Below are 42,554 nucleotides of genomic sequence, written 5' to 3'. Positions count from 1 at the left end.
CGGCTTCTACCTAAATCTAACCAAACATCATTATCTTCTCCCCAGTACGCATCCCAGTATAATACTTCTGCTGCTGTCGTAAAGTCCGCAATATATTTACCATGTGGTCCATCGTAATAGTTAATACCATAGCCTTCCCAGTATATTGATTTTGCGAACCCAATTCCTTCTGGTTGCGGTGTACCAACAACGCCACCTTTTCCCAAGTAGTCTAATGGATTCACAGCATTACTCTTATTAATATTCCAACCGCCTTTATGCATTTCAAAATGTAAATGTTGACCATAAGCCTGTCCTGTTTCTCCCATAACCCCGATTGTTTGTCCTTGTGTAACAGAATCGCCTTCTTTAACTGTACGAGAACCACTTCGCATATGAGCGTATACAGTTTCCCATGTAACTCCATTAATATTATGAACAATCATAATACATTCACCGTAACTAGATGAAAGATACGAACGACTAACTTTCCCACTAGCCGCTGCATAAATCGGATGATAGCCTGCTTCGGCAAGGTCTATCCCATGATGATCTGGTCTGTCACCCCTAAAACCACTTGTTACTCTCTTTGTATCTGTTGGATAAATAAATGTTGCCATATAAATCTTCCTTTCTATTTCTATATTGTTTATATTTATTATTTTTAAATATATTGTAGGTTTTCCAACCTTAAAATGAACAAGACAGAACATTTCCCTATTGTTATCTACTTTTAAAATATCCATCTTGTAACCATAAGTTAAATGTCACTGAAATTAGCCAAAGATATTGAAAGCTATTATTCTATATAACTAACTCTTCTTGCCTAAAACACCGTTTAAAGATAAAAAACAACCCTTTACAGAGCTGTTTTTTATCGAATATCTACAATGTCAAAGTGTTTCTCTGGTGTCCAACGATTCCCACCAATATCAATCCAGCCGTCTTTACGGAAGAATACTGTGAGAGGTTCTTTTGAATTAATACTGCCTTTGTATGCGCCGTCAATTCCATCACAATAGCTTACTTCATATCCTTCTGGGAATTTTGATATGGCTTTAAAAGGTCTCCAATAATAATGCTCTGCTTTTACCCATCGGCTTCTACCTAAATCTAACCAAACATCATTATCTTCTCCCCAGTACGCATCCCAGTATAATACTTCTGCTGCTGTCGTAAAGTCCGCAATATATTTACCATGTGGTCCATCGTAATAGTTAATACCATAGCCTTCCCAGTATATTGATTTTGCGAACCCAATTCCTTCTGGTTGCGGAACTCCACCTGCATTAAAATCTACATATTGTTTAACAATTTCAGCGTAGAAGAAATTCCCTCCATTTTTATATCGGTAACCACCATTGTAGGCCACAGCAATCGGGTTACTATATCGAACCATGGCACCTGTTGTATTTCCAAGCGATGGCGCAACAACCGTTTTAGAGTACAGATCCGCTACCGGTAATGAATGTTGTTTATTGTTAGAAGCTAACCAGCGAAGGTAAGCTCGTCCAAAATTATATGATTGAACAATGGCACTTAAATCTGTAATACCATTTTTTTTCGCATCATCAAAAGCTCCTTTTAAATGCTTTACTCCATAATAAATTGAATCTTTAGGATTTTTAATTGTATTCATTGACCAGCCTTGTGATTCACTTGACTGCATAATATCAGGTGTTGTTTCAGAGTTCCCTCCACTTTCCACCATAATAATTCCAAGTACGTAAGGAACCAACTCAGAAACACCTTGTGCAGAACATTCACTTTCTACCATCGATTGCCAACGTAACACTTGTTGTGGCAGATTCTTTGTTTTAGCTGAAGCAGCTAATATACTCATTATTAAACATCTCCTTATTTCCCTATTATTTTTGTCTAAAATACTACTACTTTACGAAATATGACCATCAGTCAAATACCTGTTAACCTATAAAATTACTTCATGTTGCTCACCTTCTTTCACAACAAAAAGAGCAACCATAAAATAGTTGCTCTTTCGTCGAAATCTTATATTACTACTATAAATCACTTTTTCAATACTTTCTGTACACTGCATGTAGCCTACAAAAAGGTAACATTAAAACCTCTCTAAAAACTTGACAATCTTTCTTATTTCAGCATGTTTTCTTCGGATATAGCCTGTACTATAATGCAAGTCAAACGCTATTTGTTCTAAAGTCATTCCATCAACATACTTCATTTTGAGTATTTGATGATCTAATCCTGCAAATTTATTAATTAAAACTTTTAAATTGAACATTTCATTCATCTTATGTCCTAATTCATATTCAATAGCTTCAATCCGACCTTCTACTTTAGCTCCTTCCGATTCAGCAGTTAATCGTACATTTTGCAAGTCTCCACTAGTCCAGCGCTTTAACTCTACTTTTGATTTATCTAAATTATATTCTAAATATGCGATTTCTTCTTCTAGTTTCTGATAATCCTTCAGCCAGTCAAACATATCATAATCCCCTACTTTTCTTTATTTAAATCCTGTGTTTATTGTAATCTCCAAAGTTAAGATAACCTTCATTAAAAAATTATAAAAGTTTATAAATATTTCTTATGATTTATATTTTTTTAATAAAGTCTTTAATCTCTCACGCTCTTCATCTATAGTTGATTGAGTATTTTTATGGGGGTGTTCCCTAGGGCTTTCACCTTCTTGTTGATGCAACCATTCCGGTACCATTTCAATTCGTTTGGTATATCCCGAACCAATTTCTTTTTTATTCTTTTTAAGATCAAACTGTACATCTAATTTAGCAATATCATTTATTGTTTTTACCCCTTGGATTTCCCAATTTTTAAGAATTCCACGTACATACCTCCACTTTGGTACGTTTTCATCAATAGATCTATTTACTGCTTCAAGAATCAATTCAATGCCCAATGCTCCGCAAAATCCACCAAGCTCTGGGATAGCTGTTTTACTTAGCGGAATACCGTTTTTCAGCAAATAGCTATAAGCTATTTTAAAATCTTCATCCATTAATCTTTGTGATAGTGATTTATCTTGATTATCATGATGATAATTTGTATTTGGTATATCTGTATTTAGTTCTTTAGTACTTTGTATATCAGTATTTAGTAGCTTAAGTTTTTCCACCGGTAGGTTCCCAGCAGTAGGATTATCAACAGGTGGGTTTTCCACTGGTGGAAAATCATCCAATGGGATTTCGTAAATAATAGTCTCCCATCTAACAATTTTGTTTTTTGCATCTTTAATCGGAAATCTTTTAATATACCCATACTCTTTTAATTCCTTCATTCCAGCTCTTAAGCTATTAATACCATCTTTTGCGTGCTGGGATAGTTCCTCTCTATAAAACACCCAATCATCTGGAAGTGTAAGTATGTATGCTAATATCCCCTTCGCCTTCCAAGAAAGCCTTTTATCTTTTAACCCTGTATTATTTATGACGGAATAATTATAATCCTTTTTAACTCTACAAATCCCCATAATATCTATCCCTCCATTATTGTTTAGAACAAATATCTACTTTCAAAGTTCGGTACTCACTACCATTAACTTTCTCATTACAAAATCTATTTTCCACCCTTTTCACACCAACACGAGGTTAAAAAGAACTTAAAGTTCGATTTATTATTAAAAAAAATATCATCTACACTCATCTCAAAAAACTTTGCAATCTTTCTAGCAATTCTCATTGAAGGGGTTCTTTCTTTTTGATCAATCATTCAAATATATCGTTCCGTAACCCCACAATAGCTAGCAAGTTCTTTATATAAATTCTTTTTCAAATCTTACATTTTGTTGCCCATTAATTCACCCCCACAAGAACAATTAGTTCTAAATACAGATTAAAAAACTAATTGTTCTTTGTCAATGCAAAAAGGAACTTTTTGTGCTAAGATATACCCAAAGAGAACAATTAGTTCAATTAAAGAGGTGAACAATATGATCGGCGTTAGAATAAAATCCTTACGAAAAAAAGAAAATTTAACACAAAAACAACTGGCTGAAAAAATTGGAGTATCCCAAAGAATGATAGGTTACTACGAATCAGAAGAAAGATTCCCTCCACATGATGTTCTAACTAAATTAGCGGATTGCTTTTCAGTTTCAGCGGACTATTTACTAGGACGAGCTGTTACAGATGAAACTAAGAAGCAATTAACGCCAAAAGATGAGAAAGACATTGCAAAAAGAATGGAAGAAATAAAGAAAGACCTACAAGGCGAAGATGGCTTAATGTTCTCTGGTGAACCTATGAGTCAAGAAGCTGTAGAATCACTATTAGATGCAATGGAGTATATTGTAAAACAAACGAAAGTAATCAATAAAAAATACGTGCCTAAGAAATATCGTAAACCAGACGATATTTGATGCGAGCTTAGGAGGGAATACATTGAAATTCGTCATTAGAGATCTAGTCCAACAACTTAGCAACAAATACAACACGACAAACCCCTATGAGCTTGCAGATTACTTAAAAATACATGTACTAACATGGAATTTACATGAAGAAATAAATGGTTTTTATAAATATGAAAAAAGAAATCGTTTCATTGTTATTAATACTAATTTATCTCCATTTATGCAGAGAACTGTTTGTGCTCATGAATTAGGACATGCGGTTCTACATACTCATGCAAATACACCTTTTCTGCGTAAGAATACATTCTTTTCCGTTGATAAATTAGAGATAGAAGCAAACACGTTTGCTGCGCTTTTGTTAATTGACAAAAAGACCATTCAGCCTGGTGATACAAAAGCATGTATAGCATACAAAAATAATATTCCAGTTGAACTGTTAGAATTTTACAAACCTTGCTAAAGGAATTAAGACATTTTAATTATTGGTTCAAACGCTTACGAAAAAAAGAGAATGCTCCATCGTTAAAGCAAAAGAAATGAAATAGTATCTATTGTTAAAAAAATCTATACAGTTAAATCGAATATAAAAATGCACCTCCAATTGTTAATTATGTGTCTAACAATTGGGGTGCACTTCAATAACAGTCGGTCTTTTTCGAAAAACCTTTAACCTCTAATATTGTCCATACTTCTCTGTACGAAAATCGATACATTACTTAAATATTATTTTGCTTGTACAGAAACATGTAAAATAGAGTAATTTGGATTTAGAGTAACTACAGACTCTCCAGGGCTTATTGAATGTAGAGGACTTATAGCTATTTCTACGCTATGATTATCTTTTTCAAAACGATTAATATAATCCTTATTATTTTTTACAAAACTATCAATTTCTTTTTTTAATTCTGGACTTGGATTTACTAGTCTATCAATCTCTTTATCAAGGGTGAAACTCGGATTTATCATATGCATCCAGTTTTCCGCTAGCTCAACAGTTGATTTGTCAACGACAAACACGAAATAGAAATTATCTTTATCCTTCCCAACAAACGAAAATGAACCATGAGAATCAATCATTCTTGGCAAATTAGGAGTATATAAATCAATTTCTGATGCAACGTATCTATATCTGAAATTCGCATTATATTTCTTATTTACTTCAGTAACAAGATTTTGACCTTTTTTAGAAATAGATTCCTCTCTTACAGGTGAAATCTCAATTGAATATCTATCAAAGAAAAAATCTTCTGTCACTAACGCATTGGGAATACCTATTGGCGTTACTCCTGGTTTTGTCTCTGGCTTTGTTTCTGGTTTTGTTTCTGGTTTTGTCTCTGGTTTTGTTTCTGGTTTTGTTTCTGGTTTTGTTTCTGGTTTTGTCTCTGGTTTTGTTTCTGGTTTTGTCTCTGGTTTTGTTTCTGGTTTTGTCTCTGGTTTTGTTTCTGGTTTTGTTTCTGGTTTGTTCACACTATTAATTCCATTGTATAAAAACTGTGCATATTGCTCACGGGTTACAACTCTTTTTGGATCGAATAAGTTACTTCCTGTACCAGCAGCAATTTTACTTTCCTGCACTGCACTGATTGCCTTCGTAGCCCAATAATTTTTGTCAACATCTTTAAAAGTAGTGACAGTTGTTGTTTTTAAATCGAATGCTTGTGTTAAAACAGCTGCTAATTGTTCACGATTCAAGACCTCATTTGGTCCGAACTTTCCATCACCATATCCACTCATAATCCCTGCTTTTGTAATTGCTAAGATTTCTTTTTCGAACATAGAACCTTTTATATCCGTAAATGGATTTTGAAATTTAGCATCTACATCTACTGGTTTCAAGTATACATAAAGCAATCTAGCAACTTGACCACGTGTAATATTATCACCGAAACCAAAAATGCCATTTCCATAACCAGCTACGATATTTTTCTCTTTTAGATCCATAATTGCTTTATATGACCAATGATCAGTAGGAACATCTTTAAATGTTGTATCTGCCTGTACATTTGTTAAAGATGTTAAAGTTGTTGCTGCAAGTACTGCACCTGTTAAAATCATTTTTTTCATTTTCATGCTATTTCCCCTTCTTATCCTAATTATTTTTGTAAATAAAAATATACTTTATTTTCCAACATAAATATAATAACACAAATACATTATATTTATATATAATTATTTATAGTTATTAATAATAAAAATACTAATCCCCCAGAACGCTATAGACTCACTAAAAAACTCTTCTTGCCTATAGAAGAGTTTTTACTACGATTTCAATGTTACACTTCACTTAACACTCTCTTGATAAGTCTATTATTCCATTTCCTACTAAAAACGGAGAATATCCGATGTTAGTAGTTCTTTTTATCAATTGGCCATAAATTTCACTTTCTGATAATATTCTTTTAAATTCTTTTTCACTTTGTTTAATAATTAATGCAGCTGCCCCTGAAACATGTGGGGTTGCCATTGAAGTACCACTCAATTTAGCATATCCGCCATCTTTATCAGTTGACCAAATCTCTTCACCTGGTGCCACTAAATCTAAATGATTATTAGAATTACTTTTACACGCAATTTTTTTATTTATATCTACTGAACCAACCTCCACTACTTCTTGATATGCCCCTGGATATCTCAGTTCATTTGTTTCTTCTCTACAGTCCCCATCATTTCCAGCCGCGCATACAACAAGTATGTTATTATTTACTGCTAACTTTATCGCTTCATGTATGCAATAGGCATCTTTTTTTCCACTTAGGGACATAGAAATGATTCTAACCTTCTCTCCCTTAGGGCCTCTCCAGTTTATTGCATTAATGATTCCATCTGTAATCCATTCATTTGATGATTTTCCCTTTCCATCAAACACTTTTAAAATTAGTAATTTAGCTAATGGGGCTACCCCAATAACTCCCGTATTGTTCTCAGAAGCCGCAATTATTCCCGCTACATGTGTACCATGCCCGTGGTTGTCTAAAAAATTATTGGGATCACTTTCATAATCCGTTGTAAAGTTATATCCCCCAATAATACGATCTTTTAAATCAATATGTTCAGTATTGCAACCTGTATCTAAAACCGCAATAACTATATCCTTTCCTTTCTCACTTTTCTCCCATACTGACGGAGCATGTATCAGTTTTACTCCACTAGGTATTTCAGCTACACTTGAAGCCATTTCTAATACTCGGAAAGGAATTAAAGATATTGCATTTTGTCCATTCACAAATGAATTTCTATGACTCATTAACTTCACCTCATTAGATTTAAATAAAGACCATCGGATGCTATTGTTTGATTTGAATGTAATTAATATGTAATGCAGCATAAAACTTTATTTTTTACTTATCAAAAATATAACTTCATTTTCTCCTTATATACATCATGAAGAATATTACTTTTTTATCTTTAAAACCCATGAACAGCAATCTAAAGCCACTCATTTTATTCAAAGCATTTTTTTAAAATCTCGTTCTTTACATTACAAAAATCTAATATTCATTTTTTAGTCTAATACATTTTTAAAATGAGATATTTATATTTCTCTAACCCTGAAACTTTTGAGGATTATCTAAGATTTAAACAATACTTCCAAATGGTATTTACATCCAAAAATGTCGTTTAACTTCATATATATATAAATAATTAACTATGATAAATATAAATTTACCAGTTAATGCTTGTATAAACGTATGAGTTCGTTCACAAGTTATATTTGAAATACTGCTTTCTAAGCAAAAATATAATTAAGGTGGTGAAATTATAAGAATGAGAGAACCTATTGTCCCTGGTGGTACTAATGATACTGAAAACGAATTACTTATTTCCGGCAGTTTTCATAATCAGTCTACACTTGTAAATTCTATACAATCACTAGTTAATCAAGTAAGCGAAAATCAGTTTCAATCATATTTAACACATTTAGTATCATATCCAACAAGGTTTTCTACTAGCTCTTTTTATGAAGAAGCCGCAACGTGGACTCGTGAGATATTAAATGAAATGGGATATACAACTAGTAGCGAAACAATACGCGTAAATAATGAAGATAGCCAAAATGTTATCGCAAATAAAATGGGTACAAATCGTGATGAAGAGAAACACTTAATTATTATTACTGCCCATCTTGATTCTGTTAACCATAGTGGATGGCCTTCATCTAATGCTCCTGGAGCCGATGATAATGGCAGTGGTAGTGCAGGAGTTTTGGAAATTGCTCGTGTATTCAAAGACATTCCCGTACAACATGATCTGCGCTTTATCCTTTTTGGAGGAGAAGAACAAGGATTATTAGGTAGTAAACAATATGTTGAGAACCTACCTACTCCAGATAAAAATCGCGTTCGAGCAGTTATTAATATGGACATGATAGGAAAATTAAACACTTCGACACCAGCAGCATTAATTGAAGGTTCACCTTTATCTGAAGAGCTCATTAATGGATTAAAAAATGCAGCATCTTTATATACGGATCTCGATGTTAAGGTATCTCTTAATCCATTTGATAGTGACCATGTATCTTTTCTTAATAAGGGAATACCTGCTGTTTTAACAATAGAGGGCGAAGACTCTTTGAATCCTAATGATCATACCGCAAACGATACTCTCGAGCATATCCATTATCCACTTGCTCTCGATATTTTACGAATGAATATAGGCTTTATTGCTTCTCAAATTACAAATTTAGAATGAAAGAGGGAATTTTCATGAAAAACTCTACCCATGAAGAAAGTTTTAACAATACAACAGATGATTCAAAAGAAACTTCCCCTATCAGGCGTAATTGTGGAACTATGTGTATGCACGAAAATTTATTGAAAGAATCAAAAGAATACAGAGAAGAACGAGAAAAAATCGAAAAAATGACTGAAGAATTTATTAAGAATAAAAAACAATAAACATTTTTACAATAGTTTTCGAATCAAACATTATTTGAAATATTCAAGGAAACTTACAGGATATCAGCTAAAAGGAGAAATTATAATGCCAAATCAAACTAACTCATCAGAAAGAACAAATACACCTACTTTGCGTAGATGCGCAACCATTGAGCTTCATCAAAAATTACTAGAAGAGTCTGAGCAATATAAAAATGCACGTGCGGAAATTGAACGTGTCACAAACGAATTTCTAAATAGTGCGCATTTAGAATCAGAAAGGCCGGTTGTCAAAATCCCTGTAGTAGTCCATGTTGTATGGAATACTGAGGAACAAAACATCTCAGATGAACAAGTCCAAAGTCAAATAGATGTTTTAAATCGTGATTTTCGAGCAACAAACCCTGATATCGCAAATGTACCTTCTGCATTTAAAGATTCTGTAAGTGATGCTAGAGTAGAATTCTTTCTTGCTACAAAAGATCCTAATGGAAATCAAACAAATGGCATCACTCGTTCCCATACAACCAATCAATCATTTTTGATGAGGAATAATCCTGTCAAATTTAAAAATAAAGGTGGAACAGATGCATGGCCATCTGATAAATACTTAAACTTGTGGGTATGTCCTCAAATTTTAGACGACGACGGTGAAGAGGTCTTAGGTTATGCACAATTTCCAGGCGGTTCCACTAAAACAGATGGTGTAGTTATAGAATACAAATATTTTGGCACTACAGGTACTGCGACAGTACCCTACCATTTAGGACGAACAGCTACGCATGAAATTGGACATTGGTTTAACCTATATCATATTTGGGGTGACGATCAACGTTTACCTGACATTTGTAGTGGTTCAGATAGAGTTGATGATACACCCAATCAAGGAGAACCAAATTACGGAAAACCGACATTCCCACACACTTCATGTAATAATGGACCAAATGGAGATATGTTTATGAATTTTATGGACTATGTTCATGATGATACTATGTTTATGTTTACAAAAGGCCAAGTAGATCGTATAGATGCATGTCTTGCTGGACCACGTTCATCCTTTCTTACAAACTAATATGGAAATCTAATTTTATAACGGTGCAGTATTAAAATTAAATGATAAACAAATACATGCAATAAGCACCCTACAAATTAAATCTCGTTAAAACAAAAAGAGATGTCCTAGTACCATATCTAGGGCATCCCTTTATTTTTACTCAGCTTAAAACATAATTTTTCTAAATTTCAAGATTCTATACATTTCTAACAATTAAACACATATTAGATATATCTTCTGCCTAAAACATCGTATTATTATTAGCTGCCTCATTTGGAATCTCTTGAATTACATCCCAGTGCTCTACAATCTTCCCATCCTTTATACGAAAAATATCTACTATAGCAACTCCCTTATCTTGAGAATTAGTACGAGAATGTACATGAAGAGCAACTGTATCTCCTTCAGCCACTACACGTTTAATTTCTGCAGAGGAATTTGGATTTTTAACAAAGTCCTCCTTAAAGAAATCCATGAAGGCTTTTCGTCCATCAGCAACAAAAGGATTATGTTGCTTATAATCTTCACTTACATATTTAGGGATAATATTGATATTATGTTTGTTAAAAACTTCATTATAGAAATCAACTACCATCTTTTTATTCTGTTCTTTTTCTGTCACATTATCTTTCGATACTGTTGCAACATTCTCACTCTTTGTTGAATGACCTTTGGTATTACCAGTTGAAGCTTGAAATATCAAAGTCGACACAATTCCTAAAATAAACACAGAAATAATTATTACTATTAAATTTTTCTCTAATTTCATATATACCTACCTCTTCTAATTTTATGATTCCTATTCGATAACACACCCGATAAAGGATAAACCTTACCCAGAATGTGATGTAAGAGATATTGTTAGGAAAATCCATCTTTCCTAACAATACTCCCTATACGAGGAATGTTAGAAACTAGTAACTCTAACTTAATACCTCATTAACAGCTGCACTATCCACGATTTGAATAAACTTTTTAACCTTATCGTTCTCATCAAACTCATAAAGATGACAAAAATCTGCTACAAATGATTTCCCTGTAGTTTTATATGTTCCACTATATTTTCCATACACAATAACAGTATTGTTATTAAAAGCATAAATTTCATCTTTAGCGCTATAATTATCCCATTCAGTTCCAAGGCGTTCATGTACGTTTTTCACTACTTCATCTGGACCTATATAAGTACCCGCATATGGAAATCCAGCAGCCTCTGTCCAAGATACTTTTTCATTTAAATACGTTTTGAAAACATCCAATTTTCCTTCGCCAGTTAACACATATGTTTCATGTAATAGTTTTTGATATTTGTTCATAGCATTAACCCCAAGGCATTTCTTTTGTTACAACTTTTGCACTTAATTCTAATACACCTTTATTAGCATAGCCTGGATATGCTGTTTCAAGTTTTGCTACAAAATCTTTTGAAGTTTTACTTTCCTCAGAAGCGTGAATTGCAGTTCTTAAATAATCCATAGTTGCAGTAATCGCTTGATTATCTAAGGATTTTTCAATTGATCCATGGCTCGGTACAATTACGTCAGCATTTAAAGCCTGTAACACTTTCAAGTTCTCAATCCATGCCTCCATTGCTGCTTTTGAACTAGTATCTGCTAAGAATAGATGGATTTCGTTAAATACATCTATTCCTCCAATTAATAATTTCAGTTCTCTATTAAATAAGCTAGTTCTGTAATGATCTAAACCAACTAGTTCAAATGTTAGTCCCTGAAAATCAATAGCTTCCTCCTTAAACACTTGAGGTAATACCACATTACTTGGTGCATTTTCTCCAAGTGCATCTTTCCAAACTTTTAATTTCCCTAATACAGAATGAACAATATGTTCAACCGTAGACTCTGTAGCATATGCTATAGCTTCTGGGTAAGCAGCTTTTATACTTTCTAACCCAAAATAGTAATCAGGATCTCCATGGATAATAAAGATTTTATCTAGAGATAAGTTATTGTTTTTCAAATAATCCACAATTTCTTTCGAATCAGATTGAGTAAATTTTGAGTTTATTAAAAATGCATGTCCTGCTTTCTCAACTAAGGTTGCAGTGACCATAAAACTTTTTTCATCCGAACTAAACACTGTTAATTTCACATCTTTATGATTTGTATCGATTGTTTTAAACATAGAATATTATTCTCCTTTTGTTAAAATTATTAACTAGTTAACATATTTTTATCTTGTTCCGACAGAAGCTCCCTCTTCAATTCACCTAAAAGTTTAATAGCACCAGCAAATATTCGGGAGATGTATTTCGGTTGGCATCAACTAACATGTTTGCTACTATAGCCTAAGTTTTCTTAATATAAATTTTTAAAACGTGCTTCGATTTTATCTGGCGTCATTACCCCACCACCAATAGGAATAATTTGATTATCCTTTTGTAAAAGTAAGGAAGGATAGCTATTAACACCAAGCTGTCGAACTTTATTGAAATCATTTTGGACATCTATTATTGTTTCTTGAGCATTTAAACGTTCTAATACTTGTTCAGGGTCCAAACCATGCTCGATTGCAATCTTGCGATATGTTTCAGGATCACTCAGACTTCGGCCCTCATAATAAAACGCTTTTTGCATAGCAGACGTAAATTCTAATAAACGGTCTGGCGCCAATGAACGTAAAGCTGAAAAGCCCATTGCAGCATCTTTCGAATTCATTTTAAAAGTCCCTTCTTCCACCAATTTTTGATAGGAAGGACCAAATTCTGCACCTGTAAGTTGATTAATTCTTTTATTTCCCTCTTCTATATATGAGAAATTTTTTATTGGTAGATCATCTAAAAATAATCCTCCACATAAAACTGTTAACGGCATTTCAGTATGTTCTTTGTAAAATCCTTTAATACTTTCTGAAAAACCATAGCACCATCCACAATATGCGTCCCATACGTATATAAGGTTATCTTGTTTTTTCTCCATTTAAATCCCCTACCTTTATTTTTATTAGCTAGTCCAGCTATCACTTGAAAATTCCTAGCTAGCTTTTGGATTTATAAAAGTGCATCTTTTTTAGCAACCTTATTATTTTCCCCAAAAACTAATCCTTCCAAAAAAATATCAACTAAAATTATTCATAAAAGATAACTCTGCACGTTATGGCTCTAAAGCAGGAAACACTACCGATTAAAATATGCATAGTTGTTAATATAGTAGTAACTTCCTGTACTGGACGACAACGTATAGACCGCTATCCTCAATTACATATATAAATCTTTTTTCTTAAAACAGGACTTCGTTGTAACTGGATAAGTTACACCTTATGTAACCATATTAGTTACAACGAACTCGAAAGTCAATTCTTTTTTACAAAAAAATTTAAATTTCTACTTTAACGTTTCCACAATTATGGAATTAAAATAAATCTCCTTTACCCTAAATGTCTATTGTTTAAGGTAATGAATTCTAAAAACATCTTCTTATTTCTCTTTAAACGGAACAAACTTGCTACTTAGATTGTCTATTCATTATACGTATAAAACAGGTGTTTATGATAAGAGTGATGCAAGAAGAATGTTACCCTATACACTCTTTAATTGTATTGATATTTAGAACACCTAGAAAAAAAACATATATTTTTGAAAGAGGTTGAAAATTTATGATAGTCTTGAACAAGTTTTTTAACATGTTACCTTACAAAAAGATTGTACCTGTATTATTTCTTTCATGCGCAACGCTTATAGGCTGTTCCAATAGTAATACTCAATCTGAACCACCTAAACAGGCCAAACAAGAAAATACAGTTAATCATTCTTTTGCTAAGCTTGAAAAAGAATTTGATGCTAAACTCGGCATTTATGCCTTGGACACTGATACGAATCAAACCGTTACTTATCAATCAGATGAGCGGTTTGCATACGCTTCTACCCACAAAGCTTTAGCCGTAGGAGTACTTTTGCAAAAGAAATCAATAGAAGATCTAAATCAAAGAATTTTGTATACTCGTGAAGATCTTATTAATTACAATCCAATTACCGAAAAGTATGTTGATACAGGTATGACCCTGAAAGAGCTTGCAGATGCTTCCCTTCGATATAGTGATAATACTGCACAAAATCTTATTCTTAAACAATTAGGTGGGCCAAGTGAATTCAAAAAGTCACTGATAGAAATAGGAGATATTGTTACAAACCCTGAACGTTTTGAACCAGAATTAAATGAAGTGCATCCAGGAGAGATTCATGATACTAGTACCCCAAAAGCATTAGCTACTAGTCTGCAGGCTTTCGCGCTAGGAGATATACTTTCAACTGAGAAACGGAATTTATTAATAGATTGGATGAAAAGGAACACTACAGGAGACAAATTAATTCGTGCTGGAGTTCCGGGAGGTTGGGAAGTAGCTGATAAGACGGGATCGGGATCTTATGGAACCCGAAATGATATCGCAATTATTTGGCCACCAAATAAAAAGCCAATTGTTCTTGCAATACTTTCTAATCATGATAAAGAGGATGCTAAATACGATGATAAGCTTATTGCAGAAGCAACCAAAATAGTGTTAGATGCTTTAAAAACTCCAAATAAACAATGATAGTATTAAACCATCAGAATTTTTTTATTTTCCGTCACAATACTGTGACGGTCTTTTTGTGTATTTTACAAGAAATCTACCTTTATCACTACAAAATCACCTCCATTTCGAACATAACTTTTAATTTTTCCTTTTATTAGTATCCACGAGGATTCCATACTTAGAAATCTCCCACATAACGACCCTACAGCCTATAAGAAATAAAAGTAGTTTAATTCTTAAACATGGATTGTGGAACAACTTTTTTTCCTACTACTTTAAATTCAATTTCACCTTTTTCTCCATACATTAGTTCTATAATTGGAATAGTTACCATTAATTTTTCCTTCTTTTTTCTTTCTGTCTCTAAATCAATTATTTTCATGTCACAATCCCCTTTATTTATTATAAACAAGGAGAAAGCACTCATTTGAGTGCTTTCTCCTTGTTTATAAGTGGACCTTGTAGGACTCGAACCTACGACCGAACGGTTATGAGCCGTTTGCTCTAACCAGCTGAGCTAAAGGTCCAAAGCATAAAATTTATTTCATAAAGCGCATTCATATATATCATTTTACCATATAATGTATCAATTCACTTTACTTTTTATTTAATATGCATATTTACATCGTGGTAAAAGTGTTTATATTCTACACGCCTTATCCCTTTATAATTAGTACTATCTTTTAATACATTTACATAAGTGCAATTAACAGTAAAACAATCCATATATCAATCATATTAAAAATGATATAGTTACAACACTTAATTGTTTATTTTATCAAATACTCTTATACTATATTGTCTAATATCAGAAATAGTTACTAAATTATATGCCTGTTTTATTGTGTTAAAGCAATTATTTATCTTTTCTTTTTCTAAGATAGGTTTACACAAATCATTATCTTCTAATTCTAGATCAGCTACTGCCCAAGGTAAGTCAAATAGAATCATTTTCTCTAAACTCTTCCCACTATAACACCCTAAAGTATTAACTACACACTCTAATAGCTCCTTTTCTATTTGAGTTAACTGATTTGTACTATCATAATTAATTTCAAGATTGTCGTACTGATATCCTTTGTATTTATCAAAAATAACTCGATATACCGGGCCGTGACTTCCTACTTCACAATCATCTTCAAATAAATATGTTCCAGTAAACACCCTACAAAATCCTTGCGAGTAGTATAAAAGCTTTTGAAGAGCTAAAGGAGTAACATCATCATTTTTATATAACAAATAGTTAGCAACTTCCTCGATTTTCGTGGTTTGCATAGAAGTAAAATCCTCATTTTTTTGTAGCTTTGCAATTGCTTCTTTAGAAACCCTATATGCTTTTTGAGTAATTAAATCTTTATTTCTTTCCAGAATATCTAGCATAAAAGATTGATCCTTACTTAATCTTTTCAATATATCCGAGTACTGCTTTGTCGGGATATCTCCATTTACATATCTTGTTAGAGTAACCTCTCCCCAACCTAATAGCAAAGATAACGGACGTTTTCCAATCTTATATTTTTCTAAAATCTCTCTTATCTCAGAAATAGTAACTAACTGTTCCTGTTGTCTATATACGTGATCTAATTGTTCTAAATTATAATCATGAATGTTAGGAACAAATATTTCAGATTTACACTCTGCGCAATTTGCTTCTTTACCTACGTAATGATATTGCTTCCCTCTAATGACTGTCACTTTTGGAACATCTTTAGTAGAATACTTTACCATATCACGACAAAACTCACATAAAACCATTATAAAAATCCTCCCTTATTCTAAAACCATTAGTCACTTATCTTTACCTAAAAAGATAAGTGACTGGTTTATTCCTTTTATGAAAGGATACAACAATCATGTATTTGTTCCTATCCTTATTTTCAATCAGATTCGTCTTAATATATATGTCTACCGACTTATTTTGTCCCCAATCATCTAGCTCATATTGTGGACAAAAGATATACAATTTCTCATGAGCAAAATTTGGATTTTTATTATCAACTGCATAACAAAAATCACGTACTCCTATATTAAGAAGAATCTCTTTCACTTTACTAGCGTTAATCTTATTAGCCTCTAAAAATTCACTATTCTCTTTCCTTTTTTCATTTCGAGAAACCGTAAATCGATTATTTTTAATTAATTTTTTAAACTCTAATATGTACTGCTCAATCTCCCTGATTGTAAAGTTAGTGTGCTTTTTTGTCTCTCTATTTTGAAAGCTAATATGCATTAAAATTCTTTCCCCTTTCAAATCGTACCTCATATTTACTAGAAAAACAAGAAAAAACGTATCAATTGATACGCTTTTTCTAAAATTTATAGTAGACTTCAATTTATTCTTCTAATAATGAGTACGTTGATGTCGTCTACGAAACTTCTCTATAGTTATTTTCACTGTGATTCGCAAATCAATTATGTATCTATTTTAAAATCACAGTTTCAAGTATCCATGTATACATTTAACGTTAAAAAACTACATATCCCTCCAATTTCCCTGATAAACAAATTAATTACTCATATGTATTCTCCCCCTATATAAACTTCTTATTTTAATCTATTGTTTTATACAGAAATATATATTTATACCTGTTTAAACCTAAACAAAAAAGGCCTCCTCAAGTCGATTAATTGTGCATAGCAAAATAAGCTAAATACACTAATCGGCTCAAAGAAGCCCTTTCAAAATTAAAGTAAGAAAAACACTTACTTCTACAACTCAACCACAACACTTAAGGTGTGGGAATAAACGGAATCAAATAAACTAACAATATACCTATATATTACAAAATACATAGGTTTATATCAAGATATTTTATAAATGTAACTTAAAGAAATAATTTAAGTAGGTATTAAATGATAAATAACATATGGAAAGGAAAGATTATACTCTTTTCATGAAATTAAACTCAGTTATTAGTCTAAATTATCTTTTAGATCTAACAATAACAAGCGTGCTTCTTTACCTTTCAGATAGTCTCTATTATTCTAATTCCTTCATTTCTTTCAGCGGTTCTATCTCCTTTTCTGAAGCATTTTCTATTTTATACAGGTCATAGCTACCCTTTATCTCATCTATCACTACAAATTCAACTTCATTTCGAACATAGCTTTTAGTTTTCCCCTTTTTATAACCATTAACATTATCTAATATAGTTTCTCCACTATCTTTTTTATATAAATTATAGCTAACAGGCGGACGGCCAATTACATACTTATTATCAGAAAATCCGACTAAATCATCCCTCCCTAATCCTGTCGAAACACTCCAGACAAAAATAATCTGAAATATAGAATAAATAACCATACCGCATAAGAAAAAAAATAGGATTGATTTAAAAAATAAATTTAAAGATATCCTGCCCAAAAAACATCTTCTCCCTTTTCACCTCAGAATAGTACAAACAAAAAGTGAATTTTGTACGCTAAGAAACCTAATTTTTTAGATTGTTGAACTCAATCCCCGTCAGTGCCATAAGAAAAAGGATTACCGCAGTAACCCTTTTCTTATAATACACTTCATTTTGGGAAGCTACGGATGAATAAAGTCAATCTATTAAATTTCCCACAATCTTTTAACCTCCACCAATTCCTGTCCATTAAACTCCATTCTATATATATCTGGTTTTGATGTCTGAAGTAAAAAATTTAAATCATACTTACTGTCATAATACCCCATCATCAAAGTCATTACAGCTCCATGAGTGCCTACTACTACTTTCTGTCCTTGATAGGTGTTTAATAATCCTTTTAAGACTTTTATAGCACGTTTCTGACAGTCGACATTAGACTCTCCTCCCTTTAAAGCAAAGTCGGGGTCTAAAAATGACTTTTTTATCAAAGGAAATAATTCTTTATCCGACATTCGTTCCTCTTCAGCAATAAAGATTCTCTCTTTTAAGTCTTCAAATACTAAAACTTCTTGTCCTATTTGCTTTGCTAACTGCTGAACAGTTAGAATTGAACGATTGTATGGACTTGAGATAACAACGTCGATTCCCTCACCTTGTAATATATCAGTTATTTGTTGAACATCTAATTTTCCTTTTTCAGTTAATCCTCTTGTTCCTTCTTTTCCAGACTTTGGTGAATCTCCGTGTCTAACCATATATATCAAAGTTTTCATAATTACCTCCAATTTTTTTAGGTTTCTTTATTCCGTTTATAGCTTATATTAATAAAAAGAACTTTCCCAATGACCATAACTAATAATTACTATAAATCCTTCTGCATGCGATATCTTCAATACATTTCTTTACAATTCCGTGAACGTAAATATATTAAAGCAGAAGAACACGTAAAATGGAGAGCCAAAAAAGACAAGTTTTGTTCTAGCTCTTTTTTCATTTTCTAATTAATAAATCGTTTGCATATTCTCTAGCCCAATGATCTGCGTCTAATACTGTTTCCAAATTTGGATTTGCAATGCTATGATGAGCTTCAAGAGTTGAATAAATTGTTTTTTCAATATCAAAAAATGAAATTTTATTTTGTAAATATAGCGCATTAGCAATTTCATTCGCTGCATTTAAGACAGCAGGTGTTGTACCACCAATTTTTCCGGATTCATATGCATAATGTAGGCAAGGGAATTTTTCGAAATTTGGTTTTTCAAAATGTAGGCTAGCTATCTCTAATAGGTTTAATTTTTTAAAGTTTGATTGTAATCTAGTTGGATAATGAAACGCATATTGAATCGGTATTCTCATGTCAGGGGCACCGAGCTGTGCCATGATAGAGCCATCTATAAATTCAACTAAAGAATGAATAATACTTTCTTTATGAATTAAAACATCAATTTTCTCATATGGGATATCAAATAACCAACGTGCTTCCATGATTTCAAAGCCTTTGTTCATTAATGTAGCTGAATCAATGGTTAGTTTTGCCCCCATTAACCAGTTGGGATGCTTTAAGGCATCTTTAGCTTGTAAGATTTCCATTTCCTCACGCGTTTTATCTCGAAATGCACCGCCTGAAGCAGTAACAATAACCCTCTCGATTTCTTGAGTATTTTCCCCATTTAAGCATTGAAAAATGGCAGAGTGCTCACTGTCTACTGGAATTAAGCGGCAGCCGTTTCGTTTCGCTAAATCTGTCACAATATGCCCTGCCGCAACTAATGTTTCTTTGTTCGCAATTGCTATATCTTTCTTCGCTTTTAAAGCTTCAATTGTTGGAAGCAGACCAGAAACACCGACAACTGAAGATAATATAAGATTAGAATCAGTGTGAGTTGCAACTTCAATTAATCCATCTATTCCATATGCGACTTTTGTGCCCGTAGAAATTCGCTTCCGAAGTGCATCTGCTAATTCTTTTGTGCTAACGCTTACAATTCGAGGTTGAAATGTATGTATTTGTTGTTCGAGAAGGTCAATATTGTGATTTGCCGTTAAACCAATAATTTTAAAATTTTCCGGATGAGAAGTGACTACATCTAATGCAGACGTACCAATTGATCCAGTTGAACCAAGAATCGAAATATATTTTACCATGATAATTCCTCCAAAATTGAATAATCCCTCTTTACACACCTATCCTACGACTCTATAGAAAGAATAGTGTATATTTCATTTTAGGCATTATATTATATTGAAATTTTATCCAATCTTCCCTGTGAATGACTACTAGTTCTAGCAAACAGACCCTTATATAGGAAAAATGCACCTATTATTACAATCATACCAATATAAACAGACATCATCGTAGGAATTAAGAATGCACCGACGATAATAGTCATTCTTGCAATTAGGTCCGCCCCAATATCTGATAGACCCGCAAAGGCAGAATATGATCCTCTCTTGTCAGCCGGAATCATATTAGCTTGTTCTGCATTTCTGATTGGTGAGTAGACAAGTTCACCAACAGTAGCGATAAAGTTAAAAATAATCAGTACGTACCATGTGTTTGAAGATGTTACTGCCACATAGCCTATCCCATAGAGCACAAGACCTAAAAGTAACGCTTTTTTCCCAGTTAGATGATCTGTAATTTTATTTATAATAAACGTTAAACATACTACTAAAAGCATATTTTGTATGTTAAGAATACTTAGCATCCTCACTCCTACTATTTCAAAATCCCCAATGCTTATTGGATTGAATGTTTCTGAAAGTCGTACACCAATATAACTGTTTAAAGAAAACTCTGCTGCAAATATACAGGTAGATCCTATTACAACTCTTAAAAATGCTCTATCTTGAATAGCAATTTTATAATTTTGAATTAGATCAAGTACTATATTCTCCTGCCTTTTTTCTAAGCACTCTTTAACTTCTGTAACTAGCCAAATTTTATAAGCAATCGGTACTGTAGCAGAAACACAAGTCAGTAGTATAAACAACTCTTGTTGATGATTAATGTATAAAAAACCACCTAATGCTGCACCAATTGCCATAGAAAGATTCATAAGCCAATAGTCAATTGTATAGACAGCCTTTCGATTTTCCGGTGTAGTTGAGTCTATGATGATAGCCTGCATGGATGGACGCCCAAGACTGCTAGTTATTATAAAACCTACATAAGCGATTGCAAATAACCAAATCATCTTATCCGTCGGATATAAGCTTAAAGTCATGAATAAAAACATCAAAGTACTAGAAAAAGAAGTTAACAATAAGATTTTCTTTCTTTGAAATCGATCTGAAATGTAACCTCCAATTAAATTTGAAAAAAAACTTAACATAACCGTTAAGATTAAAAATAAACCAGCCCATACTTTATTTATTTCTTGAGCAAAAAACAATGCCATAAAAGGCATTACTGCTGATGTAACAGCACGATTAAAAAATGATGTAATTAAGCGTACTTTTATATTTTGCTCAAATTCTTTCCAATTCATCGTATCTCCTCCCCTTGTCTAATGTTATATTAAACTAGACTTATCAAATTAAAAATGGACAACTTCAGAAAAACATGTCCACTTATAAAAGGAGATAGGAAAATGGATAAAACTTTACTGAATCTATGGCAATCATTTTCTTCAGGAAATATAAAAATACAAGACCTAGCAGATTTTTTAAATTTAAGTACAAAGCAAACAGTACGTTACTTACATAAATGGATGGATGAAGGTTGGCTGACTTTCATTTCTGGAAAAGGTAGAGGAAATCCCTCCTCTCTTCAATGGTTGAAAAATATAGAACAAATCTATGAGTCACAAGTAATGGAAATTATGGACCAACAGCCTGTTGAAAAAAGTAGTAAATATTTACTATATAATTGGTCTCCAAACAGTAAACTACGCTTAATGACTAAGTTTCATTCAAAATTTGGCTATATACATAATTCAGATGATAAATTAATTATTCCTAGAAGAAAGCCCTTTTTAACAACACATCCGCTCGAGGCTGCCGATGTACATAGTGCACATATTGTCGCAAATGTTTTCAATCGACTTGTTTATATGAATGAAAAGGGGAACATATTCCCTGAAATAGCTCATAGTTGGGATGTAACTCAATCTACGCTTAGACTATATTTAAAAAAGTCTATAAAATTTCATGATGGATCCATCTTAACAGCGTCTGATGTGAAACTATGTCTCTCAAAATTACGCAGTCATACATACTATAAAGATTTATGGGCACCCATAGAAAAAATAGAAGTTGTATCACCATTAATTATTGATATACATTATCCAAAGGGGTGTAGTTATTGTTTACAAATGTTATGTATGATAAATACAAGTATTTATAAAGAAAATAACGGTCAAATTATTGGAACCGGTGGTTTTTATATAGGAGAGAATAATCTGGAGAAAACATCATTGATAGCATTTCATGATTATTTTCAAGAAAGACCATTGCTAGATACAGTAGAATTCATTCAGGTCCCTCTAGAATTTGATACTATTTATCAATCTTCTAAACACCATAAATGTAATTCTACTTTTCAAGTAGAAAGGAATTCCGGTTTTGGCGTTATAATTATGAATGCTTGGCGCCATTCTTCCATTCAGCACATAGATGTTCGTAATTACTTACATTCTATTATCGCTAACAATATAAATCATATTCATGAATATGATTCTCAAAAAACTCCAAACGTTAAGAGCTGCTTGAAAGACATAGATCATCAAATCAATATTCCAAAAAGAAAACGTCCCGACTTTAAAGAACCACTTATTATAAAAGCTACTCAGTATACAGAAGCGACTACAAAATGGTTAATGAATATCTTAGAAAAAGAAAATATACCTTTTCAAGTTAAATGGGTTCCATTTGAAAACTATCTTAGGGATGAAAAACTTAATGAACAAGTCGACCTTTTTATTCATGGTGAAGTATTTGAGATGAATCAAGAGATATCATTTTATTATTTTTTAACAGCTAGATATTCACCATTAGCTAAAGTGTTAAAAACAAATAAATCACTTAGAAAACAACTATCTAAATATAAACATACACATTTTGAAGAGTGGGCTTTATTAAATAAGAATCTTGAAAAGGAACTGATAGAATCCTCTATCATGATTCCCTTATACTATGAAACACGTCAAATTCCTTTTTCATCAGATTTAACGAATATTAAGATGAAATATTTTGGATATGTGGATTTTTCTCAACTTTGGATAAGACCTTTCATTCAAAATTCACAAGAAACCTAATCTACTTGTAATCATTATCACCCTATTTAATTTCCCTAATGCCAAAGGTAAGTTTTTTAGGAATACCGATACATCGCTATTAGGTCAATTAAACTGGTCTCCAAACGTCAACAACTTAATTAATCAATAAATAACATCATCTCTATTTACAAATATTTCGAAGGACTCACAAAACAAAATTATTATCTTCCCACAGTTATCTATGAGAAGTTAGCTCGTTTTTTATTTTGGCTAACCACCAATTTATCAATAGTCATATCTAGAAACGCAAAAAAATCCATTTAGATGATCTAAATGGATTTTTTTACTTATATAACACTATTTAAAGTTAAACAAATACGTTTGAATAAATGTAGAACTCAAGTTTCTTAGTTAAGCTTTTTAAATGCTGTCTAATTGACAGGGGTCACTGCATTAAGTTGACTCTCCCCTAAAGGGGCCAGCTGACGAAGGTCCTGTGTGGGCTTTCCCGTATCGTAAATTCTGTAACCCCTTTTTATAATTATTGACTTACTTTTACTATTTCCTTTAAATATCTTTGCATATTTTGATTTACTGCATAGACATAACATCCATTTATCCCTCGAGATAATAATACGTAATAAATTCGTTTAATATAAGATGTTAACTCTACATTATTTAAATCGGTCCCCTTAATTGGAAGGCCATTTCGATCTTTATACTCTTTTGGATTGACGATGATTTCTGCTTTATTCAAATCGTAGTCTCCATTTTCTTCACCTGTGTAATAGCAATCAATTTCTGCTCCTAAAATCACACCAATATAATTTAAATCAGCACCCTGAGTAGTATGAATACATCCTATTTCCTCTACACTGTTTTTAAAATTAATCCAATCTTTTACCTTTGAGTTCCATATAAATGTATTACCTGTAACAGGATCTTTTATATCATATAGATTCTTATCCTTTTGTGTGGCCCATTTCCAAGAATAGCCTGCGACTACACGACATAATTCATATTCTTTATTTAAAGATTTGATAGAATCATTTAATTCTGTAATAGAGTCCATTACTTTAAAGTCATAACCCTGTAATAATCCTTCCTCATAAACGCCAACATTATTTGCTATTTGTAGATATTTACGCAGCCATGCTAAATATTGCTCTCCAGATTTTAAACGGAATTGTTTATGTAAGGGATGCCTCTTATAATTCACTGTCAACTGTTGGAAGACATCTGTATCTATATCTGCAGGTCGAATTGTTTGGTATGGATCATAAACCACAGTTAAGTGATATGCATATGTTTCTATTAGCTCCAACTCAGTTGTATAACCATTATCAGTGACTAAATGTTTTAAATCACGTGCTTGTTTACCAAAATATTGTTTCAGACGATGTGCTTCGTCCACAAAAACATATTTATATTTTGTGCCCCTACCTTTTGCCTGCTTAATAAATTGTGAAGGTGACAGTACTGTAATACTTTGTAGACCTAGTTTGTTCATTAAGCTCTTATATAAATTTAATGAGTGAGTTTGCGGAACAACAAGTGCTATATCTTCATAATTCAAACCCTCTCGTGCTTTACCAGTTTCATTGTCATAAGCAAGCGCATATAAGATATTTGTTAATACAATTGTTTTACCGGTACCCGGGTCCCCTGTAATCAAATGTCGACTATTTGAAGTGGTAAGCATCGTATTAAAAATGTCTTTACATACCTCAATTTGATTAGCCGATAGGTCTTTAAATGGTGAATATTTATAAATAAATTTATTATGTATCTCACCTAACTTCTCACTAGCTATCCCTTCTTCAATTAACTGATTCCAAATTCTCTTAAACATACTCTGAACATTTTCAATCCCGTTATAAGTATGAATCTTTTGGCCCCTTACTTTATTCAGTAGGTTAAATTTATCATCTGCAGATAAATATTCAATTAACAATGTTTCAATATGCTTAATTGAACTTTCATTAAATAATTCGCTTTTTATTACAATAACTTCATTGAATGTTTTACTTTCATCACATAAATGCGCAACAAAACGCTCATATATATCTGTGGACTTACCTACATATAAATTCTTCTTATCTCGTTGAATATAGACTACTGGTACTCTATCAATTTCGAAGTCTTTCATACTGCCTTGCTCAAAATCTTTTCGCTTCTTCTTAATTATTTCAAATGAAGATAATTTTGCTGCAACTGATATCAATTAAATGACCCCCCATTTTTAAATTCAAGAATATTTGAGAATGATGAATATTGTATACCATTTGAATCCAACACACACATCCAATTCAAATTCCCAGCCCTCTTCTTTTACATATTTATCTCAAAAAAACTGTAAAACGTTAATCGTTTTACAGTTCATTATATTTTTTATTTTTTCCAAATGCCTTTTCTACTGGATATTTCTCTGCATTCTTGAGTAACTTAGCATGTACTGCCTCTTCTAAATCAATATTCAATTTATCACTTAACATCAGCAAATAAATCATTACATCAGCAATTTCTTCTTTCATTTCCTGCATTTTAGTTTCTGTTGCTTCTTCACTAGACTTCCATTGAAAAGTTTCAAGTAATTCTGCTGCCTCTAAATTTAATGAAATTGCTAGATCCTTTGCATTATGAAACTGACCCCAATTTCTCTCATCTCGAAATTTTATTACTGCCTTTTGTAAATCTTGCATCACTATTAATCTCCTCTCTTTTTCATACTACCTTTTCAAAATACAAAGCACTATATATTGAACCTTAACTAATCCACCTTAATCCAGATATAATCGTCTTCATATTTAACGTTTAATTTTAATCGAATTCCCTTCATATATGCCTCTAGTTGCTTTGAAAGACTCTCATCACCGACTTGATCATATCTATCTACATTTAAATATAACTTAAATACACTTCCATTCGTTAACTCAAATTCCCACTTTAGAAAGTTATGTAACATACTTTCCTTACTCATGTATTCATTTGCTTCCATATATTCAAGTAGTTCATGTAAATTATAATATACTAAGCTACTTGGCCTGATATCATGACATTTTGGACAATATTCTCTATATCTATCTTGCAATTGCATAATCATTTCTGTACCACATTGATTACAGTTACACATGTAGCAATCTCCTTTAATTCTCTTATGTTCTTTATACACTTGAAATTATAAACTATACTATTTTGTTTTAAAAATGTTCCTCTTATGCCACTTAAAGTATAATTTATTTTCTGGGCGAATTTCTATCTTAGCTTTGGGTTTTAATCCAAATATCAAATAATCTGTTTCTACTATTAATGGAGAAATATGCAATCGCCCCTGTCCATCAAATGTAATAAACCCTTTATCATAAAGGGCATCATGATTACAGCAAAGTAACACACCATTATAAGAATTTAATCGCTCCATACTTGTGCTATCTTTCCATGGCTTTGAATGACTTGCTCTTAATAACTCTGGCAAATTTATTCCGCATAATGCACATTTTCCGTTCCATAGATCCATTAATGCTTTCCTGAATTTTTGCTGTCCAATTCGAATTGTAGCTTTTACCTCTGATTCCGTTTCAGATATCACAGGAATTAATGTGTTATTCTCAGTCCTTCTTACCTCATCAACTGATAATTCTAATTGCTCATTTTTCTTCTCATAAATGTTTAAATCACTAATTAGTTCAATTAATTTGAGGGCTAATTCTTCGTTACATGGATATAAATATCCTTGATTTCCTTTTGCATCTGATTGAAAAGGTGAATATTTAATTGGCAACAGCTGCGATATCTCTTCAAATTTCTCACGTATATTAATTGGTTTTTCCAACTCATGATATTTTAAAGACACCAAATAGCCCTCATCATTCCATTGATCATGACTTTTCATAATCGACGGTTTATTCGATTCCTTACAATCTTCTTCAGCAATACTAACCGCTACAATATCCCCTTTTACATAATGAAAGATTCGATCTCCATTTTTTACATCCATCATTCTTTTCCATGAATGTGGTACGTTACCGCCTCTATCCTTTTTAGGCGACCAAATAATTTCTAATTCTTTTTCCTCTTGATAAGTATGTCCTTGCATAACAATATAATGATTCATATATTCTCTCCTAAGGCGTTTATTTACTACGCTGTATTCTAATTAATATAATACTAAAAAACTCTTCTATGATTAGCAAATAGTCTGTTTAAGTGTATATTACTCATCTATCGTAATTTTCTTAATTTATTAGAATTTCTCTCATGAAATTTACTTTTGCAATTCATAAATTAAATATATATCACAGAAATATCTACGAAGATTCCCACCTGTAACCACTAAAAAACATTGTAAATCCCTTTACTCTAAAATTGAGATTTTTCCAGAAGCAAAATCACCACCAAGTAAGATGGCTTCCAGTTCTTTTTCTTACTGTGGATGTTTATTTGAAAATGATTCAATAATCTCATTATGTAGAGTCTTATGTTCTATTACATATTCCCATTAATTACGTATCTTTATCAAGTTGTTCTCACTTGGCCTTCTCCTCTTCTATAAATAAATTATTAGGTTCTCTTTAAAATTAGAGAACTCACTCTCACCATGTACTTATAACTTTTGTCTCTTGTCTCTACTTAAGATCATCCTTACTGTGATTTCATATAGCTCTTTTCGTTAGATACTAAATGTTTTAATTCATTACTACACATTCCTTCTAAACAACCATATTTCTTTTTAGCTTAAAACCTACTTTATATACCCACTTAAACAAACCAAAAAGGGCTCCTTTAAGTCGATTAATTGTGCATAGCAAAATAAGCTGTATACACTAATCGGCTCAAAGAAGCCCTTTCAAAATTGAAACAAGAAAAAAACTGCTTCTACAACTCAACCACAACACATAATGTGTGGGAATAAACGGAATCTAATAAACAAATAATATAATTATATATTACATAATAGAGTTATTTTTCTCAAGGATATTTCATTAAAATATTCCTACAGTGCTTCTACGGTAGGAATATCAGCTGGTGCCCACTTTAAATGCTTTAAGTCTTTAATACCCATCCATTTTAGCTCTGCATGTTCAAGAGCTTTAGGCTTACCCGCTAAGATTCTTGCTTTATATGTAGTGAGATGAACAACAATAGTTTCATACTCGTACTCGATTTCTTCTACCTTCTCATCTACAACAATTGTACATCCCAGCTCCTCTTTAATCTCACGAATTAATGCAGCTTGTGGCTCTTCTCCCCTGTTTAACTTACCACCTGGAAATTCCCAATAGTTCGGTAACGTCATTTTAGGAGAACGTAATGCACATAAGACTTCATTATTTTCATTAACGATTACCGCACCAACAACTGATATTTTTCTCTTCATGCTTACTCACTTCCTTATACAGATTAATTAATACTTAATATCTTATATTAATTCATTTTTAAAAACCAAATTTTCCTTTTAATTGATGATTAAACTAACAACTACAAAATCGCTTAAAAACGTTACGAAAAAATATGGAACAAAACAATTTCAATTCTTACATCATCTCTTCAAAAGAGGATATTTGATATTTTACAAACATTAAGTATAGCCCTGAGGAACGACCATTTTCATTATTGTATCGCAAAATGATCTTTCCATTTTCATTGTACCTAAATTAGAAGTAAAAACGTATTTTCTATTATAGAATTCATTTACTCTCTTTTCTACATAATGTGAACTGACTGTACTTTTAATTTTAAAACTCAAGCTTTACTTTCGGTAAAGCATAAGAAAGATTATTATTTTAGGAATTCTAATCTTCTTATTTGGATTAGGTACCTTGAGTGATAGTTTTATTGGTGGGTTAATTCTTCTACTAATAGGTATAGGAATTGCAGGTAGCGGCATTCAAACAATTTTAAGAATTGAAAAAGCAGGAACACCTTATCATATTAGTGTCCCATTCTTTGAAAAAGAAAAAATGCAATTATTAAATGATATTATACACAACGCTTTAGCAGATGACACAGACAAAACAGATTTAAATTTATTCTTTGATAAAAAATCACAGTAAATATTATTATATTTAAAATAAAACCTTATAATCGAATTATATTAATTAATTCGATTATAAGGTTTTTCAATTTATCTAACTAACAAGTTTTTCTCATATAAAAAGCATGTACTTCCTTTTAATACAAAACGTTTTATCTAAAAACCTAAGATTCGTACAATCTGACGGGCTTTAGCATTATCTATATAATAATGCATCTCTAACCCCTTTCTTTCTGCACGAAGTACGGTTCCCCTTAATTTTGATAGATGCTGTGAAACAGTAGATTGTGGGAGTCTTAATATTTCCGTTAATTGCGTTACATTACACATTTTATGATGCATTAATTCATTTACAATTTGTAATCGTACCGGATGTGCCATTACTTTTAAAACATCTACGTCTTCTTCGCGGATTTCAGCTAGATCTCTATCAGTTACTACTGTTTTCATTTCGCATTCTCCTTTATTATTAATTTCTATTTTTCTTATTATCCTTATAAATAGTACTTATAGATGATTACGATTTGTCCTGTTGAGAAAATTTATTCTCTTCTTAAAGTAAAAAGGAAACCTATCCTGAAAACAGTTTTTCACATAACTTTGATCTATGTTTAACACATTTTGCTAAGTAAAAGTACTTCGCCTATCCTTTGGCAAAAGCAAATAAAAAATTCTGCTTTTGCCTTCTCGTCCTGAAAAATTGATAAGTAGTATCCCCTATCTCACACTCTACAAAATAATCATTTTATTTCTCAACCGAGATACCTGGAATTAAAATACCAAAAATGGTAATATGAAGTCACCTTCAGTTGTCAATTGTGTCCCTTTTTAAAAGGCCCTGTCTATAATGACAAGGCCTTTTAAATTTCCCTGAATATCCTTTCTATTTCGTTTTCTTTTAAATAACCAACGTATGTAAAAATCAGCTACCATCTCATTCATAGTTTTGAAAATTTGTTCTCTCCTTATTTAAGAATACTTTAAACTTCAGATAGATTACCGTATATCGACATCTTATGTATGCAAAATTACATATCAAATCTAATTGAAAAACATTCTCGTTGTAACTATAATGGTTTCAAGAGGTGATATTTTCACTTCCTTTTCAAATCTTGCAATATATTAAAGGAGGAACTAGCATTATGAAAAAAGTTATTTTAGCAGGGGCATTAGGAATTGCAGTACTATCAGGTATGAACTTACCAGGAGCAGAGGCACCAAAAGCGAGTGCGGCAACTACAAATTTAGACATTCAAGAAGTTACAAAATATTACTCTATGAGTTCCTATGAAGTTTCTCAAAAAGAATCATTTAATCTTAATAAAGGGGAAGAACTTACGGTCTTTGTACAAAATTCCGGATTCCCAATTTCTTATACAGTCTTTGATGCAGATGATCAAGTAATTGGCACATACAATGCTAATTCACCATACGGTCGCGTATTCAAAGCACAAAAAGACGGTAATATTTCTGTTCAATTTCAAGCAGGAGTAAATTCTTCTTACATGAAAAAGATGAATTTCACAGCCAAATTTGCAGTGTCTAAATTTAACTAGCAGTAAAAATTTTCACTATCCCATTTAAAGACAAATTAAAAAGGTATATCCCTTCCATGGGATATACCTTTAACTTTAATGAATTTTATATTGACCAGATAACTGCTCTTGCGCCATACGAACTAAACGTTTTGTAATTTCTCCACCTACTGAACCATTAGCTCTTGCTGTTGAATCCGGTCCAAGTGTAACACCAAACTCCTGAGCAATTTCATATTTCATCTGTTCAATTGCACTTGCTGCAGCTGCTATTAAGATTTCGTTTGAATTATTATTTTCGCGAATTTGCATTTTTTAAACACCTCCGTTGAATTTGGTAATATCATGCTCTATTTCCAACAAAATATGCAAAAAAATTATTCGTTTAGCCATTTTACATATATACCTTAGCTTTCACTCTTTATATGGGCATAAATAAAGGCATAGGTCATACCTATACCTAACCCTTCTCCTATCCTACTTACTTTTGAATTCCCCTATTAACTCCTGTAACTCTTGGGAAAGCCAATTCAAAGAATTCGCCAACTCTGCAATATCTTGTACATACAGTTCTTGCTCTTTCATACTTGTCTCTACATTGCTACTGCTATTCACATATGTATTTGCAATGTGTGATAATTCATTTACAATCTGAACAATAGTTTGATTATCTTTTAAAATGTCACTTGAATTATTCAAAGCCACTTTAATTTGACTGGTAACAGATTGGGCTGATTCTGAAATCTTTTCAAAGAAAGCACCGCTACTTTGAACAAGTGTTATTCCTGATTCTACTTCCTTTGAAATCTTCTGTATGGATTTTACAGCCTCATCTGCTTCAGCTTGGGTTTCATCAACTAATTTAGCTATATCCCTTGCAGATGCCTCGGTTTTTTCCGCTAATATACGTACCTCATCCGAAACAACTGAAAATCCTTTCCCCATCTCTCCAGCACATAAGGCTTCAGTAGAAGCATTTAAGGCTAACATATTTGTTTGCTTTGACATAATTGTAATTACATTAAGAATTTCACTAATTTCCTTAGATCGTGCTTCTAATGCAAACATACTAGAAGATACATCTTGAACTGTATCTTGGATTCTTTTCATTTGATTCACAATTTGCTTAATCAAATCTTTTCCTTCTCCAGAATGCTGTTCCATGTCTTCCGAGGCATTCCTAACTTGTTTTGCAGCTCCTTTAATTTCTTTCATTTTACTTTCCATTTCTTGAACAATTCCTAAACATTTTTGCACTACATTTTCATGAGAATATGCTCCTAAATTTAATCCTGTAGTAGCACTTGCAATTTCTTTAAAGGCTATACTATTCGCTTTTGTACTTACCGACAATTCCTGTGAGGATGTCGAAACTTGTTCAGCCGTCTGCCTTACTTTATCTATAATCCTATTAAACTTTTTAATAGTGTTATTAAAATAGATATTAGTTATCCCTATATCATCAGACCTTTCATTCAATTTAATACTTAAATCCCCTTCACCAACTTTACGTAACCCTTCTTGTAAATCCTTTAAAGGCGATAGAGATTTTCGTGAGATGAATATTTGAATTGTAATTGCAATTGTTAATGAAATGATTATAAATAGTAAACCGTGCACTACAAATTCTTTCTTTGTAAGAGGAATAATAGAAGCGTCTAAATCCGCTGCAACAATTGCAATTATATTATTATTTTCATCAGTAATTGGCTCTAGAATTGTTACCCATGTACCTAGTACATCTTCATACACTTCCGTCATTTGTGCCTGTTTCGTTTTCATTACTTGGTTGTATGTCTTCTTCCAATGAGTTGGATGCTCATAATAGTCACCTGCTTTTACAGAACCTAGTTTTACAGAAACCGTATCTGCTAATTCTGTATCCAAAGCTACTAATTGTAATTCTGCTTTATCATTTAGCTTGGCCCCTGTAACATATGTTTGTCCGACACTTTTCATATTTTTTATAGCTTTATCTAATTGCTCTGTCAATTTTTCTTTCTTCACTCTTTGTGCTGTGGGGTCTTTTGCTACATCTCTTACTATTTCCAGATCTAATTGATTTATTAATGTATCTCCTGTTTCAAAAGACTGCCTTTCAAATATAAACATCATACTATTTTGAAACATGTTAAAACTTAACGCCCCCATACTTCCCACAAGCGTCAGAATTACTAATACCGTTAGTAATACATTTTTCTGAAGCAACGATAGCCTATGCCAATATTTTTTCATTGATTTCACCTTTCTTATTTTCAACAATACAAAAACAAAGTAGTAACTTATTAAAAGGTTCTATTTCTGTTATTAACTTAAACATTAAAATAGCAGACTTGTCATTCAATCAAACGTTCCAATTTTTTCGTTTGATAGATCTTCTTTCCTTTTATACTGATAGTTTCACTATAATTAAAGAAATAATTTAAAGTTTATTTTCTTCTTTTCGAAGCTCATTTTGATCTATTGTACAAATATCAGTTTTCCCATTTGCAATCGCATCCTTTTAATATATGTCCAGCTGCTTCTGGAAATCTATTAAAAGGAAGACGTAAAACTTCTACTACCTCATCTCTTCTATTCGTACTGATATTTTCTAAATTGATGTGTTAAAGGCTTTGCCTACAATAATTGCTATAAAATTTAATGGCCTACTAAGAATATGTTAAATTTCATATTTATCCTCTAAAAAATTTCACATTAAATTTGTTGGAGTTCCTTCAGTGAAGATTTTTCATAATATCGTTAGTTTTAAATAAAGACAAGAATTTTTAAGAGCCTCTTCTGTAGTTATCTTTATCTTGCATAACAAAAAATTGGTAAGTTGAATCCAATCTCCCATTTTATAACTTTTTTCCTTATTTTTCTATAAAATTTTAATATTTACTTGTACAAATTAAACTTAGACTTTTTTGGCCTTGATTCTTTAATTTTCTTAAATTCATATGAAGCAGCATAGTAAGTGAAGTTTTATATTAAAAATATGCAAAAATACATACTCCCCCAAAACTATATGCACTTAAATATTCATATAGTAAAATATTAAATACAAGAGTGCCCTATACAACAGATTTCCTTAAGAAGCTTGATATATTATTTATCATAGAATTGTTGTGACATTAATATCTCATTTTGCTCTTTAATATTTTGATATTAACAATATGGTGTTAAAATATGCCTACTTTATAGCTACACCTATATAGGCCAAGGATTCAATTACAGAACAATTTCCATCAATAGTAAACGAAAAAAGATGTGAAACAAAAAGAGACCCAACTATATATTACTTTTTGTATATGTGTAATAAAAGATTATAGGAGAAATATATATGCTAAAAAAAATAAATAGATTTATGTTTGCTTTGCCTACAATTTCTTTTGTTTTTCTTATTTTATTAGGAACATTTTTATTTGTTATACCACTAGATCTATTCTTACCTGAAATACAAAAAAACCCAATAACAGAAGCACCTCTTATTCTGCAAGTTTTATTAGGGGTATTGGCGGCACCTATATATGAAACAATAGTTTTTCAAGTATTTTTATTTTGGATATTAAGTTGGATTCCTTATATTAAAAATCGCGATTACCTTATCATTTTAATGGCATCAATTATATTTGGATTAAATCATCAATATGGAATCACTTATATAGTTGGTACAACCATAATTGGTCTTTTATATAACTATGCTTATTGGGTATATAAAAAAAAGAATGAAAAATATCAGGTTACATTGCCTGCTTTTTGGGTTGTGTTTTTGATTCACTTATTACATAATTCTATTGCTTTTATAGCATCAAATTTATAAATTTAAAGATAATATAGATTAATGAATTATGTTTGTACTTATTTAAGGTAAAAGACACGAAATAAAGATTAGAGAGTGCCCGTATTTTCAAAGCGTAACTAAGAATTAAGCCACCTGAGTCTATATTTGTATGGGCTCAGGTGGCTTAATTTCTTTTGAAATCTTTAATGATTATAAAACTATATATATTTGCGCACTTAACATAGCGAAAGAATTCTTTTTATACATGCATTATCCTAAAAGTTTCGCTTTCGTGACATACTTTCCTTCATTTTTCTAACATCTCATTCTCTTCTTCCAATCGTTTAGTCTTAGTACCTAAACATAATCCTTTTGTTTCCCCACGTTATTCTTCTAGTTCTTTAATACCTACAGTTTTGAATTATTTCATCCAACAACTTGTAATAGGACAATAAATCTCTAATTCTTTCGCAACAGTTTTATCCTTTATACCTTTTTTGAGTATAAACGCAATTTTTTTTCTTTGCATTTTGTATAACGAGTAATTCTAATTTAACCCATAGAAAAATCCCCTCCATAGTAAACAGGTTAATGTGTTTTCTTTTCCTATCTACTATAGGGGGAGTATAGCATAGCTTCTTTTTTGTAAAAGATTTAAGATTCTAGTGCAGCAATTAATTGCTGACGTTCTTTGTCTCTAAAAATTTTAATTTCATGTTTAAACTCATAATTTCCTGCTTCAAATCTAACCCATTCCTTACTTGTCCAATATACAACATCTACATTCGTATCTAAAATTACAGAACATATGTCTACTAATTCTTCCTCGTAAAATGGCGCTTCTTTTGCTAGTTCAAAAGCTAGTACTTTTGGATCCTTACTTTTAATTTGAAGTTCCCTTGAAGTTTGCCCTAAATACTGCCATGGAGAATGTAGAGATTGCACATGGGAATTTTGAGTTTCTTTAAGCTGTGATGAAGAATGTATTGTTGCAGCAAATGTAGGTTTACTCACTCCTATTGTTGCGCCTAAAGCAATAGAACCAATAATAAGTTTTTTAATCATTTTTTCAGCCCCTTTAATTATTTTGGATATGCTTCCTTTTTATACTACGTTCATGTTCGTGTAAATGAAGATGATTTGACATGATTCATCATTTTTCTCAAAAACTGTATATTAATTAATCGCAGTAAATTCACCAAAAACAAAAAAGTTTCTGTAGGGAAACTTTTTTGTTTTTGGTATACATTATATGTATAAAAATTAGTTTTGAAAATATTTACTTATTTGTTGATAAAATTGTATTTGGATATTGTTCCTACTATTATCTTCATACATTTCATGCAAAGCTTTACTACAACATGAACAAATTTATCTTATGACCGCTTTTCTTCTTACGAAATTAAGTGATTGTTTCAATAGCTGGTTCGAGAGTCATAGAATTACTTTCTTTCTAAGCTCAATTATTCCGTTCTTTCGCCTAAAATTCCAATATCCCCATTACTTCTTTCGTAAATAGTTTAAAATCAGTTAAATGTTTTTCAATAATTTGACGAACAATATCTAAATTTACACTTTGATAATCATGAACAGCAATATTACGAAATCCAACCATTGCCTTTAACTTATTTGCAAGATCAGCGCTAAGTAATCCTGCTGTAACCAATAAATCAAAGGCCTCTCGACTAGATTGGGGTAGTCCTAATTTTTTCCCTGCAACAATATGCATCGCTAAATCAATACTTGCTTCACAAGCTCTTTGTATGTTCAATATTATTGAATCTTGTTTTGTAAAATCCTCTAAATTTTCAGGGTCATTTCCATACACATCTTGAATTCTTTTTATACAACGCTCTACTGTAGAAATTTTATTTAAAATAACCTCATTCTTCATATATAGAACCTCTTTTCTTTATATCATCAAATACTATCTGTCGTTCTTCATTCAATTTTGAATACATTTTTAAGGTTTTCATTTCAAAAATGACCTTACGTCTTTCATCCGAACAAAATATTGTCTTTCCTGTATGTATAATCTGAGCTTGAAAAACTGTAGAAGCTTCGGATAAATCAACTAAATCAACATCTTTATGAACAATGTTAGCTAACTCCTGTGCTAATAAAAAACGTTCATAGTTCCCTAAAGTTGTGTCACTTAAATAAGCTATATCAATATCACTATCTTCTCGTTCTCTATTCTCAGCCGTTGATCCAAACACAATTATCCAATAGGGATTCACCGTCTCTTGTAATTTTTCTATAATAGCTGTTATCATGCTTTGAAAAATCATTTAATTAATCCCCCTTAGTATACTTGAATTTTATTATATCATAACCAATCATCAATCCTTTAAACGACTACAAATACTTAAACAAAACTAGAAGCTTATTTCTGACCTAAAATTATTATAGGTCAGGAGTAGGTATGTTGTAACTTTGAATCTTAAATAATTGTTTATAATCCTACACTTCACCTATTAAATGTCTTTTATATTTTCTTCTTGCAAAAGTAAAAGACTGACAATAACTGTCAGCCTCTTACTTTTGTAATTCTAAAGAACTTTAGCCTATTTCAATATACCTTCTAATAATTGGGGGATATATTGCTCTAACAAAACTTATATATTAATCCACCTTTAATTTTTCTTTTACCTTTCTAGGGAGTTCGTCTTTTTTAACTTCTTCCCAAGATTTCACACCTTTTTTCTCAGAGTAATATATACGTAAAAACGCTTCTTTACGAAGGTTTTTTAACGCTGTAAACTCCATTTCTTTCTCTTTACCATCCTTATCAAATCCAGGTAATTTATATTCGTAAGTCGTATCCCTATTTACATTTTTCTCTTTTAATTTTTCACCATCCTTGGTAATTTGCACATAATATGTATCTGTACCAAGACGATTTAAATTACACCCCGATAACAACACGGTAAACATCACAAAAACACTACACATAAGCACTATTCGTTTCATATTATTCACCTCATATCTTTTCTCACAAAATTATATCCTAATCTATTGGCTGCAAAAATTCATTTCCATTACGCTAACATTACGTTTTTGTAAGGTAGTAAAAATAGCATAATTAAAAGGATATGAATTCATATTTCTATTGAATTCATATCCTTTGTTCTTATTGAGTATACTATTTTGCCTTATTCTAAATAGGAGATATTTCTATTATTCTGGGAAAATGAAGTTAGAGTTCCCTTCACTATTAGCGGAATCTTCTTTTGGGAATGTAATAGTAGATCCTTCATTTCCCTTATTCCCTTTATTTATTTCTTGCTCCTCAGGAAATACAATGGAAGAATCATTACTTAAGTTTGGTGAAAAACCAAGTTTAGATAAAATAGCTTTTAAATCGGGTAAAACACCAATTTTATCAGAGATTGGATCGTTAGATTTCGTTCCAGTACTAGGATCACTTAAAATATCCCTAATCTGGCTTGGTGTATATACTTTTCCCTGATTATTTTTTGCAATTCCTTGAATTGATGCAGCAGCACCAGCAATAATAGGCGATGCACTAGATGTTCCAGCAAAACTAGATGTATATAGATTTGTTATAAATTCACTTGGTTTAGCATCTGTAGTATCTACTGCATTCCCCCATCCATACACATCCACTCTACTACCGTAATTAGAGAAATATGAACGTTTATGAGGAACCCTTGCAGAAGCTGCCCCAACCATAATTGCCCCTGAATCTTTAAAATCAGGACTATTACGATTTAAAACTTGTTTACCACTACGGTCTCTAAATTGATCCAAGTCATTTCCGCCGTTTGCACCTGCTTCAATAATAATAATTCCTTTATTTGCTCCCAGACGAATTGCATCAAATATATCCGGTTTTACTTCTACAGGAAGATAGTTCTTATCTCCATATCCATCATAAGTAGCCTGGGCTTCTAATAAAAGGATATCTCCAGCTTGCATATTGTTAACTGCACTTAAGATAGCATCAGCTGTATTATAATTTCCGTTATCCCTAATCTGAGATACAACCTTTACCTTAGCTTTAGGTGCGATCCCAATTCCACCTATGTTATTATCCTCTGCCGAAACAATTCCTAAGACTGATGTACCATGATCATGGTGCTCGCTTTTATTCTGTCCAGATATCAATTCAATCTTTTGATTCACTAAATCCTCATGACTAAATAACCACCCATACTCCATATCTACGAAAGTAGTCCCTTTTCCATCCCCACCTTTTATGCTCCAGGCATAAGGTGCATTAATTCCTAATGGTGCTGGTTCAAGGTAACCTTGTCTTGTAAGTCTAGGCTCATCATATGGATTAACAGATAAATTTGGTAAACGCTCTTCTGGTGGCGCCTCTTCTTCCTGTAAATATGCCGTTTCAACAAGAGATGATTTCTCAATTTTTGTAAGTAATGCTTGTACATCAATATCATCTTGAGTTTCTACAATATAGTAGTTTAGCAAATTAGAAGAAATATGATTGGAATCTTTTATTTCTTTACCTAGATTTTTTATTTCTTTAGGATTTAAAGAATTAAAAAGTCGATTTATAGTTACATTTGGATATTCAGCTAAAATTCCAATAAATTCAGGATCCTGTTTTTCTTCTTTAATGAATTTTTCTATTCTATCCTGATATGGTAAATTCGCTTCATTTTTAAATTTTAAAATTAACTGTTTAGTAGCTTGCTTATGTACAGTAGAATTCAATTGCTTATTTGAATAATTGTAAGTAGCTGCGTAGGCAACTTCTGATTTTTCACTTGGAAGTATACCGCCTACTCCATTAAATGCTGTTAATGCAATTGAAGAAACTAGAATTCCCTTAAAAATTTTCAAAACGTGCACCTCTTCTTATCAATATATAATTATAAAAAAATGTATATTATCTAACTTCTTTTTATCAAAACGTTTTATATATCCGACTGTATTTTCAACTCCATTCATTCTTTAATATTTGTTGAAACATCATTAATACAACTAATTCATACCAACAATTTTATTTATTCAGTTGCATTACTGTAACCAGTATAGTTACACCTTAAAAAATAGTCAACCTTAAATGCAATTTTGCATGTAAAATCATACATACTTCTTTTAACTTACCCCCAATTATTTCAATAGAAGTTGAGCTTCTATCATTTTGAGTAATTGCATATATGTAATATAAAACATGTAAGGAGGTTAAAATGTGGTAATCTCAAGACAAGATTCCTGGACTGATGATAACGATTTACTTCTCGCATCAACAGTACTTCAGAATATTCGTAACGGTGGAACACAGTTAGCTGCATTCAAAGAAGTAGCAAAACTACTAGCTAGAACACCTGCAGCTTGTGGATTTCGTTGGAATTCATATGTGAGAAAACAATATCAAGAAGAAATACAGCAAGCAAAACAAGAGCGAAAAGCGGGAAACAACATTCCCTTTTCTCCACCAGAAAAAGAAACAAACTCCTTGCCTATTACATTAGATGACATTATTCTCTTTTTACAAAATTATAAAGATGTGAATGAATTGACAAAGTTACAAAATCAAATTGAAGATTTAAAAGCTGAGAATCAATCTCTTCTACAACGTTTAACTATGTATGAAGAAGAATATCGTATGTTACTGAACCATATTGATAAGACAAGAAATTTAATTCCAGTAAATTAAACAGCATAACTATATTGATTCTCTAGTAGGACCTTCGCCCTCCAAAATCAACGTCAATATAGAAAATTCAGACTTTTGCAATTGTATATAAGTAAAATACACATACATTATGTATGTGTATTTTTAATTTGACTATTATTAAAAGAAATATTTAGTCTATGTTACATCTTTTCTAGTATTTCTTGTCTTTCACACCATTTTGTTAGCTTTTCTAATGCTTTTTTAGACAAACGTTTTGTTTTATAATTACAAAACCTAGATAATGTAGACGGAGAAATACTGATTTCATCTGCTATTTCACGAATGCTTACCTTTTTTTCATTGTGTACTTTCAGTATTTGGTCACGAATCTTTTTTTCTATTTGTTCAACTGATTCTACAGTCTTCTTTATCTCTTTAACAACTGTTACTTCAGGTAATTGTTCTTGAGGTTCTTCTATAATCTTCTTTCCAATTACCCTATCCATTGATTGTAGCATTTCCTCAGGTGGTAAAATCGTGATTCCTAAGTTAGTGTAATAATTTTTAAACCAATTACGTTTCCCAATTTGTTGTTCATCAAGTGGATCACTATACTCCCAATGAGAGATTACTTTTTCATTTTCTAAATCCATTAGAACATTTTCTAACTGTTCTCTAATACGATTTGGTTTCCAATCTTTTGGGATATCCATTACCGCAAGCAGCCCTTTGTCCCCACCTATAGAATATGGCTTTTTCAATGATGAATACATTTGTCTAATTCTCCATTGCCATGTTAAGTATCGAATTAACCTCTTATGATATTTATGTCTATAGCTATTGTATTCAAGCGCTTTTTTAGACAATAATGCTGTTGTATTATTTGATCCGTATAAATAATTGGTTAAAAAACTGCCTGGCTTAATACGACAAGATTCAATGCCCATATATTCATTTGTCACACTATGTCTCCATAATACAACCGAATCTAATACAAATAATCGCTTAACAACCTCACGCTTTAATTCTAGTCGTTCCCCTTCATCTTCACGATCATTTAATACTACGACTTCATTATCATCATTTAAATAGATAAAAATACTTGCTAAAGCCGCAATTCTTTTTGCTATTTTAATTTTATCTTCCGCTCTATAGTATTCCTTATTTTTGACTACTGTTTTTGGAATGTTGCACATCTCTAAAACTTGCTCATAAGAAAAATCAATGAATTCATCTGGAGATTTTGCTTCGTTTATCCATTGTATTGTAATTGCATCTAAACAATCTGCCGTTAAATCATCCATATTACTCATTACATCATCGACAAGAGTATTCCATCGAGCAGCTTCTTCTATATTAGTAAGTCTTAAATCTTCATCTTTGTGTGAAGAAAGCTGAGCTACACCATTAGAAGATTTTGTTTCAATAGGATATTGTAAAACCTTACTTAATTCATCTTCTTCAAATTGATTTTTTGCAATCCCATCTCTTAATTTATAATAAACAGCAGAGTTATTTACCTCATAATAATCCTCATGGTTTACTATGCTTGTCTCTTCGATATTTTGATCATTTTCTACTATTATTGAGCTTGAAGATGCTACATTTTGGAATTCTTTGTCTATAAATCCTTCAATTTCTTTATATATTTCTTCCTTATAGGAATCAATTTTGGCATAGATTTGTACTAATGTGGTACCGGATTCTTGTTTTTTTTCTAGCCAAGACACTAATGCAGTAAATGATGGGGAAGCATGACGTGAGGTTAATACTTTATTATTATTGTTTTCAACATCTTTAAAATATGCATTCCACTTATTCCATACTAGCTCATTGGTCTTATAAATTGGCTCAGAGATTAACAAGGCATCTCGAAACATTTGTAATAAGTTATCCACTTTATATTCCTCCCTAAACCATGGATCACAACAAAGTAGTTTACATTATAAGATTTCTCACTACTATTATATTTAATTTATTGTAACAGATATTTACAAGATTTTGCGTCTTTCTTTCCTTAACTCCTCAATTTGCAACATCGTTGCTCTTTCTTTTACCTACTCTGCTTTACTTGCATTCCTTTTGCGCTTTACTTTTCTTAACTCTTCAACTTGCAACATCGTTGCTCTTTCTTTTACCTATTCTGCTTTACTTGCATTCCTTTTGCGCTTTGCTTTCCTTAACTCTTCAACTTGCAACACCGTTGCTCTTTCTTTTACCTATTCTGCTTTACTTGCACTCCTTTTGCGCTTTG

41 protein-coding genes, 1 tRNA gene and 2 pseudogenes are annotated in these 42,554 nt (G+C 31.7%); 11 read left to right on the top strand and 33 right to left on the bottom strand.

The window, feature by feature from the left end:
• The 5 genes and pseudogenes from AC3WVA_RS24595 to AC3WVA_RS24575 form a co-directional block, all read right to left on the bottom strand.
• The coding region (locus tag AC3WVA_RS24595) for a M23 family metallopeptidase (RefSeq protein WP_492322244.1) at positions 1-599 on the bottom strand (599 nt) is incomplete at its 3' end.
• A 254-nt stretch (positions 600-853) separates the two neighbouring features.
• On the bottom strand, positions 854-1,822 hold the full coding sequence (locus AC3WVA_RS24590; RefSeq protein ID WP_272513075.1) for a lysozyme family protein: 969 nt from the start codon (positions 1,820-1,822) through the stop codon (positions 854-856).
• Positions 1,823-2,059: 237 nt separating this feature from the next.
• A complete protein-coding gene (locus AC3WVA_RS24585) occupies positions 2,060-2,446 on the bottom strand; it encodes a hypothetical protein (protein WP_492322243.1) in 387 nt (128 codons plus the stop codon).
• 102 nt (positions 2,447-2,548) lie between these two features.
• Positions 2,549-3,448 carry a DnaD domain-containing protein gene (locus tag AC3WVA_RS24580; RefSeq protein ID WP_492322242.1) on the bottom strand — a complete coding sequence of 300 codons (900 nt, stop codon included), beginning with the start codon at positions 3,446-3,448 and terminating at the stop codon, positions 2,549-2,551.
• An 86-nt stretch (positions 3,449-3,534) separates the two neighbouring features.
• Positions 3,535-3,750: pseudogene (locus AC3WVA_RS24575) on the bottom strand (helix-turn-helix transcriptional regulator).
• Positions 3,751-3,907: 157 nt separating this feature from the next.
• Between AC3WVA_RS24575 and AC3WVA_RS24570 the strand changes: the two are divergent.
• Entirely contained in the window at positions 3,908-4,336 is a 429-nt protein-coding gene (locus tag AC3WVA_RS24570) for a helix-turn-helix domain-containing protein (RefSeq protein ID WP_098375465.1), read from the top strand.
• Positions 4,337-4,358: 22 nt separating this feature from the next.
• Complete coding sequence (locus AC3WVA_RS24565) at positions 4,359-4,787, top strand: ImmA/IrrE family metallo-endopeptidase (RefSeq protein WP_272513079.1); 429 nt, start codon at positions 4,359-4,361, stop codon at positions 4,785-4,787.
• Between the two features lie 263 nt (positions 4,788-5,050).
• On the opposite strand, the gene AC3WVA_RS24560 is transcribed toward AC3WVA_RS24565, so the two are convergent.
• Together AC3WVA_RS24560 and AC3WVA_RS24555 are read right to left on the bottom strand one after the other, a co-directional pair.
• Positions 5,051-6,397, bottom strand: coding sequence for an S-layer homology domain-containing protein (locus AC3WVA_RS24560; protein ID WP_492322241.1), 1,347 nt, complete (start codon positions 6,395-6,397; stop codon positions 5,051-5,053).
• A 214-nt stretch (positions 6,398-6,611) separates the two neighbouring features.
• Positions 6,612-7,571 (bottom strand): S8 family peptidase, encoded by a 960-nt coding sequence (locus AC3WVA_RS24555; protein ID WP_492322240.1) that lies wholly within the window; start codon positions 7,569-7,571, stop codon positions 6,612-6,614.
• 521 nt (positions 7,572-8,092) lie between these two features.
• Here AC3WVA_RS24555 and AC3WVA_RS24550 point away from each other — a divergent pair.
• The 3 genes from AC3WVA_RS24550 (at position 8,093) to AC3WVA_RS24540 (ending at position 10,273) form a co-directional block, all read left to right on the top strand.
• Positions 8,093-9,016 carry a M28 family metallopeptidase gene (locus tag AC3WVA_RS24550; protein ID WP_492322239.1) on the top strand — a complete coding sequence of 308 codons (924 nt, stop codon included), beginning with the start codon at positions 8,093-8,095 and terminating at the stop codon, positions 9,014-9,016.
• Positions 9,017-9,030: 14 nt separating this feature from the next.
• Complete coding sequence (locus tag AC3WVA_RS24545) at positions 9,031-9,222, top strand: hypothetical protein (RefSeq protein ID WP_098650555.1); 192 nt, start codon at positions 9,031-9,033, stop codon at positions 9,220-9,222.
• Between the two features lie 85 nt (positions 9,223-9,307).
• Positions 9,308-10,273, top strand: a complete 966-nt coding sequence (locus AC3WVA_RS24540; RefSeq protein ID WP_492322238.1) for a zinc metalloprotease — start codon at positions 9,308-9,310, stop codon at positions 10,271-10,273.
• A gap of 223 nt (positions 10,274-10,496) precedes the next feature.
• Here AC3WVA_RS24540 and AC3WVA_RS24535 read toward each other — a convergent pair whose 3' ends face one another.
• The 4 genes from AC3WVA_RS24535 to AC3WVA_RS24520 all read right to left on the bottom strand — a co-directional run bounded on the left by AC3WVA_RS24535 (position 10,497) and on the right by AC3WVA_RS24520 (position 13,191).
• The gene (locus tag AC3WVA_RS24535; RefSeq protein WP_102718961.1) at positions 10,497-11,024 is read right to left on the bottom strand and encodes a nuclear transport factor 2 family protein; all 528 of its coding nucleotides are present in this window, start codon (positions 11,022-11,024) and stop codon (positions 10,497-10,499) included.
• 154 nt (positions 11,025-11,178) lie between these two features.
• On the bottom strand, positions 11,179-11,571 hold the full coding sequence (locus tag AC3WVA_RS24530) for a nuclear transport factor 2 family protein (protein WP_492322237.1): 393 nt from the start codon (positions 11,569-11,571) through the stop codon (positions 11,179-11,181).
• Positions 11,572-11,575: 4 nt separating this feature from the next.
• Positions 11,576-12,397 (bottom strand): MBL fold metallo-hydrolase, encoded by an 822-nt coding sequence (locus tag AC3WVA_RS24525; RefSeq protein WP_429604376.1) that lies wholly within the window; start codon positions 12,395-12,397, stop codon positions 11,576-11,578.
• A 173-nt stretch (positions 12,398-12,570) separates the two neighbouring features.
• A complete protein-coding gene (locus tag AC3WVA_RS24520; RefSeq protein ID WP_492322236.1) occupies positions 12,571-13,191 on the bottom strand; it encodes a DsbA family protein in 621 nt (206 codons plus the stop codon).
• 685 nt (positions 13,192-13,876) lie between these two features.
• On the opposite strand from AC3WVA_RS24520, the gene bla reads away from it, so the two are divergent.
• Positions 13,877-14,803, top strand: coding sequence for a class A beta-lactamase (bla, locus tag AC3WVA_RS24515; RefSeq protein ID WP_414635087.1), 927 nt, complete (start codon positions 13,877-13,879; stop codon positions 14,801-14,803).
• A gap of 211 nt (positions 14,804-15,014) precedes the next feature.
• Here bla and AC3WVA_RS24510 read toward each other — a convergent pair whose 3' ends face one another.
• The 8 genes from AC3WVA_RS24510 to AC3WVA_RS24475 form a co-directional block, all read right to left on the bottom strand.
• Entirely contained in the window at positions 15,015-15,167 is a 153-nt protein-coding gene (locus AC3WVA_RS24510; protein WP_153597078.1) for a hypothetical protein, read from the bottom strand.
• 71 nt (positions 15,168-15,238) lie between these two features.
• Positions 15,239-15,312: transfer RNA gene (locus AC3WVA_RS24505), tRNA-Ile, on the bottom strand.
• 235 nt (positions 15,313-15,547) lie between these two features.
• Entirely contained in the window at positions 15,548-16,543 is a 996-nt protein-coding gene (locus AC3WVA_RS24500; protein ID WP_341014293.1) for a type II toxin-antitoxin system antitoxin SocA domain-containing protein, read from the bottom strand.
• Positions 16,544-16,583: 40 nt separating this feature from the next.
• The gene (locus AC3WVA_RS24495) at positions 16,584-17,015 is read right to left on the bottom strand and encodes a hypothetical protein (protein ID WP_195757049.1); all 432 of its coding nucleotides are present in this window, start codon (positions 17,013-17,015) and stop codon (positions 16,584-16,586) included.
• Positions 17,016-17,765: 750 nt separating this feature from the next.
• Entirely contained in the window at positions 17,766-18,149 is a 384-nt protein-coding gene (locus tag AC3WVA_RS24490; RefSeq protein ID WP_492322235.1) for a hypothetical protein, read from the bottom strand.
• A gap of 189 nt (positions 18,150-18,338) precedes the next feature.
• Entirely contained in the window at positions 18,339-18,908 is a 570-nt protein-coding gene (locus AC3WVA_RS24485) for a histidine phosphatase family protein (protein WP_492322234.1), read from the bottom strand.
• A 217-nt stretch (positions 18,909-19,125) separates the two neighbouring features.
• Positions 19,126-20,280, bottom strand: coding sequence for a 1-deoxy-D-xylulose-5-phosphate reductoisomerase (locus AC3WVA_RS24480; protein WP_492322233.1), 1,155 nt, complete (start codon positions 20,278-20,280; stop codon positions 19,126-19,128).
• 92 nt (positions 20,281-20,372) lie between these two features.
• Entirely contained in the window at positions 20,373-21,626 is a 1,254-nt protein-coding gene (locus tag AC3WVA_RS24475; RefSeq protein WP_492322232.1) for an MDR family MFS transporter, read from the bottom strand.
• Between the two features lie 102 nt (positions 21,627-21,728).
• Between AC3WVA_RS24475 and AC3WVA_RS24470 the strand changes: the two genes are divergently transcribed.
• The gene (locus AC3WVA_RS24470) at positions 21,729-23,393 is read left to right on the top strand and encodes an ABC transporter substrate-binding protein (RefSeq protein WP_492322231.1); all 1,665 of its coding nucleotides are present in this window, start codon (positions 21,729-21,731) and stop codon (positions 23,391-23,393) included.
• A gap of 502 nt (positions 23,394-23,895) precedes the next feature.
• Here AC3WVA_RS24470 and AC3WVA_RS24465 read toward each other — a convergent pair.
• From AC3WVA_RS24465 to AC3WVA_RS24445, 5 genes are all read right to left on the bottom strand, one after another.
• Positions 23,896-25,578, bottom strand: a complete 1,683-nt coding sequence (locus AC3WVA_RS24465; RefSeq protein ID WP_492322230.1) for a DUF2075 domain-containing protein — start codon at positions 25,576-25,578, stop codon at positions 23,896-23,898.
• Between the two features lie 148 nt (positions 25,579-25,726).
• Complete coding sequence (locus AC3WVA_RS24460) at positions 25,727-26,056, bottom strand: nucleotide pyrophosphohydrolase (protein ID WP_087983708.1); 330 nt, start codon at positions 26,054-26,056, stop codon at positions 25,727-25,729.
• A 68-nt stretch (positions 26,057-26,124) separates the two neighbouring features.
• A complete protein-coding gene (locus AC3WVA_RS24455) occupies positions 26,125-26,487 on the bottom strand; it encodes a hypothetical protein (RefSeq protein ID WP_098520565.1) in 363 nt (120 codons plus the stop codon).
• 57 nt (positions 26,488-26,544) lie between these two features.
• Positions 26,545-27,468, bottom strand: coding sequence for an HNH endonuclease (locus AC3WVA_RS24450; protein WP_098520566.1), 924 nt, complete (start codon positions 27,466-27,468; stop codon positions 26,545-26,547).
• Positions 27,469-28,347: 879 nt separating this feature from the next.
• Positions 28,348-28,731, bottom strand: a complete 384-nt coding sequence (locus AC3WVA_RS24445) for a (deoxy)nucleoside triphosphate pyrophosphohydrolase (protein ID WP_098520567.1) — start codon at positions 28,729-28,731, stop codon at positions 28,348-28,350.
• 394 nt (positions 28,732-29,125) lie between these two features.
• Between AC3WVA_RS24445 and AC3WVA_RS24440 the strand changes: the two are divergent.
• Positions 29,126-29,407: pseudogene (locus AC3WVA_RS24440) on the top strand (hypothetical protein); the annotation flags it as partial.
• Positions 29,408-29,544: 137 nt separating this feature from the next.
• On the opposite strand, the gene AC3WVA_RS24435 reads toward AC3WVA_RS24440, so the two are convergent.
• Positions 29,545-29,838: an ArsR/SmtB family transcription factor gene (locus AC3WVA_RS24435; RefSeq protein ID WP_098520569.1), complete on the bottom strand. Its 294-nt coding sequence runs from the start codon at positions 29,836-29,838 to the stop codon at positions 29,545-29,547.
• A 692-nt stretch (positions 29,839-30,530) separates the two neighbouring features.
• Between AC3WVA_RS24435 and AC3WVA_RS24430 the strand changes: the two genes are divergently transcribed.
• A complete protein-coding gene (locus AC3WVA_RS24430) occupies positions 30,531-30,944 on the top strand; it encodes a hypothetical protein (protein WP_087995131.1) in 414 nt (137 codons plus the stop codon).
• Positions 30,945-31,019: 75 nt separating this feature from the next.
• On the opposite strand, the gene AC3WVA_RS24425 is transcribed toward AC3WVA_RS24430, so the two are convergent.
• Entirely contained in the window at positions 31,020-31,235 is a 216-nt protein-coding gene (locus AC3WVA_RS24425) for an alpha/beta-type small acid-soluble spore protein (RefSeq protein WP_001167047.1), read from the bottom strand.
• A gap of 165 nt (positions 31,236-31,400) precedes the next feature.
• A complete protein-coding gene (locus AC3WVA_RS24420) occupies positions 31,401-33,158 on the bottom strand; it encodes a methyl-accepting chemotaxis protein (protein WP_098520571.1) in 1,758 nt (585 codons plus the stop codon).
• Positions 33,159-34,248: 1,090 nt separating this feature from the next.
• On the opposite strand from AC3WVA_RS24420, the gene AC3WVA_RS24415 reads away from it, so the two are divergent.
• A complete protein-coding gene (locus AC3WVA_RS24415) occupies positions 34,249-34,728 on the top strand; it encodes a CPBP family intramembrane glutamic endopeptidase (protein ID WP_098520572.1) in 480 nt (159 codons plus the stop codon).
• Between the two features lie 615 nt (positions 34,729-35,343).
• Here the strand turns inward: AC3WVA_RS24415 and AC3WVA_RS24410 are convergent.
• The 5 genes from AC3WVA_RS24410 to AC3WVA_RS24390 all read right to left on the bottom strand — a co-directional run bounded on the left by AC3WVA_RS24410 (position 35,344) and on the right by AC3WVA_RS24390 (position 39,519).
• The gene (locus tag AC3WVA_RS24410; protein WP_098520573.1) at positions 35,344-35,754 is read right to left on the bottom strand and encodes a hypothetical protein; all 411 of its coding nucleotides are present in this window, start codon (positions 35,752-35,754) and stop codon (positions 35,344-35,346) included.
• 415 nt (positions 35,755-36,169) lie between these two features.
• Complete coding sequence (gene hepT / locus AC3WVA_RS24405) at positions 36,170-36,583, bottom strand: type VII toxin-antitoxin system HepT family RNase toxin (protein ID WP_046956013.1); 414 nt, start codon at positions 36,581-36,583, stop codon at positions 36,170-36,172.
• Positions 36,573-36,980, bottom strand: coding sequence for a type VII toxin-antitoxin system MntA family adenylyltransferase antitoxin (gene mntA / locus AC3WVA_RS24400; protein WP_046956012.1), 408 nt, complete (start codon positions 36,978-36,980; stop codon positions 36,573-36,575). The genes hepT and mntA overlap by 11 nt, the downstream gene beginning before the upstream one ends.
• A 334-nt stretch (positions 36,981-37,314) precedes the next feature.
• Positions 37,315-37,662, bottom strand: a complete 348-nt coding sequence (locus tag AC3WVA_RS24395; protein ID WP_492322229.1) for a YxeA family protein — start codon at positions 37,660-37,662, stop codon at positions 37,315-37,317.
• Positions 37,663-37,869: 207 nt separating this feature from the next.
• Positions 37,870-39,519, bottom strand: coding sequence for a S8 family peptidase (locus AC3WVA_RS24390; protein ID WP_492322228.1), 1,650 nt, complete (start codon positions 39,517-39,519; stop codon positions 37,870-37,872).
• A 352-nt stretch (positions 39,520-39,871) separates the two neighbouring features.
• Here AC3WVA_RS24390 and AC3WVA_RS24385 point away from each other — a divergent pair, with 352 nt between their 5' ends.
• Positions 39,872-40,339 carry an RsfA family transcriptional regulator gene (locus AC3WVA_RS24385; RefSeq protein ID WP_098347279.1) on the top strand — a complete coding sequence of 156 codons (468 nt, stop codon included), beginning with the start codon at positions 39,872-39,874 and terminating at the stop codon, positions 40,337-40,339.
• A gap of 161 nt (positions 40,340-40,500) precedes the next feature.
• On the opposite strand, the gene AC3WVA_RS24380 is transcribed toward AC3WVA_RS24385, so the two are convergent.
• Positions 40,501-42,198: a helix-turn-helix domain-containing protein gene (locus AC3WVA_RS24380; RefSeq protein ID WP_048530068.1), complete on the bottom strand. Its 1,698-nt coding sequence runs from the start codon at positions 42,196-42,198 to the stop codon at positions 40,501-40,503.
• Between the last annotated feature and the right edge of the window lie 356 nt (positions 42,199-42,554).

This window comes from Bacillus sp. EB106-04-02-XG92 (assembly GCF_058791995.1).
The sequence above is the reverse complement of the archived record's forward strand: the minus strand, read 5'-3'. Positions and strand labels throughout refer to the sequence as shown.

Coding starts and splice junctions, on each gene's coding strand:
- AC3WVA_RS24410 (WP_098520573.1), bottom strand. CDS start 35,754: ATGATTAAAAAACTTATTATTGGTTCTATTGCTTTAGGCGCAACAATA.
- AC3WVA_RS24530 (WP_492322237.1), bottom strand. CDS start 11,571: ATGAACAAATATCAAAAACTATTACATGAAACATATGTGTTAACTGGC.
- AC3WVA_RS24560 (WP_492322241.1), bottom strand. CDS start 6,397: ATGAAAATGAAAAAAATGATTTTAACAGGTGCAGTACTTGCAGCAACA.
- mntA (WP_046956012.1), bottom strand. CDS start 36,980: ATGATTTTTCAAAGCATGATAACAGCTATTATAGAAAAATTACAAGAG.
- AC3WVA_RS24535 (WP_102718961.1), bottom strand. CDS start 11,024: ATGAAATTAGAGAAAAATTTAATAGTAATAATTATTTCTGTGTTTATT.
- AC3WVA_RS24555 (WP_492322240.1), bottom strand. CDS start 7,571: ATGAGTCATAGAAATTCATTTGTGAATGGACAAAATGCAATATCTTTA.
- AC3WVA_RS24415 (WP_098520572.1), top strand. CDS start 34,249: ATGCTAAAAAAAATAAATAGATTTATGTTTGCTTTGCCTACAATTTCT.
- AC3WVA_RS24540 (WP_492322238.1), top strand. CDS start 9,308: ATGCCAAATCAAACTAACTCATCAGAAAGAACAAATACACCTACTTTG.
- AC3WVA_RS24550 (WP_492322239.1), top strand. CDS start 8,093: ATGAGAGAACCTATTGTCCCTGGTGGTACTAATGATACTGAAAACGAA.
- AC3WVA_RS24590 (WP_272513075.1), bottom strand. CDS start 1,822: ATGAGTATATTAGCTGCTTCAGCTAAAACAAAGAATCTGCCACAACAA.
- AC3WVA_RS24420 (WP_098520571.1), bottom strand. CDS start 33,158: ATGAAAAAATATTGGCATAGGCTATCGTTGCTTCAGAAAAATGTATTA.
- AC3WVA_RS24480 (WP_492322233.1), bottom strand. CDS start 20,280: ATGGTAAAATATATTTCGATTCTTGGTTCAACTGGATCAATTGGTACG.
- AC3WVA_RS24580 (WP_492322242.1), bottom strand. CDS start 3,448: ATGGGGATTTGTAGAGTTAAAAAGGATTATAATTATTCCGTCATAAAT.
- AC3WVA_RS24450 (WP_098520566.1), bottom strand. CDS start 27,468: ATGAATCATTATATTGTTATGCAAGGACATACTTATCAAGAGGAAAAA.
- AC3WVA_RS24495 (WP_195757049.1), bottom strand. CDS start 17,015: ATGCATATTAGCTTTCAAAATAGAGAGACAAAAAAGCACACTAACTTT.
- AC3WVA_RS24585 (WP_492322243.1), bottom strand. CDS start 2,446: ATGTTTGACTGGCTGAAGGATTATCAGAAACTAGAAGAAGAAATCGCA.
- AC3WVA_RS24460 (WP_087983708.1), bottom strand. CDS start 26,056: ATGCAAGATTTACAAAAGGCAGTAATAAAATTTCGAGATGAGAGAAAT.
- AC3WVA_RS24430 (WP_087995131.1), top strand. CDS start 30,531: ATGAAAAAAGTTATTTTAGCAGGGGCATTAGGAATTGCAGTACTATCA.
- AC3WVA_RS24485 (WP_492322234.1), bottom strand. CDS start 18,908: ATGAAAACTTTGATATATATGGTTAGACACGGAGATTCACCAAAGTCT.
- hepT (WP_046956013.1), bottom strand. CDS start 36,583: ATGAAGAATGAGGTTATTTTAAATAAAATTTCTACAGTAGAGCGTTGT.
- AC3WVA_RS24570 (WP_098375465.1), top strand. CDS start 3,908: ATGATCGGCGTTAGAATAAAATCCTTACGAAAAAAAGAAAATTTAACA.
- AC3WVA_RS24475 (WP_492322232.1), bottom strand. CDS start 21,626: ATGAATTGGAAAGAATTTGAGCAAAATATAAAAGTACGCTTAATTACA.
- AC3WVA_RS24455 (WP_098520565.1), bottom strand. CDS start 26,487: ATGTGTAACTGTAATCAATGTGGTACAGAAATGATTATGCAATTGCAA.
- AC3WVA_RS24445 (WP_098520567.1), bottom strand. CDS start 28,731: ATGAAGAGAAAAATATCAGTTGTTGGTGCGGTAATCGTTAATGAAAAT.
- AC3WVA_RS24470 (WP_492322231.1), top strand. CDS start 21,729: ATGGATAAAACTTTACTGAATCTATGGCAATCATTTTCTTCAGGAAAT.
- AC3WVA_RS24510 (WP_153597078.1), bottom strand. CDS start 15,167: ATGAAAATAATTGATTTAGAGACAGAAAGAAAAAAGAAGGAAAAATTA.
- AC3WVA_RS24525 (WP_429604376.1), bottom strand. CDS start 12,397: ATGTTTAAAACAATCGATACAAATCATAAAGATGTGAAATTAACAGTG.
- AC3WVA_RS24545 (WP_098650555.1), top strand. CDS start 9,031: ATGAAAAACTCTACCCATGAAGAAAGTTTTAACAATACAACAGATGAT.
- AC3WVA_RS24520 (WP_492322236.1), bottom strand. CDS start 13,191: ATGGAGAAAAAACAAGATAACCTTATATACGTATGGGACGCATATTGT.
- AC3WVA_RS24435 (WP_098520569.1), bottom strand. CDS start 29,838: ATGAAAACAGTAGTAACTGATAGAGATCTAGCTGAAATCCGCGAAGAA.
- AC3WVA_RS24395 (WP_492322229.1), bottom strand. CDS start 37,662: ATGAAACGAATAGTGCTTATGTGTAGTGTTTTTGTGATGTTTACCGTG.
- AC3WVA_RS24425 (WP_001167047.1), bottom strand. CDS start 31,235: ATGCAAATTCGCGAAAATAATAATTCAAACGAAATCTTAATAGCAGCT.